This window comes from Streptomyces sclerotialus, assembly GCF_040907265.1.
Taxonomy (GTDB): domain Bacteria; phylum Actinomycetota; class Actinomycetes; order Streptomycetales; family Streptomycetaceae; genus Streptomyces; species Streptomyces sclerotialus.
Genome location: NZ_JBFOHP010000002.1, coordinates 3,907,662 through 3,963,082, shown reverse-complemented (window position 1 = coordinate 3,963,082; position 55,421 = coordinate 3,907,662). Strand labels below are relative to the sequence as shown.

The following is a 55,421-nucleotide window of genomic DNA, read 5'->3' as shown; positions in this document are numbered from 1 at the left end:
CGCCGCCCAGCTCCTCGGGGCGCATCGAGATCGGTACCCGGGCCGCCGTGGCGCCGTCCGGAGCGCCGAAGTACTTGTACGTCACCCCCATGCGCCCGCCTCTGCTGCTGGTCCCGCTGTTGTTCCCCGCGCCGCTGGTAGGGGCGCCGCTGTGCTCCGCACGGTCCTGCTCGCCGCTGTACTCCGCTCGCCGGTGGCGGCCACGCCGGGCGCGCTCGGGGCCCCGGTCGTCGGTCCCTTCGCCCAGTTCGCCACCGCGATGCATATCTCCACCCGACCACTCGCAGCCTCAGCCGCGCAACCCGATCATCGTCTCAGAGACCTCCCCCGTCACCGGCGTGTGAAACGCCCGGCCGCGCGCCCCCGTGCGCCTCTGAGACCATTGCTTGCGTGACTCACTCGTACGATGCCCCAGTTTCGCAGACGCTCTTCGACCGCGCGGCCGTCGTGACGCCCGGCGGCGTGAACTCCCCCGTGCGCGCGTTCCGCGCCGTGGGCGGTACGCCCCGGTTCATGGTGTCCGGTACCGGTCCGTACCTCACCGATGCCGACGGCCGTGAGTACGTCGACCTCGTGTGCTCGTGGGGGCCGATGATCCTCGGTCATTCGCACCCCCAGGTCATCCAGGCCGTCCAGGACGCCGTCGCGCGCGGCCTGTCCTTCGGCACGCCGGGCGCCGGCGAGGTCGAGCTCGCCGAGGAGATCGTGCGCCGGATCGAGCCGGTCGAGCAGGTCCGCCTGGTCTCCTCCGGCACGGAGGCCACCATGTCGGCGATCCGGCTGGCCCGCGGCTTCACCGGCCGGCCCAAGGTGATCAAGTTCGCCGGCTGCTACCACGGGCACGTCGACGCGCTGCTGGCCGCGGCCGGCTCGGGCGTGGCGACCTTCGGGCTGCCCGACACGCCGGGCGTCACCGGCGCGCAGGCCGGTGACACGATCGTGCTGCCGTACAACGACATCGAGGCCGTGCGCGCCGCGTTCGCCGCGCACGAAGGCCAGATCGCCTGTGTGATCACCGAGGCGTCGCCCGGCAACATGGGCGTGGTCCCGCCGCTGCCGGGCTTCAACCAGGGCCTGAAGGACCTCTGCACGGAGAACGGCGCGCTCTACATCTCCGACGAGGTCATGACCGGCTTCCGCGTGTCCAAGGCCGGCTGGTACGGCATCGACGGGGTCCGCCCCGACCTGATGACCTTCGGCAAGGTCATGGGCGGCGGCTTCCCGGCCGCGGCGTTCGGCGGCCGCGCCGACGTGATGGCCCACCTCGCCCCGGCCGGCCCGGTCTACCAGGCGGGCACCCTCTCCGGGAACCCGATCGCCACGGCCGCCGGCGTCACCCAGCTGCGGCTGCTGGACGACGCCGCGTACGAGAAGGTCGACGCGGTCTCCGCCGAGCTGCGCGGGCTGGTCTCCGAGGCGCTGACGAAGGAGGGCGTGGCGCACCGCGTCCAGGTCGCGGGCAACATGTTCTCGGTCTTCTTCTCCGACGAGGACGTCACCGACTACGAGAAGGCCAAGGCGCAGGAGTCCTTCCGCTTCACGCCCTTCTTCCACTCGATGCTCTCCCAGGGCGTCTACCTCCCGCCGTCCGCCTTCGAGTCGTGGTTCGTCTCCACCGCGCACGACACGCAGGCCGTCGAGCGGATCGCGGCCGCGCTGCCGGCCGCCGCCCGGGCCGCCGCCGAGGCCACCGCATGAGCACGGGTGCCGAGAACGAGGACATCACCGTCGTCCACCTGATGCGCCACGGCGAGGTGCACAACCCCGACGGCGTCCTCTACGGGCGGCGCCCGGGGTACCACCTCTCCGACCTCGGCCGGCGGATGGCCGACCGGGTCGCCGAGCACCTCGCCGAGCGCGACATCACGCACGTCGTCGCCTCCCCGCTGGAGCGGGCGCAGGAGACGGCCGCGCCGATCGGCAAGGCGCACGGGCTGGACGTCGACAGCGACCCGCGGCTCATCGAGGCCGGGAACATCTTCGAGGGCAAGACCTTCGGGGTCGGCGACGGCGCGCTCAAGCGCCCGGGCAACTGGCGGTACCTGACCAACCCCTTCCGGCCGTCCTGGGGCGAGCCGTACATCGAGCAGGTCGTGCGGATGATGGCGGCGCTCGGCGCGGCCCGCGACGCGGCGCGCGGCCACGAGGCGGTGGCGGTCAGCCACCAGCTGCCGATCTGGATCGTGCGCAGCTTCGCCGAGCGGCGCCGGCTGTGGCACGACCCGCGCAAGCGGCAGTGCACCCTCGCCTCGCTGACGTCCTTCACCTTCCACGGTGACCGGATCGTCTCGGTCGGTTACACCGAGCCCGCGCTCGACCTGGTGCCGGAGCACCTGCGCGCCGGGGCCCAGCCGCGGTTCGGCCGGGGCTCCGTGAAGGGCCGGCCGAAGGCGGCCGGCGCCTGATCCCGCCGGCGGTACGTACGGGCGGCTGTCCGTACGTACCGCCGTGGCGTCCGTCCGTAGCGCCGTAGATATATGCGAGCGCGCCGGAACCCCGGCGCCTGTCCCGCCCTCTTACCGGATGTCCGTATATACGGGCGTTGAGTACGGCGAATCACGGTAAGTGCGGACGGGAACGGTATGAGCGCGATCAGTCGGCGGAACCTGCTGGGCATCGGAGCGGGGGCGGCCGCCGCGATCGGGCTCGCGGGCTGCGGCACCGCACGGCCCGGCGACGCCGCCGGGAAGAAGACCGTACGGGCCCGCCCGAAGCCGATCGGTGACGGCTCGACCGCCGAGACCGGGCCGCAGCCCCACCAGCCCCCGAAGCCCGAGCCGCTGGAGCCGGGGCAGACCCCGCCGCAGTTCGTCGTCTTCTCCTGGGACGGCGCCGGCGAGGTCGGCAACGGCCTCTTCCCCCGCTTCCGCCGCCTCGCCGAGGACCACGGCGCGAAGATGACCTTCTTCCTCTCCGGCCTGTACTGCCTGCCGGAGGCCAAGAAGCACCTGTACCGCCCGCCGAACAATCCGGTCGGCGCCTCCGACATCGGCTACCTCACCGACGCGCACATCAAGGAGACGCTGCGCAACGTCCGGGCCGCCTGGCTCGAAGGGCACGAGATAGGCACCCACTTCAACGGCCACTTCTGTGCCGGCTCCGGCTCGGTCGCCCACTGGCCCCCCGCGCAGTGGCGCTCCGAGATCGACCAGGCCACCGACTTCGTGACGAAGTGGCGGACGTACACCGGCTTCACCGACGTCGAGCCGCTGCCCTTCGACTACCGGAAGGAACTCGTCGGCGGGCGCACCCCCTGCCTGCTCGGCCAGGACAACCTGCTGCCCACCGCCCGCGAGCTCGGCTGGCGCTACGACGCCAGCTCGCCCGGCGGCCGGCAGACCTGGCCCACCAAGAAGCGCGGCATCTGGGACCTCCCGCTCCAGCAGATACCGTTCCCCGGCCACTCCTTCGAGGTCCTCTCGATGGACTACAACATCCTCGCGAACCAGTCCGGGAACTCCACCCGGGCCCCGCGGCACAACTACCCCGGCTGGCGCCGGCAGGCCACGGACGCGTACATATCCGGCTTCCGGCGCGCCTACGAGACCAACCGCGCCCCCTTCTTCATCGGCAACCACTTCGAGGAGTGGAACGGCGGGATCTACATGGACGCCGTCGAGGAAGCGCTGAAGCACATCGCGGACGAGGGACACCGGGACGTGCGGCTGGTGTCCTTCAAGCAGTTCACCGACTGGCTGGCCGTGCAGGACCCGAAGGTGCTGGCCAGGCTCCAGGGGCTGGACGTCGGCGAGCGGCCGGCGGGCGGCTGGCGGCGGTACCTCGCGGCGGCCTGAGCCGCGCCGGCAGGGGGGTGCGGAAGATCCACAAAAGGCCCATGCGAAACTTTTCACATGAGTGCCTGCCGCGTCCCCCGCCGCCGCGTCACCCGCCGCCGAACGCTCCTGCCGGCCGCCGGCGTCGCGGCCGCCGCCGTGCTCCTGAGTGCCTGCGGATCAGGCGGTACGTCAGGGGGCTCGCAGCAGACCAAGTTCGTCCAGGGCAAGGACGGGATCGACACGGTCAAGCCGGCCGACCGGCAGCAGGCCCCCGACATCTCCGGCGAGTCCACCGAGGGCAAGCACCTCGACGCCGCCGACTACAAGGGCAAGGTCGTCGTCCTCAACATCTGGGGATCATGGTGCGCGCCCTGCATCGCCGAGGCCCCCAACTTCGCCAAGGTCGCGAACGAGACCAAGGACGAGGGCGTGCAGTTCCTCGGGATCAACACCCGGGACTCCAAGAAGACCCAGGCGGTCAGCTTCGAGGAGCAGCACAAGATCCCGTACCCCAGCCTGTACGACCCCATGGGCAAGCTGATGCTGCGCTTCCCCAAGGGCAGCCTGAACCCGCAGGCCATCCCCACCACCATCGCGATCGACCGCAAGGGCCGGATCGCGGCCCGCGCGCTCACCCCGCTCAGCGAGAGCGAGCTGCGCAAGATGATCGACCCGCTGATCGCGGAGAAGTGATCCTGTGAGCGTGCTCGCCGTAGCCGGCACCGCCCCGAACGAGACCGTGCTCTCCGGCGCCCTGCTGGTCGCCCTGCCGGTCGCGCTCCTCGGCGGCCTGGTGTCCTTCTTCTCGCCGTGCGTGCTGCCGCTCGTACCCGGCTACATGTCGTACGTGACCGGCGTCACGGGCACCGACCTGGGTGACGCCCGGCGCGGCCGGATGCTCACCGGCGCGGCCCTCTTCGTCGCCGGCTTCACCGTCGTCTTCGTCTCCGGCGGTGCCCTCTTCGGGTACTTCGGACAGACGCTCCAGGACTACAAGGACGTCATCTCCCGGGTGCTCGGCGCCCTGACCATCCTGCTCGGCCTCACCTTCATGGGCGTGCTGGGCCGCTTCGGGCAGCGCGAGTTCCGGATGCTGCACAAGCGCCCGGCGATGGGGCTGGTGGGCGCGCCCGTGCTCGGCGTGCTCTTCGGCGTCGGCTGGACGCCGTGCCTGGGCCCCACCCTGACGGCCGTGAACGCCCTGTCGTTCAACGAGGCCAGCGCCGGCCGCGGCGCGCTGCTGACCGTGGCCTACTGCCTCGGCCTCGGCCTGCCCTTCATCCTCGTCGCCCTGGCCTTCCGCAAGGCGCTCGGCGCGTTCGGCTGGGTCAAGCGGCACTATGTCTGGGTGATGCGGACCGGTGGCGGCCTGCTCGTCGTGATCGGCGTCCTGCTCGTCACAGGAATCTGGGACAGCATGATGTCCGCACTGCAGAGCTGGACCACAGGCTTCACCGTTGGGATCTGATCGATGACCGCCACGAACGACACCCGCGAGTCCGAGCCCGAGCTGGGCGCGGCCGGGTCCCAGCTCTCCACCGCACCGAAGGAAGAGATCACCCTGCCGTCCCTCGGGCCCCTCGGCTGGGCCCGCTGGTTCTGGCGCCAGCTGACCTCCATGCGGGTCGCGCTGATCCTGCTCTTCCTGCTCTCGCTCGGCGCCGTACCCGGTTCGCTGATCCCGCAGACCAGCATCAACCCGGTCAAGGTCGACGAGTTCAAGGAACAGCACGACATCCTCGGGCCGGTCTACGACAAGCTCGGGATGTTCCACGTCTACAGCTCGGTGTGGTTCTCCGCGATCTACCTGCTGCTGTTCATCTCGCTGATCGGCTGCATCATCCCGCGGACCTGGCAGTTCGTCGGCCAGCTGCGCGGCCGCCCGCCGGGCGCCCCGCGCCGCCTGACCCGGCTGCCCGCCTACGCCACCTGGCGCACCACAGCCGAGCCCGAGCAGGTCCTCGAAGCCGCCCGCCGGACGCTGAAGAAACGCCGCTTCCGTACCCATGTCGTGGGCAGCTCGGTCGCCTCCGAGAAGGGCTACCTCCGCGAGGCCGGCAACCTGGTCTTCCACATCGCGCTGATCGTGATGCTGGTGGCGTTCGCCGTCGGCCAGCTGTGGAAGTCCGAGGGCGGCAAGCTGGTCACCGAGGGGGACGGCTTCTCCAACAGCCTGACCCAGTTCGACGACTTCAAGTCCGGGTCGTTCTTCGACACCGACGACCTGGCGCCGTTCGGCTTCCAGCTCGACAAGTTCGTCGCCACCTACGAGCGCGGCGGGCCGCAGAACGGTACCCCGCGCGTCTTCCGTGCCGACGTCACCTACTTCAACGGTGCCGACGGCAAGGAGCACAAGACCTCGATCAAGGTCAACGAGCCGCTGGACATCGGCGGCGACCGGGTCTACCTGCTCTCGCACGGCTACGCCCCCGAGGTCACCGTCAAGGACGGCACCGGCAAGGTCGTCTACGAGGGCGCGGTCCCCTTCCTCCCGCAGGACCAGAAGAACTTCACCTCCAGCGGCGTGGTGAAGGTCCCCGGCGCGAAGACCAAGGACGGTAAGAAGAACCAGCTGGGCTTCCAGGGCTTCTTCGTCCCGACCTTCGGCGGCAAGGGCTCCGGCTCGATGTTCTCGGTCTTCCCGGCGCTGGACAATCCCCGGCTGACCCTCACCGCGTACCACGGTGACCTGGGCGTGGACTCCGGCCTGCCGCAGAACGTGTACCAGCTGGAGACCAAGAACCTGAAGCAGTACAAGAAGGACGGCCGGGCGGTCGCCCAGATGATGTCGCCGGGGCAGACGATGAAGCTGCCGAACGGTGACGGCAGCATCAGGTTCGACGGCGTCAAGCAGTGGGCCAGCTTCACCATCTCCCACCAGCCCGGCAACGGGCTCGCGCTGGGCGGCGCGGTCGCGGCCCTGCTGGGCCTGGCCGGCTCGCTGTTCATCCAGCGCCGCCGGGTGTGGGTCCGCGCCGAGAAGGGCCCCGACGGCGTCACCGTCGTGGAGGTCGCCGGTCTCGGCCGCAGCGAGTCCCCGAAGCTCCCCGAGGAGCTGGCGGACATCGCGTACGCCCTCCAGCCGGAAGCACCGCAGGCATCCGAGCCCGCGTCCGAAGAGCCCGAGGAGTCCGCACCCCAGGATTCCGCACCCGACGCAGAAGACTCCGCGGAGCCGTCCGACTCCGCCGGTAATGCTGATCCCTCCGAAGGAGCGCGCGCGTGAACCTCGCGGCCGCGGCCAACGAGAACCTGGCCAGTACCAGCAACACGCTGATCTATTCGGCGATGGCGATCTACACCCTGGCGTTCCTGGCGCACATGGCGGAATGGGTGTTCGGCAGCCGCAGCAAGGTGGCCCGTACGGCCGCCGCGCTCACCGCGGACAAACCGGCGGCGCCCGCCGTCACGGTGCGGTCCAAGGCCCAGGGCGGCGGCACGGCCGTACTGGACCGGCCCAAGGTCGTCACCCGCTCGGCGGCCGGCAGCCGGGACGTGCCCGACGGCCCCGGCGCGCACGGCGGCACCGAGAAGGGCGACCTGTACGGCCGGATCGCCATCTCGCTGACCACGCTGGCCTGGCTGATCCACGTCGGCGGCGTGGTCTCCCGCGCCCTGTCCGTGGAGCGTGCCCCCTGGGGCAACATGTACGAGTTCTCCACGACCTTCGCCGCGGTCGCGGTGGCCGTGTACCTGATCCTGCTGCTCGCCAGGAAGAACGTCCGCTGGATCGGCCTGCCGCTGATCACCACGGTCCTGCTCGACCTCGGCCTCGCCGTCTCGGTCCTCTACACCGCCAGCGACCAGCTCGTCCCGGCGCTGCACTCCTACTGGCTGTGGATCCACGTCAGCTGCGCGATCATCTCCGGCGCCGTGCTCTACATGGGCGCGGTCGCCACCCTGCTGTACCTCTTCCGCGACCGGTACGAGACCAAGCTCGCGAACCCCGCGGGCAAGCAGCCCGGCGCCTTCGCCAAGTCCGTGCTGGAGCGGCTGCCCGCGGCCGCCTCGCTCGACAAGTTCGCCTACCGCATCAACGCGACCGTCTTCCCGCTGTGGACGTTCACGATCATCGCGGGTGCGATCTGGGCCGAGGCCGCCTGGGGCCGCTACTGGGGCTGGGACCCCAAGGAGGTCTGGTCCTTCATCACCTGGGTGGCGTACGCCTGCTACCTGCACGCCCGCGCCACCGCCGGCTGGAAGGGCCGCAAGGCCGCCTACCTGGCCCTGATCGCCTTCGCCTGCTACCTCTTCAACTACTACGGCGTGAACATCTTCGTGACCGGCCTGCACTCCTACGCCGGAGTCTGACCGGGGCGACAGCCGTGAGCCGCGGCGGGCCGGGACACGTCCCCGGCCCGCCGCGGCCGTTTCGGGCGCCGGTTCAGCGGCGCTTGCGGCCGCCGCGTTCCTGGCGCGGCGGGGTCTGGCCCGCGCCCGGGAGGACGGGGTCCGGCAGGGTCGTGATCTGCTTGACCGCCGCCGCGAGCCGGGCGGTGGTGTCCTTCGGCAGCCGGGGTGGGCGCCGCGCGGTGACGAAGCCGAAGGCCGAGGTCAGGTCGCCGAAGGTGGCGCGGCGCCAGTCGGAGATGTTCGGCTCCTCGACGCCGGTGAAGCGCTCCAGGAACTGCAGTACGGAGGTGTGGTCGAAGGTGTCGCCCGCGGCCCAGCCGCCCACCGTCCACGGCGAGACGATCAGGCAGGGGACGCGGAAGCCCGCGCCGATGGGCAGTCCGCCGACGAACTCGTCCGCGGTCCCGGCGGGCGCCACCGGGGGCGGCACGTGGTCGAACAGCCCGTCGTTCTCGTCGTAGTTCATGATCAACACGGTCTTCCGCCACACCTTGGGGTTGTCGGCGAGGGCCTCGACCGTCCGCGCGACGAAGGCGGCACCGGCGGCCGGCAGGTAGTCCGGGTGCTCCGACTCCGCCGCCGTCGGGATGATCCAGGAGACGGCCGGCAGCCGGTCGTTCCGGGCGTCGTCCTCGAAGGTGCCGGCGGGCCGCGGCCGCACCCCGCGCTCGTACAGCGCGTCCCCGGGCCGGGCGTCCCGGAAGGACTTGAACTGTTCCAGCAGGTTGCAGCCGTAGTCGTCGTCCTGCTGGTAGACCCGCCAGCTCACCCCGGCCGCCTGGAGCCGCTCGGCGTACGTGGTCCAGCGGTACGGCCGGGAAGCGGTGTTGTTCAGGACCGGGCCGCCCCGGGTGCCGCCGGGGTCGAGGGTGCCGGTCATCCAGTACAGCCGGTTCGGCCAGGTCGGTCCCAGTACCGAGCAGAAGTAGTGGTCGCAGAGGGTGAAGGCCTCGGCGAGCGCGAAGTGGAAGGGGATGTCCGCGCGGGTGTGGTACCCCATCACGTACGGGCCGTTCCGGCCGTCCGCCTTGCGGTGCGCGGGCAGCCAGCGGTCCATCCGGCCGCCGTGCCAGGCCTCGTGCTGCACGGACCGGGCGTGGCTGGTGGAGGGGATGGACTGCGCGCTGGACCTGCGGGTGTCCAGGTGGAACGGCAGCAGATAGCCGTCCGGGTTCGCCGCGTCCGGCTGGTGGAAGACCGAGCGCCCCGTGGACAGGGTGAGCGCCGCCGGGTCCGCGAAGCCGCGTACGCCCCGCAGCGTCCCGAAGTAGTGATCGAACGAACGGTTCTCCTGTATCAGCAGCACGACGTGCTCGATGTCCGCCGGCGAGCCGTACCGGGGCGGCCCGGCCGCGACCGCCTTCCGCACGCTCGGCGGCAGCACCGACAGCGCGGCGGCGCCGCCCACCGCGCCCGCTGCGGAACCGAGGAGTCTGCGGCGGGTCATGTGCCCGGGGCAAGCCCGCGACCGGCGGCGTCCGAAGTCGATCATCGCTGGCAGCCTAGGACGGGCGCGCCGCTTCCTGACGGAGGCTCAGGGAAACGTCACGCGGGCGGCCGGATGCCGTCCGCCCGTCTGTCCGGGTGCCGTCAGTCCGCGCCGATGTCCTCGTGCCACAGCTCCGGCCGCTCGGCGATGAAGCCGCGCATCATCGCCACGCACTCCGGGTCGTCCAGCACCACGACCTCCACGCCGTGTTCGGCCAGCCAGTCGTGGCCGCCGTGGAACGTCTCCGCCTCGCCGATCACCACCCGGGAGATCCCGAACTGGCGCACCAGCCCGCTGCAGTACCAGCAGGGCGAGAGCGTGGTGACCATGGTCGTGCCCTTGTAGGCCCGCCCGTCTCCCACCGCCGCCCCCGATGGAGAGCGCTGCGCGCTCCAGCTACTCGGCCGCCCGGCGGCCCTGAACGCGGCGGTCTCCGCGTGCACCGACGGGTCGCCGTCCTGCACCCGGCGGTTGTGGCCCCGCCCCAGCAGCGTGCCGTCCGCGCCGTACAGCGCGGCGCCGATCGGGATGCCGCCGGAGGCCAGGCCGGCCCGGGCCTCGGCCACCGCGGTGGCCAGCATCGCGGACGTGTCCGGGCCGCTCACTCGTCGCGCTCCCCGGTCTCCCGGCGCTCGCCGGGCTCTCTGCGCTCCTCGGACTCGCCGGTCTCGCGGCGGCGCAGCTCCTCCTCGCGGCGCTTCAGGTTCGCCTCCCAGTCCTTGAGCAGCGCCTCGTCCTCGTCCCGGCGCTGCTCCCGCTCCTGCGCGGCCAGCGACTGGAGGAACTCGGGGTTGTCGTCCGGCGCGACCCAGCCGCCCCGGCCGCCACGGGCGCGCCGGGGCCCGCCGCCCTCGGCGGCCTGTGCGGCGCGGTCCTTCCCGGCGATCAGCCAGGACACCGACCCGACGAGGGGGAAGAGCAGCACGAGGATCGCCCACAGCGGCTTCGGCATGTGGCGCACATGCTTCTCATCGGTGGTGACGCAGTCGATGAACGCGTAGATGCTCAGTGCCAGCGGCACCAGGATCATCAGCACCCGCAGCATGTGTCGCTCCCCCTGGGAGTGGCCGGGCGGGCCGGTCGGAGCGGCCCCAGTGACCAGTCCAGGGTAGTGCGTACCGGATACTGGGATGCATGGCTTATGACGATCTTCGCTCGTTCCTGCGCGCGCTCGACCGCGAAGGCGACCTCAAGCGCATCAAGGCCGAGGTCGACCCGCACCTGGAAGTCGGGGAGATCGTCGACCGGGTGCAGAAGGCCGGCGGTCCGGCGCTCCTCTTCGAGAACGTCAAGGGCTCGGCGATGCCGCTGGCCATGAACGTCTACGGCACCGACCGCCGCCTGCTGAAGGCGCTCGGCCTGAAGTCGTACGACGAGATCAGCAGCACGATCGGCGGCCTGCTCAAGCCCGAGCTGCCGCAGGGCTTCGTCGGCATCCGCGAGGCGTTCGGCAAGCTCGCGAACATGACGCACGTCCCGCCGCGCAAGGTGAAGGCCGACGACGCGCCCGTGCAGGAAGTGGTCCTCCAGGGCGACGAGGTGGACCTGGACCGGCTGCCGGCCCTGTTCACCTGGCCCGAGGACGGCGGCTCGTTCTTCAATCTGGGCCTGACCCACACCAAGCACCCCGAGACGGGCGTGCGCAACCTCGGTCTGTACCGCCTCCAGCGGCACGACAAGCGCACCATCGGCATGCACTGGCAGATCCACAAGGACAGCCGGAACCACTACCAGGTCGCCGCCAAGCGCGGTGAGAAGCTGCCGGTCGCCATCGCCTTCGGCTGCCCGCCGGCCGTGACGTACGCCTCGACCGCGCCGCTGCCCGGTGACATCGACGAGTACCTCTTCGCGGGCTTCGTGCAGGGCAAGCGGATCGAGATGGTCGACTGCAAGACCGTGCCGCTCCAGGTCCCGGCCAACGCCGAGGTGGTCCTGGAGGGCTGGCTGGAGCCGGGCGAGATGCGGCCCGAGGGGCCCTTCGGGGACCACACCGGCTTCTACACGCCGCAGGAGGACTTCCCGGCACTGACCATCGACTGCGTCACGATGCGCAAGCGTCCGCTGCTCCAGTCGATCGTGGTCGGCCGGCCGCCGACGGAGGACGGGCCGCTGGGCCGGGCCACGGAGCGGTTCTTCCTCCCGCTGCTCAAGATCATCATCCCGGACATCGTGGACTACCACCTGCCGGAGTCCGGGGGCTTCCACAACTGCGCGATCGTCTCGATCGACAAGAAGTACCCCAAGCACGCGCAGAAGGTCATGCACGCCATCTGGGGCGCGCACATGATGTCCCTGACCAAGCTGATCGTGGTGGTCGACGCCGACTGCGACGTGCACGACTACCACGAGGTGGCCTGGCGGGCGCTGGGCAACACCGACTACGCCCGCGACCTGACCGTCGTCGAGGGCCCGGTCGACCATCTGGACCACGCCTCGTACCAGCAGTTCTGGGGCGGCAAGGCCGGGATCGACGCCACCGCGAAGTGGCCCGAGGAGGGGTACACCCGCGACGGCGGCTGGCCGGAGATGGTCGATTCCGACCCGGCCACCGCCGAGAAGGTCACCCGCCGATGGAAGGAGTACGGCCTGTGAGCAGCGCCTCCGCAGCCATTCCGCAACCAGGCCGTACCAAGGCCTTCCTGCGCCTTGTCATGATCGAGCACTCGGTGTTCGCGCTGCCCTTCGCGTACATCGCGGCGCTGACCGCGATGTTCCAGGTGGACGGGTCCGTCCACTGGTGGGAGCTGCTGCTCGTCACCGTCGCGATGGTGGGCCTGCGCACCTTCGCCATGGCCGCGAACCGGATCATCGACCGCGAGATCGACGCCCGCAACCCGCGCACCGCCCACCGCGAGCTGGTCACCGGCGCGATGTCGGTGAAGCACGCCTGGACGGGCGCGCTGGTCGCCGTCGTCGTCTTCCTCGCCGCTGCCGCGCTGCTCAACCCGCTGTGCCTGGCCCTGGCCCCCGTCGCGGTGATCCCGATGGTGGTCTATCCGTACGGCAAGCGGTTCACGAACTTCCCGCAGGCCATCCTCGGCCTCGCCCAGGCCATGGGCCCGGTCGGCGGCTGGCTGGCGATCACCGGCGAGTGGTCCTGGGAGGCGGTGATCCTCGGTTTCGCGGTGGGCATCTGGATCGGTGGCTTCGACCTGATCTACGCCTGCCAGGACGTCGAGACCGACCGCGAGGTCGGCGTGAAGTCCGTACCGGCCCGCTTCGGCATCCCCGCCGCCATCTGGGGCGCCCGCGTCTGCCACACGGTCACCACGGCGCTGTTCGTCTGGTTCGCGCTGGCCACCGGTGCCGGGGTGTTCTTCTGGCTCGGCCTGGTGATCGTCGCGGGCGCTTTCCTGTACGAACACACGATCGTCCGCCCGAACGACCTGTCCCGCCTGAACCGCGCCTTCTTCAGCGTCAACGGCTTCATCGGCATAGCGCTGTTCGTCTGCGCGCTGCTGGACCTGCTCGTGCGCGGGCTGACGCCGTGAGAGCCGGTGTCCTCACCCCGGCCGGGCGCCCGCCGCCTGGCACTCCCCCCTCGGCTTCGCTCGAGCAGGGGAGACCCCGTCCTCGCGGCGTTGCCGAAAGGCCCTGGTAGCTCCTCCCCCAAGGCCTTGAGGGCCAGGGAGGTGCCCCTCGAGGGCCGTCCCGCGCCTTGCGATCGCACGCACCGGACGACGTTCGCTGATCCGACCAGGGTGATGACACAGGCTCTGACCGGCGAGTGAGCACCGGGAAGGGGCCGGTACCCGCCTGGGTACCGGCCCCTTCCGCGTGTCGGCGGGCGCTCAGTTCTTGACGAAGCGCCAGGCCACGAACTTCGGGTAGGACCACATCTCGCCGCTGTTGGCCTTCACCGTGCCGATGATGCCGAAGACCAGCGTGGTGATCCAGTACGCGCCGAAGACCACGAGGTAGATGATCAGGGGGATGAAGAACCCGGCCCCCGGGTCGCCCGTCCCGGAGTCGGCGGACACGGCGCCGCCGACCACCACGACGAAGTAGAGGATGCCGGTGAGCACCGCCATGACCGCCTGGGTGATGCCGTAGTTCATCCCCTGGGTGGCGTGGTGGCGGGTGTACGGGTCCTGGCCGTTCTGCCCGTTGTTCCGGATGCAGAGCGGGGCGATCCAGCCGCAGACCATGCCGATGCAGCACATGCCCGTGCCGACGAAGACCGTGAGCAGCGCGCCGAGGTGCGCCCACATCGCGGCGTTGGACGAGGGGCGGGGCTGCGCGTAGCCGTACCCGGGCTGGCCGCCCCAGCCGGGGGCGCCGGGAGCGCCGGGGGCGCCGTACGGCTGGTGCGGCTGCCCCGCGCCGGGGACGTACGCGCCGTACGGCTGGCCGCCGGGCGCGGCGCCGTACGGCTGCTGGCCGTACCCGGGAGCGGCCCCCGGCGCGCCGCCCTGCGGCGGCTGCTGCTGGCCCGGTTGCTGCTGACCGTCCTGCGGCGGTTCGGATGCTGACTTGTCGAATTCGACCATGGGCTGATCCCCCCGATGACGTAGCTCTCGCGCGTGAAGCGCTGGACTCAGGCGGCGCGCGGCGTAGACCGGCGCGTCCGCGTGCAGGCGAGACTACGGGACGTGGCCCGCGGACCGGAGGCCTGGAGTCCGCACCCGGAAGACGAAGGCGGCCAGCACTCCGCCGACGAGCCCGAAGAAGTGCGCCTGCCAGCTGATGCCGTCCGCGGCCGGGAGCGCGCCCCACAGGATCGAGCCGTACAGGACCGCGACGAGCACACCGATGGCGATGTCCAGGGCCTTGCGCTCGATGAATCCGCGCACGACGAGGTAGCCGAAGAGCCCGAAGATCACGCCGGAGACGCCCGCGGTATTGCTCCCCGGCGGCGATATCAGCCAGACGCCCAGGCCGCTGACGACGGCGATGAGCAGCGCCACGCCGGCCAGTCTGCGGATGCCGGAGCGGAGAGCGGCCAGGAAGCCGAGCACGAGCAGCGGGAGGGTGTTGGCCATCAGATGGGCGAAGCCGAAGTGGACGGCGGTCGCGGGGACCACGTCGATCAGCTCGCCCAGCTCGCGCGGGCGGATGCCGAAGGTGTCCAGGGCGTGGTCACCGGCGGTGTCCACCGCCTCCAGGACCCACAGCACTCCGACCCAGGCCAGCACCAGCAGCGCGGCGGGCTTGGCGCGTGCTCCCATGTCGGCCCTCCTCACCTGTGCGCCGGGGCGTCCGCCCGAGTGCGTGCGGCCGGCACGGCCGCACGAGCTCACAAGCAACAACGGCTGTGACGGTGCTTCTGGTTCCGCCGGATAGGCTCGGTGCCGTGGAGCCGCCGCACAACGTCACCAGTCAGCACGCCGGCCCGGACCGCCGCAGGCCGTGGGTCGTCGGGATCTCCGGCGCGTCCGGGACCCCGTACGCCGCGTCCGTGCTGCGCGGGCTGCTGGCCGCGGGCGAGGCCGTGGACCTGGTGGTGAGCCGGGCCTCGCGGCTGACCCTGCTGGACGAGACCGGCATCTCCTTCCGGGACGCGCACTGGCGCGCCGACCTGCGCGAGTGGCTGGCGCGCGGGGCCGACGGCAAACCGGACACCTTTCCGGTCACCGAGGCGGACCTGGCGGACGTGCGGCACTGGCCGGCCGGTGACCTGGCGGCGGGCCCGTCGTCGGGTTCGTACCCGGCCAAGGGCATGCTGATCGTGCCGGCCAGCACGGCGTGCGTGGCCGGGGTGGCGCTGGGGCTGTCGAAGGACCTGCTGCAGCGGACGGCGAGCGTGACGCTGAAGGAACGCAGGAAGCTGGTCGTCGCGGTGCGCGAGACGCCGCTGAACGGGCAGACCCTCAAGCACCTGGTCGCCCTGGACGAGGCGGGCGCCGTGGTGCTGCCGGCCTCGCCCGCGTTCTACGCGGGGGCGACGCACATCCAGGACCTGGTGGACTTCGTGGCGGGCCGGGCGCTGGACGCCGCGGGAGTGCCGCACGGCCTGTACCGGCGCTGGGAGGGCGAGCTCGGCGGCGCGGCGCGCGGGAACGGTGACGGTGGCGGTGCGGCGCGCGGGGAGGACGGCGGCAACGCCGGCCGACCCAGCAGAAATCGGTGATCCAACTCCGTTTTTTACCTGGGATTGCAGGCTAAATCGCCCTGCATGCCTTAGATTCTGTAATCAGTAGTGGCAGTGCGGAAAGATTGAAAGGTCGGGGACGCAATGGACGCGGTGGACAGGCAGCTCATCCAGGCACTGCGCGAGAACGGCAGGGCCTCCTACGCGGAGCTCGGCCGGCTCGTGGGTCTTTCCGGCCCCAGCGTCACGGACCGCATCAACCGGCTGGAGTCGGCCGGTGTGATCACCGGCTATCGCGCCACGGTCGACGCCGCCTCGCTGGGCCTGGGGGTCACGGCCCTGGTCGGCATCTCGCTGACGGACGCCACCGACCACGAGGAGCTCGCCCACCGGCTGCGCGACCTCTCCGAGATCGAGGACTGCTGGTTCATCGCGGGCGACGACTCCTACATGCTCAAGGTCCGCGTCGACGACGTGGACGGCCTGGAGCGCACCATCCGCCGGCTGTCCGGCACCAAGGGCGTGTCCCGTACGCGGACCACGGTCGTGCTCTCCACGAAGTGGGAGAACCGGGTCGGAGAGCTTCCTGAAGAGGCCTAGCGGCCGCGAAGCGGCTGCGTACGGGGGCACCGCCCGGCCGAAGGCCGGGGGAGTAGGCTCGGTGAGGCTTGTTATTCGGCAGAAACAGGAAAGGGCGGGCCGGAATGGACGCTGGGCTCAAGCGCGAGCTGGAGGAGAAGGTCCACGCCGGTGAGCGGCTGACCCGTGAGGACGGCATCGCCCTCTACGAGTCCGATGACCTGGCGTGGCTCGGTGGCCTCGCGCACGAGGTGCGGACCCGTAAGAACGGCGACATGGTGCACTTCAATGTGAACCGTCACCTCAACATGACGAACGTGTGCACCGCCTCGTGCGCCTACTGCTCCTTCCAGCGCAAGCCGGGCGAGAAGGACGCGTACACGATGCGCATCGAGGAGGCCGTCCGCCTGGCCAAGGCCATGGAGCACGAGAACCTCACCGAGCTGCACATCGTCAACGGCCTGCACCCGAACCTGCCCTGGCGCTACTACCCCCGCTCCCTGAAGGCCCTCAAGGAAGCGCTGCCGAACGTCGGCCTCAAGGCCTTCACGGCCACGGAGATCCACCACTTCGAGTCCATCTCGGGCCTGTCCGCCTCCGACATCCTCGACGAGCTGATCGAGGCCGGCCTGGAGTCGTTGACCGGCGGCGGCGCCGAGATCTTCGACTGGGAGGTCCGGCAGCACATCGTCGACCACCGCACCCACTGGGAGGACTGGTCGCGGATCCACCGCCTGGCGCACGAGAAGGGCCTCAAGACGCCCTCCACGATGCTGTACGGGCACATCGAGGAGCCGCGCCACCGCGTCGACCACGTGCTGCGGCTGCGTGAGCTGCAGGACGAGACCGGCGGCTTCCAGGTCTTCATCCCGCTGCGCTACCAGCACGACTTCGTGGACATGAAGGACGGCAAGGTCCGCAACAAGCTGCAGGCGCGCACGACGATGGCCACCGGTGCCGAGGCGCTGAAGACCTTCGCGGTCTCCCGTCTGCTGTTCGACAACGTGCCGCACGTGAAGTGCTTCTGGGTCATGCACGGCCTCCAGACCACGCAGCTGGCGCTCCAGCACGGCGCCGACGACATGGACGGCTCGGTGGTCGAGTACAAGATCACGCACGACGCCGACAACTACGGCACGCCGAACAAGCTCACCCGTGAGGACCTGCTGGACCTCATCCGGGACGCCGGCTTCCGGCCGGTCGAGCGGAACACCCGGTACGAGATCATCCGCGAGTACCCGGGCCCCGACGCGCACCGCCGCGACGAGCCCCAGCCGATGCGGGTGTGACACAACGCTCGGTGCGCGTGTGACGCACGCGCTCCGCGTCGTCAGTGGTGACGATTAGGGTCCAGATCATGAGCCTCCGCTTCGATCTGGACCCTTCCGTCACTCCGGAGCTGCGCGACGGCGTCTGCGCGCTGTGGGCGGACGTCTCGAACGCCGGCGGCGCGGTGGGGTTCGTGCCGCCTGTGACCCAGGACGACATCCGCCCCGAGCTGGTGAAGCACCTGGCGGCGATGGCCGAGGGCCAGGCCCGGCTGATCGTCGGCCGGGACGCTGCGGGCACGCCGCTGGCCACCGCCTTCGTGTACGCCAACACCCACCGCCTCATGCGGCACTGGCTGTGGGTCTACAGCGTGATGGTCCACCCGTCCCTCCAGGGGCAGGGCGTGGGCCGGGAGCTGATGGCCGCGGTCGAGGACGCGGCGCGCGGTGCCGAGGGGATACGGGGCGTCCGGCTCACCTGCCGCGGCGGCACCGGCGCCGACCGCTTCTACGCCTCCTGCGGGTACAAGGAGGTCGGCCGGGTCCCCGACGCCATCAAGGTCGCCGATGACGACTACCGCGACGACATCACGATGTGGCGGGAAGTGGCCTGACGGTCCCGGCGCCGGGGGCGGCAAAGATCACACAGGGTGCTGTGCTTGACTGGATGCAGACCCTTTCGGTTGTCGTTGAGAAGAAGGTCCGACCGTGAGCAGCCAGAAGCACGCCGCACTCCTCTACACCGCTTCCCGTGTGGGCATCTTTGTCGTCTGCTTCGCGGTCGTCTGGGTCCTCGCGTACTTCCGCGTCATCCCGCTGGGTGTGGGCAGCTCGAACACCATCTGGATGCTGCTGCTCGCCATCGTGATCTCCGCGCCGCTCAGCTTCGTGCTGCTGCGCAAGCAGCGGGACGCGATGTCCGAGCAGATCGTGGCCAAGGTCGACCGGCAGAAGGCGCGGCTCGCCGCCAACCGCAGCCAGGAGGACGGCGTCTGAGACCGCCCGGCCGTCGCCGGCCGGACGTGTAAGGCGCCTCACACACCACTCACGCCCGCCCGTGGAGTTTCCGCTCCACCGGCGGGCGTCGGTGTCTCCCGTCCGGTCCGCGGCGGAGCATGCCAAAGATTTTCTTTGAGTAACCCAAAGTTCAAGTGTTAACGTATCGGACATGAAGACAGCAGTAGCGCACTCGTTCCCCATGAGCCTCACGCTCGTGGCGCGCCTGCACGTCGATCTTTGCCGCTGTGAGTCCGCGGCCTGTTGCCGCCGCTGACGTCCGCGCGACGTCCGCCGCAGCGGCCGGAGATCCCGAAAACGGACCTCCTGGCGCCACACGCCCTCTTCCCGAAGCCTGCACGCACCCGGAGTGTGCCCGTTGTCCACGTCTTCCGAGACCTCTCGCAGAACCTCCCGCATACCGAAGGTCCCCTTCTGGGCCCAGATCCTGCTGGGTCTCGTCCTCGGTGTGCTCCTCGGCTGGATCGCCAAGAGCGGCGACGTCGGCTGGCTGGTCACCACCCTCGGCAAGATCGGTGAGCTCTTCGTCCAGCTGCTGAAGCTGGCCGTGGCCCCGCTGGTCTTCTTCGCCATCGTGGTGTCGATCACCAACCTGCGGCAGGTCAACAACGCCGCCCGGCTCGCCACCCGCACCCTGCTGTGGTTCATGGTCACCTCGCTGATCGCGGTCGCGATCGGCATGGCCATCGGCCTGGTCACCAACCCCGGCTCCGGTACGGGCCTCACGCCCGCCGACGGCTCCAAGCCCGACCACGCCGGTACCTGGATCGACTTCCTGACCGGGATCATCCCGACCGACATCATCACGCCCTTCACCGAGCTGCAGGTCCTGCAGATCGTCTTCATGGCGGCCGTCGTCGGCATCGCCGCGCTCCAGCTGGGCGAGAAGGCAGAGCCGGTCCTCAAGCTCAGCCGCTCGGCGCTGGAGCTGCTGCAGAAGGCCCTGTGGTGGGTCATCCGGCTGGCCCCGCTGGGCACCCTCGGCCTCATCGGCAACGCGATCGCCACGTACGGCTGGAACCTCATCGGCAAGTACGCGACCTTCACCGTCGACATCTACGTCGGCTGCGCGCTGGTGATGTTCGGCGTCTACCCGCTGCTGCTCTCCGCGGTCGCCAAGGTCAACCCGCTGCAGTTCTTCCGCGGCGCCTGGCCCGCGATCCAGCTGGCGTTCGTCTCCCGCTCCTCGGTCGGCACCATGCCGGTCACCCAGAGGGTCACCGAGCGCCTCGGCGTCCCGAAGGAGTACGCGTCCTTCGCGGTGCCCTTCGGCTCGACGACCAAGATGGACGGCTGCGCCTCCATCTACCCGGCGCTCGCCGCGATCTTCATCGCGCAGATCTTCGACGTGCCGCTGCACATCGGTGACTACATCCTGATCGCCTTCGTCTCGGTCATCGGCTCGGCCGCCACCGCCGGCCTCACCGGCGCCACGGTCATGCTGACCCTGACCCTGTCCACCCTGGGGCTCCCGCTGGCCGGTGTCGGTCTCCTCATGGCCATCGACCCGATCCTGGACATGATGCGTACCGCCACCAACGTGGCCGGCCAGGTCGTCGTCCCCATCCTGGTCTCCGCCAAGGAGAGGATCCTGGACCGCGACGCGTACGCCTCGGCCACCAGCATCAGCCTGGACGGCGACGCCGAGGCGCCGTCCGCCGCGCAGGAGGCCGAGCAGAAGGTCACCGTCCCGGCGCCCGCCGGCTGACCTTCCCGGTTCGCCCCCGTACGGCCGCAGCGCCCCGGAGCCGCCCGGTTCCGGGGCGCTCGTGCGTCAGGCGGCCGTGGGATCAGGCGGCCGCGGACGCTCGGAGGGTGTGCTCCAGCAGGGCGCCGGCCAGCGGATCCAGTACCTCCCTCGGCAGGGCGTGCCCCATGCCGGGGATGTCCACGAGCCGGGTGCCGTGTCCGATCACCTGCGCGAGGTGCTCCGCGTGCGGCGGCGGGAACACCGGCTCGGCGCTCGCGCGGACGACGAGCGTGGGCACCTCCGTCCGGGCCAGCTCCGCCGTCCGCAGCATCCCCGAGTCGTCGGCGCGGCCGTGCGCGCCGTTGGTGTCGTACCGCCCCGCGTGCGCGATGATCCGCTGTTCCAGCGCGCGGAAGTACGTCGCGTCGAACGGGATGCCGCCGCCGGTCAGCAGCCGCCAGTGCGCGACCCGCCGGTCCAGCTCGGCCTCCGGGCCGCGGTCCTCCACAGGCTGTGCCCAGGCCTCCAGGATCTCCGGCGCGATGCCCGGCAGCTCCGTGACCGGCACCCGGGTGCCGTCCGTCCGTACGTAGTCCGTCGTGCTGAGTGCGCACGTCCCCATGAGTGTCGCGCTCAGCAGCCGCTCCGGGTGATCGGCGATCAGCAGCTGCGCGAGCATGCCACCCAGCGACAGGCCGACGACGTGCGCCCGCGCCACCCCCAGCCCGTCGAGCACGCCGAGCGCGTCCTCGGCCAGGTCGGTGATCCGGTACGGCCGCTCGTCGAACGCCCAGGGGGAACGCCCGGTGTCGCGGTGGTCGTAGCGGATGACCCGGTGGTGCGCGGCCAGCGTGTCGACCAGCTCGTCGGGCCAGCCCAGCCCGGATGCCTGCGCGCCCATGATCAGCAGCAGCGGCGGGGCGTCCGCCGCGCCGCGCTGCTCGGTCCACAGGCGTACCCCGGGCGCCACCTCCACGTACCGCTCGCCGTCCATGGCGTCCTCCCTCCCGTCGCGAGACGTGGCGTCTCGCGTAACGAACCGTACCGTCTCGCAACCTCGGCGGCCAGTCCACGCGATAACACCGGCGGAGGGCGGGGCCCCGGAGGGGCGGATCCGTAAACTTACTTAGCGGTAAGAGGGCGGGGCGGAAGGACGTTCGGTGTGAGTGGCGTGAAGAACAAGCGGGTGCCGCGGGCGGTGCGCGAGCAGCAGATGATGGACGCGGCCGTGCTGACGTTCGCGCGGCGCGGTTACCGTGCCGCCTCCATGGACGAGATCGCCGAGGTCGCCGGCGTCTCCAAGCCGCTGGTCTACCTCTACCTGAACTCCAAGGAGGAGCTGTTCAGCGCGGTCATCCGGCGGGAGGCCACGGCCCTGGTCGCCGCCGTACGGGCCGCCGTGGAGGCCGGGGCGCCGGCCGACCGGCAGCTGTGGAGCGGCCTGCAGGGCTTCTTCGCGCACACCGCCGAGCACCCGGAGGGCTGGGCGGTGCTGCACCAGCAGGCCCGGACGCACGGCGAGCCGTTCGCGCTGGAGGTCGCCGCGATGCGGGCCGAGATCACCGAGTTCGTGACCGGCCTGATCGGCGCCGCCGCGCAGGAGGCGGGCTGTGACGAGAACCTGGCGGAACGCGAGGTCTCCGGCCTGGCCCACGCCCTCGTCGGTGCCGCCGAGTCCCTCGCCGAGTGGGCCAACGCCCGCCCGGCCGACGCCCGCCCCTCCGCCAAGGAAACGGCCGCCACCCTCATGAACTTCGCCTGGACCGGCCTGGGCCCTTTGATGTCGGGGACCCGCTGGTCGCCGGGCGGGTGAGCCGGTGGCCAACGTCTTCACGGCGGGTGAGGAGCGACTGGACCTGAGCAACGGCGGTACCGACGTCTTCGTCGAGGTGCTGATGCTCGCGGTGTCCGCGCTCGCCGAGAGCGAGTGGGAGCGCCGCTTCGCCGCCCTGCTGAACCAGCAGGACCAGCACGTCATGGGCAACGGCGTCGTCGGGTTCGACCTGGCGGACGTCGACTGGGGTGCCGATCCGTACGGTGCCCGGGACTTCGTCCTCCGTGCCGTACGGCTCGCCCGTCATCGCCACCGCTGGGACGAGCTGCGGTACGACCCGCCGCACGCCGAGGGGTACCTGCGGCGTTACGAAGCGATGGTGGCGGCGTTCGATCCACTGGACCCGCCGCCACCCGGGTTCCTCGCCGGTTGTACCGACTTCCCCGCCCCCGAAGAGGCGGCAAGCGCGAGCTGCCTGCGGCACCGCGTGCTCAGCGGGCTGCCGCAGTGGCACGGGTGCGTGTTCTGCCGGAGCGGCTTGCTCAGGTCCTGATCTCCGCCTCGCCGGAGAGGTGCAGGCGGGTCTCGTGGCCCGGGCCGCCGCGGAGGGCGAACGCGGAGCCGTCCGAGGCGTACGTCACCGTGGCCGGGAGCAGTACCGGCGCCCGGAACTCCGCGGTGAGGCGTACGGAGGGGGCGTCCTCGGGCACGGCCTCGGCGGCGCAGCGGGCGAAGGTCCACATGCCGTGGGCGATGGCGCGCGGGAAGCCCAGCGGACGGGCCGTCAGCGGGTGCAGGTGGATCGGGTTGTAGTCGCCGGAGACGGCGGCGTGGCGGCGGCCGAGACCGGCGGGCAGCCGCCACTCGGCGCGGGGCGGCAGTTCGGGGGCGGCCGGCGGGGAAGTGCCCGGTGCGCTTCCTGTGCGGTGGCGGGCCAGGTAGGTGCTGCGGTCCTCCCAGACCAGCTCGCCGTCGCGCCGGGCCTCCGTCACCAGGACGGCCTCGGTGCCCCGGCGGTGCGGGCGGAGTTCCGCCGCGTACACCGTCAGGTCCAGTGGCCGGTCGGCGGGGAGCGGCGCGTGCTGGACGATCTCGATCGTGGTGTGGACGAGGCCGAGCATCGGGAGCGGGAAGCTCCGGGCGCTCATCAGCCGGGCGGCCAGCGGGAAGCCGAGGATGTGCGGGCAGGTGACCGGCAGGAAAGGGCTGTCCGCGCGGAAGCCGCAGACCTCGGCGTAGGCGGCGGTGCGTACGGCGTCGGCCCGTACGCCGGGCAGGGTGAGGCGTACGGCGGGCAGCGGCGCGTCCGCCCGCGGCCGCTTGCCCGCCCCGGTCAGCGCGCCCTTGGCCAGCGCGGGCATCAGCCGCGGCGCCCGCGGGAGAGTCAGCTCCGTCATCACGCCCCCAGCAGGCTCTGCCCGCACACCCGGACGACCTGGCCGTTGACGCCGCCGGAGGCCGGGTCCGCGAGCCAGGCGACGGTCTCGGCGACGTCGACCGGCAGGCCGCCCTGGCCGAGTGAGTTCATGCGGCGCCCGGCCTCGCGGATGAAGAGGGGTACGGCCGCGGTCATCTTCGTCTCGATGAAGCCGGGGGCGACGGCGTTGACGGTGACGCCGTGCTCGGCCGCGGCCCGCGGTGCCAGTGAACGGACCAGGCCGATGATTCCGGCCTTGCTCGCCGCGTAGTTGGTCTGCCCGGTGTTGCCCGCGATCCCGGCGATGGACGCGGTGGCGACGATCCGGCCCGTGCCGTGCCGCAGCGTGCCGGCGGCCAGCAGCTGATCGGTCGTCCGCAGCACCGCGGCGAGGTTGACGTCCAGGACCGCGTCCCAGCGGTCGGCCGCCATGTTGGCCAGCCGCCGGTCCCGGGTGATCCCCGCGTTGTGGACGAGGACGTCCAGGCCGTCGGGGAGGGCGGCGGCGATGCGCTCGCCCGCGTCCGCCGCGGTGATGTCCAGCGCGAGGGCCTGCCCGCCCAGCCGCTCGGCGACCGCCCGTACGTCCGCCTCGGCCTGCGGCACGTCCAGGCAGACGACCCGCGCGCCGTACCGGGCCAGCGTCGCCGCGACCGCCTCGCCGATGCCGCGCGCCGCGCCGGTCACCAGCGCCGTACGGCCGTCCAGCGGCCGGTCCCGGTTCTCGGGCGCGGTGACGTCGGCGGCCCCGACCCCGATGACCTGGCCGCTGACGTACGCGGACCGGGGGGAGAGGAGGAAGCGGAGGGTGGACTCGGCGGCCTCGGCCGCGCCCGGCGCCAGCCGCAGCAGCTGTGCCGTGCGGCCGCGGCCCGCCTCCTTGCCCAGCGACCGCACGAACCCTTCGAGGGCCTGCTGCGCCGCGGCCTGGTGGTGGTCGGCCGGATCGGGCGCCGAGCCGAGCACGATCAGCCGCGCGCCGTCCGTCAGCGACCGCATCACGGGGTGCAGCCCGTCGTACACCTCGCGCAGGGCGGCCACGTCCGCGGCGCCGGTGGCGTCGACGACGACCGCCGCGTACCGCGCCCCGTCCTGGCGGGAGGTGTGCACGGGCAGTCCGGTGCGGTCCAGCACCGCAGCGGGCTCCGCCGTGCTCTTCCCGGCCGTCACGTGCAGCAGCGGGCCTTCCAGCACCGGCCGTTCCGCGCTCCAGCGGTGCAGCGGGGCGGGCTGCGGCAGCCCCAGCCGCCGGGTCACGAAGCGGCCCGGACCGGATTGCGTGAAACGAAGGTAGCGATCGGGCATTGGCCGGCTCCTGGTTCTCGCGTAAATTTACTTCCGAGTAAGGTTACTCATGGGTCAGGAGCTGGTCGAGGATGAGTACGCAGGAGCACACCGCGGGCATCCGGCGGGTCGCGGTGATCGGCGGCAGCCGCATCCCCTTCGCCCGCTCGGACGGCCCGTACGCCACCGCCGCCAACCAGGAGCTGCTGACCGCGGCGCTGGACGGCCTGGTCGGCCGGTTCGACCTGGAGGGCGAGCGGATCGGCGAGGTCGTCGCGGGCGCGGTGCTCAAGCACAGCCGCGACTTCAACCTCGCCCGCGAGACGGTGCTCGGCTCCGGGCTGGACCCCCGCACCCCCGCGTACGACATCCAGCAGGCGTGCGGCACCGGCCTCCAGGCCGTGATCACCGCCGCCAACAAGATCGCCCTCGGCCAGCTCGACAGCGCGGTGGCCGCCGGCTCCGACACCGCCAGCGACGCGCCGCTCGGCGTCAACGAGGAGCTGCGGAAGATCCTGCTGGCCACCCGCCGCGCGAAGTCCGCCGGCGCCCGCCTGAAGCAGCTCGCCCGCATCCGCCCGCGCCACCTCGTCCCCGAGATTCCCCGCAACGCCGAGCCGCGCACCGGCCTCTCCATGGGCGAGCACGCGGCCCGTACGGCCAGGAAGTGGGGCATCCAGCGCGCTGACCAGGACGCCCTGGCGGCGGCCAGCCACCAGCGGCTGGCCGCCGCCTACGAGCGCGGCTTCCTCAAGGACCTCGTCGTCCCCTTCCGCGGCCTGGACCGCGACCAGAACCTCCGGCCGGACTCCACGCCCGAGAAGCTCGCCCGGCTGAAGCCCGTCTTCGGCGTCCGGGACGGCGGCGCGACGATGACGGCGGGCAACTCCACGCCGCTGACCGACGGCGCGGCGGCCGTGCTGCTGGCGAGCGAGGAGTGGGCGCGGCAGCGCGGCCTGAAGCCGCTCGCGTACCTCACCGCGTACGAGACGGCCGCCGTGGACTTCGTGGACGGGGACGACGGGCTGCTGATGGCGCCCGCGTACGCCGTGCCGCGGATGCTGGCACGGGCCGGGCTCGGCATCGAGGACTTCGACCTGGTGGAGATCCACGAGGCGTTCGCCTCCCAGGTGCTCGCCACCCTCGCCGCCTGGGAGAAGCAGGGGCTGGCGCCGGTGGACCGCGACCGGCTCAACGTCGCCGGGTCCTCCCTCGCCACCGGCCACCCCTTCGCCGCGACCGGCGCCCGCATCGTCGCCACCCTCGCCGAGCTGCTGGCCGAACGCGAACCGGCCGCCGACGGCACGCCCGTACGCGGCCTGGTCTCGATCTGCGCGGCGGGCGGCCTGGGCGTGACGGCGATCCTCGAACGGGCCTGAGCCCACAGCGTCAGACGTACCTGAGCCCACAGCCTCAGAAGTACCTGAGCCCACAGCGGCAGGAGCGCCTGAGCCCCTGCCCACCACCCCTCCCGCAGCACCGAAGCACCACGGAAGTTCCGCCGGACAGTCCAGGGTGCCCCGCCCCCCGGGGCACCCGCCCGCCAGAGGAGCCGCTCGTGTCACGCCAGGAAGCCGCACCACCCACGCACCCCGTACTGGTCCCGCCGCACAAGACCGTCGAGGACGGCGTCGTCCGCGAGGTCTCCGTCCCGCCGCTCGCCCCCGCCGTCCGCACCGGCTCCCTCGGCGACATCCCCTTCGACAACGCCGCCGAGGCCCCCACCGAGGCGGTCCTCGGCCGCAAGCAGCACGACGGCAGCTGGCGCGACGTGACCGCCGCCGAATTCGCCGACCAGGTGCTCGCCCTCGCCAAGGGCCTGATCGCCCACGGCCTGCGCCCCGGCGACCGCCTCGCCATCATGGCCAGGACCAGCTACGAGTGGACCCTGTTCGACTTCGCGTCCTGGGCGGCGGGCCTGGTCACCGTCCCCGTGTACCCGACCTCCTCGGCACACCAGGTCCAGTGGATCCTGCGGGACTCCGGGGCCGCGGCCTGCGTCGTGGAGCACGTCGAACAGACCCGCATGGTCAGCGGCGTACGCGGCGACCTCCCGGAACTCGCCCACCTCTGGCAGCTGGACGCCGGTGCCGTCGCCCAGATCACCTCGGCGGGGCGCGACCTGCTCGCCGACGAGGTGACCAAGCGCCGCGCCGGACGCGGCCCGGGCGACACCGCCACCCTGATCTACACCTCCGGCACCACCGGCCGCCCCAAGGGCTGCGTCCTGACGCACGGCAACTTCTTCGCCGAGGTCGACAACTCCATCGAACTGCTGCACCCGGTCTTCAGGTCGGTCAGCAAGGACCCCGCCTCGACCCTGCTCTTCCTGCCGCTCAGTCACGTCTTCGGCCGGATGGTCGCGGTCGGCTGCCTGCGGGCCCGGGTGAAGCTGGGCCACGCGCCCAGCATTCGGACCGAAGATCTGCTGGCGGACCTGGCCGGCTTCCGTCCCACGTTCCTGCTGGCCATCCCGTACGTACTGGAGAAGGTCCACAACACCGGGCGGGCCACCGCCGAGAAGATGGGCCGGGCCGCCTCCTTCGACCGCGCGGCACGCATCGCCCGCGCGTTCGGCCAGGCCGTCGAGGCCGCCGAGCACGGCACCGGACCAGGCCCCGGGCTCGGCCTGAAGGCGGCGCGCGGCCTGTACGACCCGCTGGTCTACCGCCGCATACGGGCGGCGCTCGGCGGCCGGGTCCGGTACGCGATCTGCGGCGGCTCCCCGCTCGGCCGGCGGCTGGCCGCGTTCTACGAGGGCGTCGGCATCCAGGTCTTCGAGGGGTACGGCCTGACGGAGACCACCGCGGCCGCCACGGTCACCCCGCCGCTCAAGCCGCGCCTGGGCACCGTGGGCTGGCCGCTGCCCGGCAGCGCGGTCCGCATCGCCGACGACGGGGAGGTGCTGCTGCGCGGCGGCCAGGTCTTCACCGGCTACTGGGACCCGGCGAGCGGGACAGCCGTACCCGCGGTCGACGACCAGGCCTGGTTCGCGACCGGGGACCTCGGCGCGCTGGACGCGGACGGCTACCTGACGATCACGGGCCGCAAGAAGGAGATCATCGTGACCTCCGGCGGGAAGAACGTCGCGCCCGCGCCGCTGGAGGACCGGCTGCGCGCGCACCCCCTGGTCGGCCAGTGCATGGTGGTCGGCGACGACCGGCCGTACATCAGCGCGCTGATCACCCTGGAGCCGGACGGGCTCGCGCACTGGCGGCAGATGCAGAAGAAGCAGGACGTGCCGCTCGCGGAGCTGGTACGCGACGAACGGCTCCTCGCCGATCTGCAGCGCGCCGTGGACGACGCCAACCGGCTGGTCTCGCGCGCCGAGTCCATCCGCCGCTTCACCGTGCTGCCGGCCGACTTCACCGAGGAGGCCGGCCATCTCACTCCTTCGTTGAAACTGAAGCGAGCGGCCATCGCACGGGACTATGCGAAAGACATCGACGGGCTGTACGAAAGTAGTTGAGCGCGGAACCGACCCCGCCCGTCGCACGTCGAACCGGGCGCGTCAGACTGGAGTCCCGTGTCGCCTCTGTGGGGGAGGCGGCGCGGGGCTTCACCCTTCTGTGCCCGTTTTGCCCGGGCCGGGCCGGAGACGGGCGGAAGGGGCCCGGGAAGATCCAGGAGGCCCGAGAAGGCCGGAAGGGATGCGGAAAGGGCCGAAAAGGCACCGCGGGGTGAGGGTGGCAAAAGGCAGGAGCCCCGCTCGCCGCCGGAGCGACGGAGCAGGGCTCCTTGGGTACTGCTACTCACGGCCGCGATCGGCCGACCCGGGCAACTAGGCCGGGGTGACGTTCTCCGCCTGCGGGCCCTTCGGGCCCTGGGTGACGTCGAAGGTGACGGTCTGGTTCTCCTCCAGGGAGCGGAAGCCAGACGCGTTGATCGCGGAGTAGTGGACGAAGACATCGGGGCCGCCGCCGTCCTGGGCGATGAAGCCGAAGCCCTTCTCGGCGTTGAACCACTTGACGGTTCCGGTAGCCATAAGCCCTCCTTGGGCCAAAGGGTTGCCCTGCTCCAGAACCTGCAAAGAAGTCTGAAAACTACAAATGCCTGCGGGTCACATGATCCGCAGGCTCTGTACTGCAAGGGAAACCAAACTGCAACTTGCGCTGAGCCTAGCACGGTGCGCTCAGAAGGCGGAAGAGCCAAAGATCACGTTTATCGCCGCGCCGAGGCGGACGGGTGTCTCTCCGGTGCCTCTTCGGTACGTCTTCGTGGAGCCGCCGGGGACCGCGTGCCGATACGCGCGAGAGGCGGACGCACGTACGCGCGTGTGGCGGGAGCACGCCGTGCGGAGGCCCCCGCCGCCTCGCCGTCCGCCCCGCGGGTCTAGCCTCCACATGTGGACAATTCAACCGTAGGAGACGCACCCGCACCCACCTCCGGCCACCGCCGGACCCGGCCGCGGGTGGGCCACATCCAGTTCCTGAACTGCCTGCCCCTCTACTGGGGCCTGGCCCGCACGGGCACCCTGCTCGACCTGGAGCTCACCAAGGACACGCCGGACCAGCTGAACGACAAGCTGGTGGCGGGCGAGCTCGACATGGGGCCGATCACCCTCGTCGAGTTCCTCAAGCACGCCGACCAGCTGGTCGCCTTCCCCGACATCGCGGTCGGCTGCGACGGCCCGGTGATGTCCTGCGTGATCGTGTCGCAGAAGCCGCTGGACCAGCTGGACGGCGCCCGGGTCGCGCTCGGCTCGACCTCCCGTACGTCGGTACGCCTGGCGCAGCTGCTGCTCGCCGAGAAGGTCGGCGTCACGCCCGACTACTACACCTGCCCGCCCGACCTGGGCGTGATGATGCAGGAGGCGGACGCCGCCGTCCTGATCGGGGACGCCGCGCTGCGCGCGAACCTGCACGAGGCGCCGCTGCTGGGCCTGGAGGTGCACGACCTCGGCCAGATGTGGAAGGACTGGACCGGCCTGCCGTTCGTCTTCGCGGTGTGGGCGGCCCGGCGCGACTACCTGGAGCGCGAGCCGGTCGTCGTACGGAAGGTGCACGAGGCGTTCCTGGCCTCCCGCGACCTGTCCCTGGAGGAGGTCGGCAAGGTCGCCGAGCAGGCGGCCCGCTGGGAGCACTTCGACGAGGAGGTGCTCGCCAAGTACTTCACTACGCTGGACTTCCGCTTCGGCCCCGACCAGCTGCGCGGCGTCACCGAATTCGCCCGCCGCACGGGCCCGACGACGGGCTTCCCGGCGGACGTGCGGGTGGACCTGCTGGAGGTGTGAGCTGTTGCCGGGCCGTGCCGGTCCGGATGCGGGGGCCGGTCGCCCGTATGCGACGCCGGCCCCTCGCATTTTTCATGCCGTATACACCTTTCTGGTGTTCCTGCCGGTCTCTCCCGTCTCTCCCTTCCTCTCCGCCCTCTCCTTCCGGCCCCTTCCGCTCCTCCTTCCGGCCGCGCCTTCCGCGCGGGAATTCTTCGTGAACTCTGCGCGAACGAGACGGCGGCAATTCCCGGAATGGGTGGCCGCCGGAATTGAGGTCCGATTTCCCGGCGCCCGTTCGCCCGTCCCGTGGCCGGAAAGGACCCGCTTTCCGGCCGCGGCGCGTGACGCCGGCCCGCCGCATTCCGCCGATGGCCGGATCGCCGCCGTCCTAAGCTGAGGCGAACGGGTGGGACGCGAGGGGGAGGCGAGAGTCCATGCAGCCGCTGGCAGCGGAGGACCCGGCGGAGATCGGCACGTACCGGCTGCTGGCCCGGCTCGGCGCGGGCGGCATGGGACGGGTCTACCTGGGCCGCAGCGCCGGTGGCCGGACGGTCGCGGTGAAGGCCGTCCACCCGCAGTTCGCGGCCGACGACGAGTTCCGGGCCCGCTTCCGGCGCGAGGTGGCGTCCGCACGCCGGGTCGGCGGCGCCTGGACCGCACCCGTCCTGGACGCCGACGCCGAGGCACCCGTGCCCTGGGTCGCCACCGCGTACGTCGCTGCCCCCGCGCTCGACGCCGCCGTCGCCGGCCACGGCCCGCTGCCCGAACACTCCGTACGGGCCCTGGGCGCGGGCCTGGCCGAGGCGCTGGCCGCCGTGCACGGCCTGGGCCTCGTCCACCGGGACGTGAAGCCGTCCAACGTGCTGCTCACCCTGGACGGCCCGCTGCTCATCGACTTCGGGATCGCCCGCGCCACGGACGGCACCGCCTCGCTCACCGCCACCGGCGTCTCGGTCGGCTCGCCCGGCTACATGGCGCCGGAGCAGATCCTCGGCGACGGCGTCACGGCCGCGTCGGACGTCTTCTCGCTGGGCGCGGTGCTGGCGTACGCGGCGACCGGGACGAACCCCTTCCCCGGGGACAGCTCGGCCGCGCTCCTCTACAAGGTCGTGCACGAGGAGCCGCGGCTCGGTCCGGAACTCACCGGCGACCTGCGGGCCCTGGTCTCGGACTGCCTCCTCAAGCGCGCCGGTGACCGGCCGTCGCCCGCGGCCGTCGCCCGGCGGCTGGCGGGGGAGCAGGGCGCGGCGGGCCTGGTGCGTGCCGGGTGGCTGCCGCCGCGGGTGGTCGAACAGGTCAGCCGCCGGGCCGTCGAGGTGCTGAACCTGGAGGCGGAGACCCGGCAGGACGCGCCCCCGGGGCCGGCCCCCGCCGCCGGTTTCGGCCCGCCGGACCCCTCGTACGCGGCCGGCCCGCCGTACGCCGCCGACCCCTCGTACCCTGCGCCGGCGTACGGACCCGGCGCTCCGGGGCAGCCGGTCTCCGGGCCCGTCCCCTTCGACGCCCCGGCCGTGGTGCCACCGCGCCAGGAGTGGCCGGCACCTGCCGCCGCCACCGGTACCGGCGGGAACGCCACCGGCGCCAGGGAGCGCCGGTTCTCGCTCACCGGCATGTTCGGCGGCCGGGCCCGGCCCCGCCGCATGAGCTGCACGCTCGTACTGTCCGTCGCCGGGGCACTGGCCGCCGCGACCACCGCCGCCTTCGTCTTCCAGCTGCTGCCGGGCGGCGGGGGCGGGACCGGCGGGGCCCAGGGCACGCCGCCGCCCGGCGCGACCCCGGACGACCGCCCGGAGAGCGCCGTGCCCAAGGCGTTCCTCGGTACGTGGACGGGCACCGTCCGGCAGGACGACGGCTCGCCCAACGGCTCGGTCACGGTGACCGTCAGCAAGGGGGCGCCGGGCGAGAAGGTGGCGAAGCTGACGTACGACGCGATGGTCGTGAAGTGCCGTGCCACGGGCGAGCTGCGGGCTGCCACCGGCCGCAGGCTCACCCTCCGGGAGACCTCGGACGGGGACGCGGGCGCGCTGTGCACGGGCCGGACCGCGACCGTCACCCTCACCAGGGAGGGCGACGAGCTCGCGTACGCCTCCGACGACGAGCGCGGCGGCCGCCCGACGGCGCGCCTCTCGCGGGTCGGCTGACCGCCCGGCCGGGGCGGACCGGCCGACCGCCCCTGGCCTCGTCGGACCCCTGGCGTACGCTGGACCGGGTTGTTACGCATGCCCGCCCAAGAACCTCGAAAGGGACGCCCGGTGACCGAGAACGCCGACCTCCAGTCCGTACTCGACCGCGCCGCGGAAGGCGGGCGGATCTCCCCCGAGGAAGCCGTCGAGCTGTACCGGGACGCGCCGCTGCACGCCCTGGGCAAGGCCGCCGACGCCGTGCGCCGCCGCCGTTACGCCGGTACGGAGCACATCGCGACGTACATCATCGAGCGGAACATCAACTACACGAACTCCTGCGTGACGGCCTGCAAGTTCTGCGCCTTCTTCGCCGCGCCGAAGAGCCCCGACGTGTGGACGCGGGACCTGGACGACATCCTGCGCCGGTGCGCGGAGACCGTCGAGCTGGGCGGCACCCAGATCATGTTCCAGGGCGGCCACCACCCGGACTACGGCGTGGAGTACTACGAGAAGCACTTCGCGGCCATCAAGAAGGAGTTCCCGGAGCTGGTCATCCACTCCCTCGGCGCCTCCGAGGTCGAGCACATGGCCCGCATCTCCAAGGTCTCCACCAAGGAGGCCATCCAGCGGATCCACGCCGCCGGCCTCGACTCCTTCGCCGGCGCGGGCGCCGAACTGCTCCCGGCCCGCCCCCGCAAGGCCATCGCCCCGCTCAAGGAGTCCGGCGAGCGCTGGCTGGAGATCATGGAGGAGGCGCACAACCTCGGCGTCGAGTCCACCACGACGATGCTCATGGGCACCGGCGAGACCAACGCCGAGCGCATCGAGCACCTCCGCATGATCCGCGACGTACAGGACCGGACGGGTGGCTTCCGCGCGTTCATCCCGTACACCTACCAGCCGCAGAACAACGCGCTGAAGGGCCGCACCCAGGCCACGATCTTCGAGTACCTGCGGATGATCGCGATCGCCCGGATCTTCCTCGACAACGTCGCCCACATCCAGGGCTCCTGGCTCACCACCGGCAAGGAGGTCGGCCAGCTGTCGCTGCACTACGGCGCGGACGACCTCGGCTCGATCATGCTGGAGGAGAACGTCGTCTCCTCGGCCGGCGCCAAGCACCGCTCCAACCGCCAGGAGATCATCGACCTGATCCGCAAGGCGGGCCGCGTCCCGGCGCAGCGCGCCACGACGTACGAGCACCTGGTCGTCCACGACGACCCGGCGAACGACCCGGTCGACGACCGCGTCGCCTCGCACATCTCCTCGACCGCGATCGACGGCGGCACGGCCCACCCCGAGCTCAAGCTCGTCGACGCGAACTGAGCCACGGGCCGTGCTGACGATTCACCGCGTCCGGGCGGTCGAGGGCGCCCCGGCGGAGGGCGCGGACGCGGTGGTCGTCGATGGCGCGCGCATCGCGGCCATCGGCCCGTACGAGGAGCTGGCCGCCGAGTACGGCGAGCGGGCGCGGGTCCGGGAGTGGGACGGGGTGCTGTCCCCGGGCCGGCACGAGCCCGACGGCGCCGCGTACCTGGAATCGGCCTACCACCCCGACCCGCGCGAGGCGGCCGAGCTGGGCACGGAACCTCTGACGGGCGCCGCACTCGCCGCCCTGGACATGACCGACACCCGCTGGGGCGGCAGCGCCCGCCGCGGCCTCCAGCGTCTGCTGTCCACCGGTACGACCTCGCTGACCGGCTCCTTCACCCGCCCGTCGGTCCGCACGGCGGTGACCCGCTCCGGCCTCCGCGACCGCCCGGCCGTCCTCGCTCCCGGCGCGCCGGCCGTCTTCACGGTCCTCGCCGCGGACGACACCTGCCTGGTCACGGTCCTGAACGGCCGCCTCGTCTTCCGTCGGCGCTGAATCCCGGCCCACTCCTTCGGGTGCCGGTACGGTCATATACAGGACCGCGACTCGCACCCGCGTCCACACTCGCGTCCATGGGAGCAGTGATGATCGCTGAACGGCTGGAGCAGGCCACTCCTGAGACCTGGATGTTCCCGCCCGAGGAGGGCTGGACCGTCGATCAGGTGACGGACTTGGAGCTGCCTTTCGACTGGGAGCTCGTAGACGGACGGGTGGTGCCTTCAGGTATGACGTCGTGGTGGCACAACCGTGTGCGAAGGAAGATCGAGAGCGCAGTCGAGGAGGCGTTGGTCGATCCCTACACCTTCGACTCCGAGCAGTGCGTCACGGTCGACGAAAGGAACCGACCGAAACCCGACATCATCGTCTTCGATGACAGCCGGCTGAGCATGGACACTTTGGTGTGCATCCCGGTGGCCAAGGTTGTCCTGGTGATCGAGGTGATGTCTCCCGGTTCGCGCCAGGACGACCGCGTTCGCAAGCCGGCCATGTATGCCGAGGCAGGAGTGCCGTACTACTGGCGGGTCGAGCCGGGCGAGGACAACGTCCCCCGAGTCCATGAGTACTGGCTCCACGCTGAGCGCGGGGAGTACATCCCGGCGCCCGAGCATCCGATCCACACCACCAAGCTGGAGACCGGACACCCCTTCCCGATCACTATCGACCTCGCGTCCCTGACGGCCCGCTGAGTGCCCTCCGGGCGGTTCGCCGCGGCCCGTGGTGAACAATGGCTGTCGTGACCCGAGCATCCCTGGACAAGCAGCCGCACGAAGTCGCTTCCATGTTCGACGACGTGGCGGAACGGTACGACCTCACCAACGACGTGCTGTCCCTCGGGCAGACGCGGCTGTGGCGCAAGGCCGTGGACCGCGCGGTGGCCGCCCGGCCCGCCGAGCGGGTGCTGGACCTCGCGGCCGGTACGGGCACCTCCTCCGTGCCGTTCGCCCGCACCGGCGCGTACGTCGTGCCGTGCGACTTCTCCACCGGCATGCTGCGCGAGGGCAAGAAGCGCCAGCCGTGGCTGCCCTTCACCGCCGGTGACGCGATGAAGCTGCCCTTCGCGGACGGCGTGTTCGACGCCGTCACGATCTCCTTCGGGCTGCGGAACGTCCAGGACACCGACGCCGCGCTGGCGGAGCTGTACCGCGTGACCAAGCCCGGCGGCCGGGTCGTCATCTGCGAGTTCAGCCACCCGACGTGGGCGCCCTTCCGGACCGTCTACACCGAGTACCTGATGCGCGCGCTGCCGCCGGTCGCCACCGCCGTCAGTTCCAACCCCGACGCGTACGTCTACCTCGCCGACTCCATCCGCGCCTGGCCCGACCAGCCCGCGCTGGCCGCCCGGCTGCAGCGGGCGGGCTGGCAGCAGGTCGCCTGGCGCAACCTCACCGGCGGGATCGTCGCCCTGCACCGGGGGACGAAGCCGGCCGCCTGACCCCCGGAGGGTCAGCCGACAGCGCGGTCGCGTACCAGCAGGTCGATCAGGCCCGTGGTGCTCTCGTCGCCGTGCCCGGCCGCGAGCCTGCGCTCCATCAGGGCCAGCACGGGCGTCAGCAGTTCGGGACTGACGCCCTGCTCCTCGGCCGTGCGCAGCAGTGTCGGTACCCCCGCCACCTGCATGGCCAGGGTGGAGACCACGCCCCTGGTGTAGTCGCCGCTCTGGAGGTGCTCGGCGGCCTCGTGCACGGACGCGGTCATGGCCGACAGCCAGTCCGCGAGCAGCGGCGCGAAGTCCTTCGGCGCGATGTCCTCGCGGCGGATCAGCGCGAAGGCGTGCGCGACCCCGGCGAACATGCCGTACATCGCGCTCAGCAGCGCCTCGTCGTGCAGCGCCGCGTGCCCGGGGTCCGTGCCGACGTACCGGGTGGCGGCCGGCACGGCCAGGGTCTCCCGGTGGGCGTCGAAGAGGCCGCGGTCGCCGCTGTAGAAGACGTAACCACCGGCCTCCGGAGCGCCGATCATCGGCGGTGTCGCCATGATGCCGCCGTCCACGAAGCGGGCGCCCCGCTCCCGGGCCCACTCGGCGCGGGCCCGGCCCTGCCCCGGGGTACCGGTGGTGAGGTTCACCAGGTCCTTGCCCGTCAGGTCGGCGTCGGCGAGGGCTGTGCCGACCGAGGCGTCGTCGAGCAGGCAGACGACGACGAGGCGGTGGGCGGCCACCGCTTCGGCGGCGGTGGCGGCGACGGCCGCGCCCTCGGCGGCGAGCGGTGCGGCCCGCGCCGCCGTGCGGTTCCATACGGTGAGCGGATGGCCGGCGGCGAGCCAGGCGCGGGCGAGGGCGGTACCCATGTCACCGAGCCCGAGCAGCGTGAGGCCGGGCATTCCGTGCGTGTCAACGGCGTTGTCAGTCATGCGGATTAGCCTTGCCGCAGGCTCACGGGTGCACCAGTACGCACTTCGAAGTGGGCGGTTACCGCGGGGTGAGTGACCAGGTCGGAGGGGTGGGGCATGGGGGCCGTACGGAGGCCGGGGGCGTACGTCTGCGGGACCGACGCAGCGATGAGCGTGATCACCGGAAAGTGGAAGGTGCTGATCCTCTGGGCGCTCGGCGAGCGGACGTGCCGCTTCGGTGAGCTGCGTCGGCAGGTGCCGGGCATCACGGAGAAGGTGCTCGCCGCGCAGCTGCGGGAGCTGGAGGAGGACGGCATCGTGCACCGTGAGGTGTACGACGAGGTGCCGCCCCGCGTCGAGTACTCCCTCACCGCCCGCGGCGTGGCGCTGAACGACGCGCTGGCGCCGCTCGGCGCCTGGGGCCGCGAGCACATACTCGGCGGCGCGCCGTACCCGGCCGACGCGCCGCGCTGAGCGTACGGACCCGAGGGGCCCGGTGGCCCCGAGAGGGGCCGACGGGGTCAGAGGTCCAGCCGGTGGCACAGCCCCGTCGCCCGCGACACGGGCGAGACGAAGGTCTCCGCCTGCCGCATGCCCAGCCGCCGGGTCACCGCGATCGAACGGGCGTTGCGCGCGTCCACCATCGCCACGACGTGCGGTACCCCGGCAGCGCGTACGTGCTCCAGGGCCAGCCGGGCCGCGGCCGTGGCGTAGCCCCTGCCCCAGTACTTCCGGCCCAGCCGCCAGCCGATCTCTATCTCGCCGACCGGCCCCCAGTCCGTGTGCGGCCACGGCTGCGCGCCGGTGAAGCCGATCACCGCGCCGTCCGCCGGGTCGAGCATCGTGTAGAGGCAGTAGCCGCGTTCGGCGTGGTGGCGGCGCTGTCGGGCGGTCAGCTCCGCGTAGACCGACGGCTCGGCGGACGCGCCGCCGTGGAACTCCATGACCTCCGGGTCGTCGAACACCCGGTGCCAGTTCCATGCGTCCTCCTCCGTGGGGACGCGCAGCTCGACGGCGGGAAGCGGCGGGAGCGACTTCTGCATGGGCCAACCCTTCGGAATCGGATCACATCGGCCTGCATAGACTGCACAGGTCCAGTGCCGGTCGGCACCCAGATATCGAGTTCCGGGAGACAACGCCGTGACCGACGTGACCGATGCCGCCACCGCCACCCAGGCCCGCTCCGAGCACACCGCCGATGTGATCGTCGTGGGGGCCGGCCCGGCCGGCTCGGCGACCGCTTACCACCTCGCCAAGGCCGGCCTGGACGTCCTCCTGCTGGAGAAGACGGCCTTCCCCCGCGAGAAGGTCTGCGGTGACGGCCTCACCCCGCGCGCCACCAAGCAGCTGGTGGCGATGGGCATCGACATCTCCGAGGAGGCCGGCTGGCTGCGCAACAAGGGCCTGCGCATCATCGGCGGCGGCGTCCGCCTCCAGCTCGACTGGCCCGACCTCGCCTCGTACCCGGACTACGGACTCGTCCGCAAGCGTGACGACTTCGACGAGCAGCTGGCCCGCCAGGCGCAGAAGGCCGGCGCGCGGCTGTACGAGCGCTGCAACGTCAGCGGCCCGATCGTCAACGACCTCACCGGGCGCATCGAGGGCGTGACCGCCAAGCTCGGCGAGGAGAAGACCCCGGTCTCCTTCCGCGCCCCGCTCGTGGTCGCCGCCGACGGCAACTCCACCCGGCTCTCGCTGGCGATGGGCCTGCACCGCCGCGAGGACCGTCCGATGGGCGTCGCGGTCCGTACGTACTTCACCTCGCCTCGGCACGACGACGACTACCTGGAGTCCTGGCTGGAGCTGTGGGACCGCAGCGGCCCGCAGGACCGCCTGCTGCCCGGCTACGGCTGGATCTTCGGCATGGGCGACGGCACCTCCAACGTGGGCCTGGGCGTGCTGAACACCTCCAGCAGCTTCAAGGAGCTGGACTGGCGCGAGATCCTCAAGGCCTGGTGCGCCTCCATGCCGGAGGACTGGGGCTACACCCCGGAGAACATGACCGGCCCGATCCGCGGCGCCGCCCTCCCGATGGCCTTCAACCGCCAGCCGCACTACACCAAGGGCCTCCTCCTGGTCGGTGACGCGGGCGGCCTGGTGAACCCCTTCAACGGCGAGGGCATCGCGTACGCCATGGAGTCCGGCCAGATCGCCGCCGACGTCATCGTCCAGGCGCACGCGCGCGCCACGTACGCCCAGCGCGAGCTGGCCCTCCAGCGCTACCCGAAGGTCCTCAAGGACACCTACGGCGGCTACTACTCCCTGGGCCGCGCCTTCGTGAAGCTCATCGGCAACCCGAAGGTCATGAAGCTGGCCACGGAGCGCGGCCTCACCCACCCGGTCCTGATGAAGTTCACCCTGAAGATGCTGGCCAACCTCACCGACCCGACCGGCGGCGACGCCATGGACCGCATCATCAACGGCCTGAGCAAGGTCGCCCCGAAGGCCTGACCCGCTCCGCGCACCCCATCTGACCTGCCGCCCTCGGTTCCACCGAGGGCGGCATCGTCATGTCGCGCCCCGGGATCGAACCCCTGTCTCAACATGCGCCTTGACGCCCGAAGTTGGCGGAATGTGCCTACTGCCGTGCGGGCCGAACTGCGGTCAGGCTGGGGGGTGCACACACAGCACCGGACGCAGTACGGAGGGTGAGGGATGGACAAGGGTGTCGCGAGGGGACGGAAGCGGCTGTCGGGCGACGGGAAGGGGACGCCATGAGCGCGGTTCCGGAGGGTGGTGTGCGGGGCGAGCGGGAGGACGGTGGCGAGCGTACGGAGCCGGCGGGCCGGCCGGCGGACGCCGAGGGGGCCGAGGACCGGAAGGCGGAGCTGCGGGCGAGGGTGCGGGAGGCCAACCGGCAGAGCAGGCTCCGGCCGAGGTGAGGGATCCTGGAGGGACAGCAGCCGTCGCCCGAGAGGTCCGGAGGGATCCGTCATGTCCGCCGCACCCGTCAACGGACCCCACGCCGCCGGCGGCCCCGCCTCCGGTGGCGCCACGGGCGGGCCGCTCTCCGTCGACCGGGCGCTGGACGTGCTCGACGCGGTGGCCGGTTCCGCCGGGCCGGTGACGGCCAAGGCGCTGGCCCGGCGGCTGGGCTGCTCGCTGTCCACGGTCTACAACCTGCTGGGCCCGCTGACCGCGCGCGGGCACGTGACACGTACGGGCGGGGGATACGTCCTGGGTCCCCAGGTGCCCGCGCTGCACCGGGCGTTCCAGCGGCAGACCGGGATCGAGGACGGCGCACGCGAGCTGCTGCTGGGCGTACGGCGCGCCACCGGGACGCATGCGTACCTCAGCGCGGCGGGGCAGGACCGGATCGCGGTCGTCGACAGCACGCTGCCGGTGTCGGCGGCCGGCGGGCCGTTCGCGGTGGGCCCCGACCACGGGGCGCACGCCACCGCGCACGGCAAGGTGCTGCTCGCCACGCTGAACCGGCCCGCGCGCCGCCGCTACCTCGCCGCGCACGGGCTGCCCCGGCTGACCGACCGTACGATCACCTCGCCCGAGCGCTTCGAGGCGGAGCTGGCCCGGGTGCGCCGGGACGGGCTCGCCGTGTCGGTCGGGGAGACCGATCCGGCCCACACCTGTCTCGCCGTCCGCCTCCCGGGCGAGGGGCCCGACGGCTCCGTCCGCGCGCTGTCGGTGTCGCTGCCGACCGCGGACTACCCCGCGCGCCGGGGCGAACTGGCGTCCGTACTGATCCGCGCCGCGGCCGGGGCCTGACCGGCCGGGGCCGGCGGACCGGCAGCGGGTTTTCCGGCAGCGGGTTTTCCGGCAGCGGTGGAATGGCGGGCACGTCGGCTCGCGGCGAGGGCGTCAGCGGCGCACAGTGGTCGCATGATTTTCATCGCTGTGAAGTTCACCGTCCGGCCGGAGAAGAGCGACCAGTGGCTGTCGCTGACCGAGCCCTTCACGCTCGCCACCCGCGCGGAGCCGGGCAACATCTTCTTCGAGTGGTCCCGGAGCGTCGAGAACCCGGACCAGTTCGTGCTGCTGGAGGCGTTCGCGGACCAGGAGGCCGGCGTGGCGCACGTCCAGTCCGACCACTTCAAGGAGGCCATCGAGCTGATGTCCGGCCTCGTCGCGAGCACCCCGGAGATCATCAACGTCGAGACCGAGGGCACCGGCTGGGGCGAGATGGCCGAGGTCAAGCCGCGCCAGTAGGGCGCACAGGAACGGGCGAAAGCCTCGAAGTACGGCGAAAGGGCCGTCGTCCCGAGCGGGGGGACGACGGCCCTTTCGCCGTGTGCGTGCGAGCCCTGAGGGGCGTCAGCGGACGCGGACGGCGCCCGTCGGCTGGTCGTAGCTCATGTCGCGCTGCACGACGCCCGTGCTGGAGTTCTGCGCGCCGATGAACTGGCCGCCGCCGATGTAGACCGCGACGTGGTACGCGCTGCCCGCGCTGCCCCAGTAGAGGATGTCGCCCACCTGGAGGCTGTCCAGGCCCACCTGGGTGCCGGCGGTCGACTGGTCCTGGGAGACGCGCGGCAGGTCGATGCCGATCTGCCGGAAGGCGGCCTGGGTGAGGCCGGAGCAGTCGTACGCGGACGGGCCGGTCGCGCCGCTCACGTAGGCCTTGCCGACCTGGGCCTTGAGGAAGTCCACCAGGGAGGCGGTGGAGCCGGAGAGCGAGCCGGTGTCCACCGAGGCGGAGGCGGAGAGGAGCGGTCCGCGGTCGGCGGAGCGCGAGGCGCGGGCCTGCTCGGCCTCCTTGGCCTTGCGGGCCGCTGCGGCCTTCTTCTCGGCTTCTTCCTTGCGCTTGGCCTCGACGGCCTTGTCCTTGGCCTTCTGCGCGGCCTTGTCGGCCTTGGAGAAGACCGAGTCCTGCGCTGCCTGCAGCTCGTACTGGTCCGCCACCTGCTGGGTGGTGTCCGCGGTCTTCGCCACGGACGTCGCGAGCTCGGCGGTGATGGTCGGCAGCTCCTGGGTCTCGGAGGCCGGCTTCTCACCGTTGGCGTTCGCGGGAACGGCGGTACCGGTCACCGCCAGCGTGAGGATGCCACCGGTGAACCCTGCGCGCACGGCCCGCGAGGTCGCGGAGCGGCGGGGCTTCCGGTGGCTGGGTATGAGTGCGTTCGGGGACATGGCACCACGGCTATCAGGAGCCACAGGTTGCTGCCAACAAAGGTGGTGTGCACCACTTTTGACGCGTACACGGTGAACAAAACGGGCCAATCGGCCAGGCGTGAGCCGGGCGTGGGCGTGTCCGAATTTCGTGATCATGTTCCTGTGCACGGCATTTACCGCTCGATGCGCATCAGCACGGCACTTAGCACCTTCGCAACCGACACGCCAAGGCTTCCCGACCGTCAAGGTTTTAGAGATGTGAAACGCGTGGGATAGCTCACTCTTGAGTGACCGTTATGTCCTCGTGGGGTGCGCTCGTGAAGCGATGCACGTACCGGCGATCACGGCGAGGTCACGACTGGGTCACGCGGACGGATGGGTGAGCGCTATCAGTTGACGCCGTCCAGCGCCAATTTGCTTGCGCTGCGTAGCTCTTGATAGAGGAGGCACCGCTCTGACCAGCGGCGACCGCTGATTTTGTCACGTGAAGTGATCACCCGGACGCTTCCGGTGCGAAGATCACCGCTCATCCGACTTCATGATCCTTCGTCAGGTGGTGGAGATCACAAAGCCGTTGTCGCACCCCGTGTCGCAGATCACAGACGTACGGGCATAGGATGCAGGCGGCCAGGGCTTGTGAACTGCCTCACATAGACGCGATCTCTGTCGAGTCCCGTCGAGGAGTGAACGGGCCCGGGGCCGGACCGCCAACCAGTCATCGTCGACTGAAGGGAGCGAGGACGGTGAACGCCTATGCGCCCATCCTCGTACTGGGAGCCCTCGGGGCAGGCTTTGCGATCTTCTCCGTCGTCATGGCCACGCTCGTCGGACCCAGGCGCTACAACCGGGCCAAGCTCGAGGCGTACGAGTGCGGGATCGAGCCGACCCCACAGCCTTCAGGCGGCGGTCGCTTTCCGATCAAGTACTACCTGACGGCGATGCTCTTCATCGTCTTCGACATCGAGATCGTCTTCCTCTACCCCTGGGCCGTCACCTTCGACGCCCTGGGGCTGTTCGGGCTCGTCGAGATGCTGCTCTTCGCGCTCACCGTCTTCGTCGCCTACGCCTACGTCTGGCGCCGCGGCGGCCTGGAATGGGACTAGGGGTCACCCAATGGGACTGGAAGAGAAGCTGCCCAGCGGCTTTCTGCTGAGCACCGTCGAACAGGCCGCGGGCTGGGTGCGCAAGTCATCGGTCTTCCCGGCGACGTTCGGGCTCGCGTGCTGCGCCATCGAGATGATGACCACCGGCGCCGGCCGCTACGACCTGGCCCGCTTCGGCATGGAGGTCTTCCGCGGCTCCCCGCGGCAGGCCGACCTGATGATCGTCGCCGGCCGGGTCAGCCAGAAGATGGCGCCCGTCCTGCGGCAGGTCTACGACCAGATGCCGAACCCGAAGTGGGTCATCTCCATGGGCGTCTGCGCCTCGTCGGGCGGCATGTTCAACAACTACGCCATCGTGCAGGGCGTCGACCACATCGTCCCGGTCGACATCTACCTCCCGGGCTGCCCGCCCCGCCCGGAGATGCTGATGGACGCCATCCTCAAGCTCCACGAGAAGATCCAGGGCGCCAAGCTCGGGGTCAACGCCGAGGAAGCGGCCCGCGAGGCGGAGGAGGCGGCGCTCAAGGCACTCCCGACGATCGAGATGAAGGGGCTGCTGCGGTGAGCAACCCGGACAAGGGCACGCACGGCACGGGGGCCAACGGGGTCAACCCGGACAAGGACCTCAACGCGCAGAACCTCCCCGGCCAGCGCGGCGACCACGGCGAGGTCATCGGCGTCCGCCGCGGCATGTTCGGCGCGAACAACGGCGGCGACACCTCCGGCTACGGCGGCCTCGTACGGACCGTACGGCTGCCCGGAGCCACCTCCCGGCCGTACGGGGGGTGGTTCGACGAGGTCGCGGACGAGCTCGAAGGCGCGCTGGAGGAACAGGGGCTGGTCCCCGAGAACGTCATCGAGAAGACCGTCGTCGACCGCGGCGAGCTGACGTTCCACATCGAGCGGGAGTACCTCCCGGTCGTCGCGAAGACGCTCCGCGACGACCCGGCCCTCCGCTTCGAGCTGTGCACCGGCGTCAGCGCCGTGCACTTCCCCGGCGACAAGGGCCGCGAGCTGCACGCCGTCTACCACCTGCGGTCGATCACCCACACCCGGCTGATCCGGCTGGAGGTCTCCGCGCCCGACGCCGACCCGCACATCCCGTCGGTCGTCGCCGTCTACCCGACCAACGACTGGCACGAGCGCGAGGTCTACGACTTCTTCGGCCTCGTCTTCGACGGCCACCCGGCGCTCACCCGGATCATGATGCCGGACGACTGGCAGGGCTTCCCGCAGCGCAAGGACTACCCGCTCGGCGGCATCCCCGTCGAGTACAAGGGCGCCCAGATCCCGGCTCCCGACCAGCGGAGGTCGTACAGCTGATGTCCACTTCGTCCACTTCCCATGCGACTCCCCGTGAGACCACGGAAGGCACCGTCTACACGGTGACCGGCGGCGACTGGGACGAGGTCGCCGAGGCCGCCGCCAAGGCCGACGACGAGCGCATCGTCGTCAACATGGGCCCGCAGCACCCCTCCACGCACGGCGTGCTCCGGCTCATCCTGGAGATCGACGGCGAGACCGTCACCGAGGCCCGCTGCGGCATCGGCTACCTCCACACCGGCATCGAGAAGAACCTCGAATACCGCACGTGGACCCAGGGCACGACCTTCGTCACGCGGATGGACTACCTGACGCCGTTCTTCAACGAGACGGCGTACTGCCTGGCCGTGGAGAAGCTGCTCGGCATCACCGACGACGTACCGGACCGCGCTTCGGTCATCCGCGTGCTGCTGATGGAGCTGAACCGGCTCTCCTCGCACCTGGTGTGCATCGCCACCGGCGGCATGGAGCTCGGCGCCACCACGATCATGATCTACGGCTTCCGCGACCGCGAACTGGTCCTGGACATCTACGAGCTGATCACCGGCCTGCGCATGAACCACGCGTACGTCCGGCCCGGCGGCCTCGCCCAGGACCTGCCGCCCGGCACCGTCGACCAGGTACGCGCCTTCGTGAAGAAGATGCGCAAGAACCTCCCGGAGTACGACAAGCTCGCCACCGGCAACCCGGTCTTCAAGGGCCGCATGCAGGACGTCGGCTACCTGGACCTGGCCGGCTGCCTGGCCACCGGCGCCACCGGGCCGGTCCTCCGCTCCGCGGGCCTCCCGCACGACCTGCGCAAGACCGACCCGTACTGCGGCTACGAGACCTACGACTTCGAGGTACCGACCACCGACACCTGCGACGCGTACGGCCGCTTCCTGCTCCGCCTGGAGGAGATGCGGCAGTCGCTGCGGATCATCGAGCAGTGCCTGGACCGGCTGGAGCCCGGCCCGGTCATGGTCGGGGACAAGAAGATCGCCTGGCCCGCGCAGCTCGCGCTCGGCCCGGACGGCCTCGGCAACTCCCTGGACCACATCAAGAAGATCATGGGCACCTCCATGGAGGCCCTGATCCACCACTTCAAGCTGGTGACGGAGGGCTTCCGGGTCCCGCCGGGACAGGCCTACGTGGCCGTGGAGTCCCCCAAGGGCGAACTGGGCGTGCACGCGGTCAGCGACGGCGGCACCCGCCCCTACCGCGTCCACTTCCGCGACCCGTCGTTCACCAATCTGCAGGCCATGGCGGCCATGTGCGAAGGCGGCCAGGTCGCCGACGTCATCGTCGCCGTCGCGTCCATCGACCCCGTGATGGGAGGCGTCGACCGGTGACAGACGTCAGTTTGGGGATGCCGCAGCTCCCCGCCCCCGATTACCCGGCCGACGTACGGGCCCGGCTCGAAGCGGACGCCAAGGAGGTGATCGCCCGCTACCCCGGCTCGCGCTCCGCGCTGCTGCCGCTGCTGCACCTCGTCCAGTCCGAGGAAGGGCACGTCACCCGTACGGGCATCCGCTTCTGCGCCGAGATGCTGGACCTCACCACCGCCGAGGTCACCGCGGTCTCGACCTTCTACACGATGTACCGCCGCAAGCCCTCCGGCGACTACCAGGTCGGGGTCTGCACCAACACGCTCTGCGCGGTCATGGGCGGCGACGCGATCTTCGACGAGCTGAAGGAGCACCTCGGCGTCGGCAACAACGAGACCACCGCCGACGGCAAGGTCACCCTCGAACACATCGAGTGCAACGCCGCCTGCGACTTCGCGCCCGTCGTGATGGTCAACTGGGAGTTCTTCGACAACCAGACGCCCGAGTCCGCCAAGCGGCTCGTGGACGACCTGCGCGCCGGGCGGCCCGTGACCCCCACCCGCGGCGCGCCGCTGTGCACGTTCAAGGAGACCGCCCGCATCCTGGCCGGCTTCCCCGACGGGCGCGAGGGCGCGGTCGAGGCGAGCGGCGGCGCGGGCCCCGCCTCGCTGGCCGGGCTCCGGCTCGCCAGGGGCGAGGCGCTGCCGGGCGGCACCGACCACGTCGTCGCCCCGCGCGACGGCGCGCACCCGACGGAGGAGGCCCCGGCGGCCGGGGCGGCGGGGGAGGCGCCGGCGACCCACCCCAGCTCGCACGACGCGCCGCGGGACACCTCGGCCTCCGATCCGGCCAACCCTTCTCCCCCCACCGCCCCGGGTGGAGGGGCTCCGCCCCGCGGCGACATCGCGTCCGGACCTGTCGCCGAGGAGGGGGAGTGATGACGTTGGCGACCGAGATCAACGAGACCAGCCCGGAGAAGCTGCTCGCCCCCGTGCTGTCGGCCTTCTGGGACCAGCCGAACTCCTGGACCCTGGAGACCTACCGGCGGCACGAGGGCTACGAAGGCGCACGCAAGGCGCTCGCCATGGCCCCGGACGACGTCATCGCGTACGTGAAGGACGCGGGGCTGCGCGGCCGTGGCGGCGCGGGCTTCCCGACCGGCATGAAGTGGCAGTTCATCCCGCAGGGCGACGGCAAGCCGCACTATCTTGTGGTCAACGCCGACGAGTCGGAGCCCGGGACCTGCAAGGACATCCCGCTCCTCTTCGCGAACCCGCATTCCCTCATCGAGGGGATCATCATCGCCTGCCATGCGATCAGGTCGCATCACGCGTTCATCTACCTGCGCGGGGAGACCGTCCCCGTCCTGCGGCGGCTGCACGAGGCCGTACGGGAGGCCTACGCGGCGGGATACCTCGGCAAGGACGCCCTGGGGCCCGGTCTGGACCTCGAACTCACCGTGCACGCGGGTGCGGGCGCGTACATCTGCGGCGAGGAGACCGCGCTGCTGGACTCCCTGGAGGGCCGTCGCGGACAGCCCCGGCTGCGTCCCCCCTTCCCCGCCGTGGCCGGCCTCTACGCCTGCCCCACCGTCGTGAACAACGTCGAGTCCATCGCGTCGGTTCCCGCCCTCATGAACCGGGGCAAGGAGTGGTTCCGCTCCATGGGCAGCGAGAAGTCCCCGGGCTTCACGCTCTACTCGCTCAGCGGCCACGTCACCAACCCCGGCCAGTACGAAGCCCCCTTGGGCATCACGCTGCGCCAGCTGCTCGACATGAGCGGCGGCATCCGGCCGGGCCACCGCCTGAAGTTCTGGACCCCCGGCGGCTCCTCGACGCCGATGTTCACCGACGAGCACCTGGACGTCCCGCTGGACTACGAGGGCGTCGGCGCGGCCGGCTCGATGCTCGGCACCAAGGCCCTCCAGTGCTTCGACGAGACGACCTGCGTCGTACGGGCCGTGACGCGCTGGACAGAGTTTTATGCGCATGAATCGTGCGGTAAGTGCACGCCCTGCCGTGAAGGCACGTACTGGCTCGTCCAGCTGCTGCGCGACATCGAGGCAGGCCAGGGCCGCATGGAAGACCTCGACAAGCTGAACGACATCGCCGACAACATCAACGGCAAGTCCTTCTGCGCCCTCGGTGACGGCGCCGCCTCCCCGATCTTCTCCTCGCTCAAGTACTTCCGCGCGGAGTACGAGCAGCACGTCACCGGCAAGGGCTGCCCCTTCGATCCGGCCAGGTCCACCGCTTGGGCCGATGCGCACCTGGAGGTGAACGCATGACAGTGACCACTAACAACGCGCCCTCCGGGGGCGGCGAGGCGGCGGTCCCGCCCGAAGACCTCGTCACGCTGACCATCGACGGCATCGAGATCAGCGTGCCCAAGGGCACCCTGGTCATCCGGGCCGCCGAGATGCTCGGCATCGAGATCCCGCGCTTCTGCGACCATCCGCTGCTCGACCCGGCCGGCGCCTGCCGCCAGTGCATCGTCGAGGTCGAGGGCCAGCGCAAGCCCATGGCGTCCTGCACGATCACCTGCACCGACGGCATGGTCGTGAAGTCCCAGCTCACCTCGCCGGTCGCCGACAAGGCCCAGCGCGGCGTCATGGAACTGCTGCTGATCAACCACCCGCTGGACTGCCCGGTCTGCGACAAGGGCGGTGAGTGCCCGCTGCAGAACCAGGCCATGTCCGCCGGACAGGCCGACACGCGCTTCGAGGGCAAGAAGCGCACCTACGAGAAGCCGGTGCCGATCTCGAAGCAGGTGCTGCTGGACCGTGAGCGCTGCGTGCTGTGCGCCCGCTGCACCCGCTTCTCGAACCAGATCGCCGGCGACCCGATGATCGAGCTGATCGAGCGCGGCGCGCTCCAGCAGGTCGGTACGGGCGAGGGCGACCCGTTCGAGTCGTACTTCTCCGGCAACACCATCCAGATCTGCCCGGTCGGCGCGCTCACCTCGGCGGCGTACCGCTTCCGCTCCCGCCCCTTCGACCTGGTCTCCTCGCCGTCCGTGTGCGAGCACTGCGCGGGCGGCTGCGCGACGCGTACGGACCACCGGCGCGGCAAGGTCATGCGGCGGCTCGCCGCCGACGACCCCGAGGTCAACGAGGAGTGGATCTGCGACAAGGGGCGGTTCGCCTTCCGGTACGGGCAGCTGCCCGACCGGCTGGAGACGCCGCTCGTCCGGGACGCGTCCTCCGGTGAACTGACCCCGGCCAGCTGGCCCGAGGCGCTGGAGGCCGCGGCACGCGGGCTGCTCGCGGCACGCGGCCGGGCCGGGGTGCTGACCGGCGGCCGGCTCACCGTCGAGGACTCCTACGCGTACGCCAAGTTCGCCCGGACCGTCCTGGACACCCACGACATCGACTTCCGGGCCCGGGCGCACAGCTCCGAGGAGGCCGACTTCCTCGCCGCACGAGTGGCGGGCTCCGGCCGCGACCTGGACGGGGCGGGAGTCACCCACCGCTCCCTGGAGGCGGCGCCCGCCGTCCTGCTGGCGGGCATCGAGGCCGAGGAGGAGGCACCCGGCGTCTTCCTGAGGCTGCGCAAGGCGCACCGCAAGAACGGGCAGCGGACCTTCGGGCTCGCTTCGTACGCCACCCGGGGGCTCATCAAGGCGGGCGGCACGCTGCTGCCGGCCGCGCCCGGCACGGAGACGGAGTGGCTGGACGCACTGGCGGGCGGGGTCGGGCTCGAAGGTGAGGGCCGGGCCGCGGCCGAGGCGCTGCGGGCCGAGGGCTCGGTGATCGTCGTCGGCGAGCGGCTGGCCGCGGTACCGGGGGCGCTGACCGCCGCCGTACGTGCCGCCTCGGCCACCGGCGCACAGCTCGTCTGGATCCCGCGCCGGGCCGGCGAGCGGGGCGCCGTCGAGGCGGGCGCGCTCCCCGGGCTGCTGCCCGGCGGCCGGCCCGCGACGGACCCGCGGGCCCGTGACGAGGTCGCCCGCGCCTGGGGCGTGGCCGCGCTGCCGCACCGGCACGGCCGGGACACCGGCCAGATCCTGGAGGCCGCGGCCACCGGCGAGCTGAACGCCCTGGTGGTGGCCGGTGTCGGGGTCGAGGACCTGCCCGACCCGCGGCGCGCGGTCGAGGCGCTGGACGCCGTCGGCTTCCTGGTCAGCCTGGAGCAGCGGCCGAGCGAGGTGACCCGCCGCGCCGACGTGGTGCTGCCGGTGGCGGCCGTGGTGGAGAAGGCGGGCACGTTCCTCAACTGGGAGGGGCGGGCACGGCCCTTCGAGGCCGCGCTCAAGCCGGACCAGATGACGCGCCGCCATCTGCTCCCCGACGCCCGGGTGCTGCACATGCTCGCGGACGCGATGTCCGTGGCGGACGACTCCGTACCGGGTCTGGCGCTGCCGGACGTGCGCGCCGTACGCGCGGAGCTGGACCGGCTCGGCGGCTGGGACGGGCCGCGTGCCACCGGTGACGTGCTCGCCGGCACCGAGGCGCGGGCGCTGCCCCGGCCCGGCGCGGGCGAGGCGGTGCTCGCCGGACACCGGCTGCTGCTGGACCTCGGGCGGCTGCAGGAGGGCGACCCCGCGCTGGCCGGCACCCGGCACGCGGCGGTGGCCCGGATGTCCGCCGCCACCGCCGCCGAGGCGGGCCTCAAGGACGGTGCGGAGGTACAGGTCACCGGGCCGTACGGCGCGGTGACGTTCCCCCTCCAGGTCAGCGAGATGCCCGACCGGGTGGTGTGGCTGCCGCTCAACTCCCAGGGCGGCGGCGTCCCGCACGACACCGGAGCCAACCCCGGTGACCTGGTGACGGTCGCCGCGAAGACCACGGGCCCGGCGGCCCCGGCGGCCGGCACGGAGGTGGCGGAATGATGAACCTCGCGGTGGAACAGCTGGCGCCCGTCGCGGACCGCGTCGCGCTGGCCGCCGAGGACCTGAGCGTCTTCGGGCGTGACCCGTGGTGGCTGGTGGTCATCAAGGCGGTCTTCTGCTTCGCGTTCCTGATGCTGACCGTGCTCTTCTCGATCGTCTGGGAGCGCAAGGTCGTCGCCTGGATGCAGCTGCGCATCGGGCCCAACCGGCACGGTCCCTGGGGCATGCTCCAGTCCCTCGCCGACGGCGTGAAGCTGATGCTCAAGGAAGACCTGGTCGTCAAGCGGGCCGACAAGGCGGTGTACGTCCTCGCCCCGATCGTCGCGGCCATCCCGGCGTTCATGGCGTTCGCCGTCATCCCGTTCGGCCCGGCCGACAACCAGGTCTCGATCTTCGGGCACCGCACCCCGATGCAGCTCACCGACCTGCCGATCGGCATCCTCTACATCCTCGCCACGGCCTCGGTCGGCATCTACGGCATCGTGCTCGCGGGCTGGTCCTCGGGCTCGACGTACCCGCTGCTCGGCGGGCTCCGCTCGTGCGCCCAGATGATCAGCTACGAGATCGCGATGGGCATGGCCTTCGCGTCGGTGTTCCTCTACTCCGGCTCGATGTCCACCTCGGCGATCGTCGACGGACAGCAGAGCACCTGGTACGTCGCGCTGCTGCCGGTCTCCTTCCTGATCTACATCGTGGCGATGGTCGGCGAGACCAACCGCGCGCCGTTCGACATGCCGGAGTCCGAAGGCGACCTGGTCGGCGGCTTCAACACCGAGTACTCCTCCATCAAGTTCGCGATGTTCATGCTCGCCGAGTACGTCAACATGGTCACCGTCTCGGCGGTCGCGGTCACCCTCTTCCTCGGCGGCTGGCGCGCCCCCTGGCCGATCAGCACCTTCTGGGAGGGCGCGAACCACGGCTGGTGGCCGCTGCTCTGGTTCACCATCAAGATCCAGCTGCTGCTGTTCTTCTTCATCTGGCTGCGCGGCACGCTCCCACGCGTCCGCTACGACCAGTTCATGAAGCTGGGCTGGAAGGTCCTGATCCCGGTCTCGATGGTCTGGCTGATGCTGGTCGCGACCGTGCGGGCGCTGCGCAACGAGGGCTACGACTTCCAGCGGATCGTGCTGTACGTCGGCGGCGCCGCGGTGGCCCTGCTGCTGATCTCCCTCGTCGCGGACTTCTTCCGCAAGGGCGAGAAGGAGGAGGAGAAGCCCCTCGCCGAGGAGCCCTTCGACGCGATGGCGGGCGGTTTCCCCGTACCGCCCCTGCCCGGCCAGAGCCTGCCGCCGGTGCCACGGCGGCGGCCGCGGCACCAAGATCGCGAGCTGATTGTCAGTGGCGGCGTGAATACTGACAGTGACGAAAACGGGAACGACCGCGGAAAGGGGGCCAGTGGTGTCTGACTTCCAGAATCCGGTGGCCGGCTTCGGCGTGACCTTCAAGGCCATGTTCAAGAAGCGGCTCACCGAGCAGTACCCGGAGGAGAAGAAGCCGACCGCGCCTCGTTTCCACGGCCGGCACCAGCTCAACCGCCATCCGGACGGCCTGGAGAAGTGCGTGGGCTGCGAGCTCTGCGCCTGGGCCTGCCCGGCCGACGCCATCTACGTGGAGGGCGCGGACAACACCGACGAGGAGCGGTACTCGCCCGGCGAGCGGTACGGCCGCGTCTACCAGATCAACTACCTCCGCTGCATCCTCTGCGGCCTGTGCGTCGAGGCGTGCCCCACCCGGGCGCTCACGATGACGAACGAGTACGAGCTCGCCGACCGCACCCGCGAGTCCCTCATCTACACCAAGGAGGAGCTGCTCGCGGGGCTGGAGGAGGGCATGGTCGACAGCCCGCACGCGATCTTTCCCGGGATGACGGAGAAGGACTACTACAACGGCCTGGTGACCGAGGCCGCGCCGGGCACGGAGCGGCAGGTGGCGGTCAGCAAGGGCGAGTGTCCGGCGGGGCTCCCCGAGACCCCCGCCCCCGCCGGTGAGCGCCCCGCGGGTACGGGGGTGGAGGCATGAGCAGCACGCTGCTGGCCGCGGCCTCGGCCACCTCCACCGGCGAGGCCGTGCAGTTCTGGATCCTCGGCACGGTCGCCGTCATCGGCGCGCTCGCCACGGTCCTGATGAAGCGGGCGGTGCACAGCGCCCTCTCGCTCGCCGGCACCATGATCATCCTGGCGGTCTTCTACCTCGCCAACGGCGCGTACTTCCTCGGCATCGTCCAGGTCGTCGTCTACACCGGCGCGATCATGATGCTCTTCCTCTTCGTGGTCATGCTGGTCGGCGTGACCGCGGCGGACTCCCTCAAGGAGACGCTCAAGGGGCAGCGCTGGCTGGCGGCCGGCGCCGGGCTCGGCTTCGGCATCCTGCTGATCGCCGGCCTCGGCAACGCCTCGGTGCGCCACTTCAACGGCCTGGCCGAGGCCAACGCCGGCGGGAACGTCCAGGGCCTGGCGGCGCTCATCTTCACCAAGTACGTCTTCGCCTTCGAGATCACCGGCGCGCTGCTGATCACCGCGGCGGTCGGTGCGATGGTGCTGACGCACAAGGAGCGCACCGAGCGGGCCAAGACCCAGCGCGAGCAGGCCGAGCGCCGGGTACGCGAAGGCACCCAGGTCACGCCGCTGCCGGCACCGGGTGTGTACGCCCGCCACAACGCGGTCGACGTGCCAGGCCTGCTGCCCGACGGCACCCCCTCCGAGCTCACCGTCAATCCGACCCTGCGCAAGCGGGGCCAGATCCGGGACGTCTCCGGGGAGTCGCTGGCCGAGCTGGCGGCGCTGGAGCGGCGCTCCTCGGAGTGGCTGGAGCGCGGTGAGGACCCGAAGAGGGGCGAGCAGGCACTGGAGCGCGGCGAGGAGGCCACGCGATGAACCCGGTCAACTACCTCTATCTGGCGGCGCTGCTCTTCACCATCGGCGCGGCCGGGGTGCTGATCAGGCGGAACGCCATCGTGCTCTTCATGTGCGTCGAGCTGATGCTGAACGCCTGCAACCTCGCCTTCGTGGCCTTCTCGCGGCTGCACGGAAATCTGGACGGCCAGATCATCGCGTTCTTCACGATGGTCGTCGCCGCGGCCGAGGTCGTGGTCGGCCTGGCGATCATCGTCACGATCTTCCGTACCCGCCATACGGCCTCGGTCGACGACGCCAGCCTGATGAAGCTGTAAGGGGTCGCACTCGTGGAATCTCTGATCGCGCTGCTCGTCGGGGCACCACTGGTCGGTGCGGCCGTGCTGCTCTGCGGCGGCAAACGCCTGGACCGTACGGGCCACTGGCTCGGCACCCTGCTCGCGGTGGTGTCGTTCGTCATCGGCCTGGTGCTGTTCACCGACATGCTGGGCAGGGGCGCCGAGGACCGCGCCCTGCACCAGCACCTCTTCAGCTGGATCCCGGTGGGCGGCTTCCAGGCCGACATCGCCTTCCAGCTCGACCAGTTGTCGATGACCTTCGTCCTGCTGATCACCGGTGTCGGATCGCTGATCCACCTCTACTCGATCGGCTACATGGAGCACGACGAGCGGCGCCGCCGCTTCTTCGGCTATCTGAACCTCTTCCTCGCGGCGATGCTGCTGCTCGTCCTCGCCGACAACTACCTCCTGCTGTACGTCGGCTGGGAGGGCGTCGGCCTCGCCTCGTACCTCCTCATCGGGTTCTGGCAGCACAAGCCGAGCGCGGCGACGGCCGCCAAGAAGGCGTTCCTCGTCAACCGTGTCGGTGACGTCGGCCTGTCCATCGCGATCATGCTGATGTTCACCACCTTCGGGACGTTCGCCTTCGGGCCGGTGCTGGGCGCGGCGAGCCAGACGAGCGAGGGCATGCTCACCGCCATCGGGCTGATGCTGCTGCTGGCCGCCTGCGGCAAGTCGGCCCAGGTGCCGCTGCAGTCCTGGCTCGGTGACGCGATGGAGGGCCCGACCCCGGTCTCGGCCCTGATCCACGCCGCCACCATGGTCACCGCGGGGGTCTACCTGATCACCCGCTCCGGCGCGATCTTCAATGCCGCGCCCGATGCGCAGACGGCCGTGGTCGCGGTCGGCGCGGTCACGCTGCTCTTCGGTGCGATCGTCGGTTGCGCGAAGGACGACATCAAGAAGGCCCTCGCGGGCTCGACCATGTCGCAGATCGGGTACATGATCCTCGCGGCGGGGCTGGGGCCGATCGGGTACGCCTTCGCCATCATGCACCTGGTCACCCACGGCTTCTTCAAGGCGGGCCTCTTCCTCGGCGCCGGTTCCGTGATGCACGGGATGAACGACGAGGTGGACATGCGCCGCTACGGCGGCCTGCGGAAGTACATGCCGGTCACCTTCGTGACGTTCGGCCTCGGCTACCTCGCCATCATCGGCTTCCCCGGCCTGTCCGGCTTCTTCTCCAAGGACAAGATCATCGAGGCGGCGTTCGCCAGCGGCGGTGCCCAGGGCTGGATCCTGGGCACGGCCACCCTGCTGGGTGCCGGGATCACCGCGTTCTACATGACGCGCGTGATGCTGATGACGTTCTTCGGCGAGGAGCGCTGGCGCAAGGCCCCGACCCCGTCGCCGGACCAGCCGAGCGTGGAGCCCGCCGCCGAGACGCGTGGCGAGTACACGCCGCCGCACCCGCACGAGTCGCCGAAGTCCATGACGATCCCGATGATCGTGCTGGCCTTCGGGTCGGTCTTCGCGGGCGGCCTGTTCAGCATCAACGAGGCGTTCGTGCACTGGCTCGAGCCGGTCACCGCCTTCGAGCACGGCCACTCCCCGCTCAGCGCCGCGGCGGTGACCGGCTCGACGATCGTGGTGCTGCTGATCGGTGTCGGCCTCGCCTGGCTGCAGTACGGCCGCAAGCCCGTCCCGGCCGTCGCGCCGCGCGGCTCGTTCCTCACCCGCGCCGCCCGCCGCGACCTGCTCCAGGACGACTTCAACCACGTCGTACTGGTCCGCGGCGGTGCGGAACTGACCCGGGCGCTGGTCCGGATCGACGAGAGCGTCGTCGACGGCGCGGTCAACGGCACCGCGGTGTCGGTCGGCGGTCTCTCCGGCCGGCTGCGCCGCCTGCAGACCGGTTACGTCCGCTCCTACGCCCTCCAGATGCTGGGCGGCGCCGCGGTGCTGGTCTTCGCGACCCTGCTGATGAGGGGTGTCTGAGCCATGTCGTTTCCCCTGCTGACGGCCGCCGCGGCAGTGCCGGCGATCGGCGCGGTCGCCACGGCCGCGGTGCCCGCCGCGAAGCGCACCGCCGCCAAGTGGCTGGCCCTGCTCTTCTCACTGGCCACGCTGGCGCTGGCACTGGTGATCGCGGTCCGCTTCGATCCCGGCGCCAAGGGCCCGTTCCAGCTCACCGAGTCGTACGCCTGGATCGCCGACTTCGGTGTCCGGTACGAGCTCGGCGTGGACGGCATCGCGGTCGCGCTGATCGCGCTGACCGCGCTGCTGATCCCGTTCGTGATCCTCGCGGGCTGGCACGACGCGGACGCGCTGGAGAAGGAGACCACCAAGCGCTGGCGCCCGACCCAGGGCTTCTTCGCGCTGATCCTCGCCGTCGAGGCGATGGTGATCATCTCTTTCGAGGCCACCGACGTCTTCGTCTTCTA

55 protein-coding genes and 1 pseudogene (2 of these 56 cut by a window edge) are annotated in these 55,421 nt (G+C 71.3%); 43 read left to right on the top strand and 13 right to left on the bottom strand.

Annotation, left to right across the window (positions count from 1 at the left end; translation table 11 throughout):
* Nucleotides 1-265, bottom strand: the start of a protein-coding gene (locus AAC944_RS17625; protein ID WP_078888784.1) for a hypothetical protein. 347 nt of this gene lie to the left of the window's left edge; only the first 265 of its 612 coding nucleotides appear in the window; it begins with the start codon at nucleotides 263-265; its stop codon lies off the left edge, out of view.
* Nucleotides 266-390: 125 nt separating this feature from the next.
* On the opposite strand from AAC944_RS17625, the gene hemL reads away from it, so the two are divergent.
* The 7 genes from hemL (at nucleotide 391) to ccsB (ending at nucleotide 8,087) form a co-directional block, all read left to right on the top strand.
* Nucleotides 391-1,698, top strand: coding sequence for a glutamate-1-semialdehyde 2,1-aminomutase (gene hemL, locus AAC944_RS17620; protein WP_030620222.1), 1,308 nt, complete (start codon nucleotides 391-393; stop codon nucleotides 1,696-1,698).
* A complete protein-coding gene (locus tag AAC944_RS17615) occupies nucleotides 1,695-2,405 on the top strand; it encodes a histidine phosphatase family protein (protein ID WP_030620220.1) in 711 nt (236 codons plus the stop codon). Before hemL ends, AAC944_RS17615 begins: the two co-directional genes overlap by 4 nt.
* Nucleotides 2,406-2,582: 177 nt before the next feature.
* Nucleotides 2,583-3,794 (top strand): polysaccharide deacetylase family protein, encoded by a 1,212-nt coding sequence (locus AAC944_RS17610; protein ID WP_030620219.1) that lies wholly within the window; start codon nucleotides 2,583-2,585, stop codon nucleotides 3,792-3,794.
* 57 nt (nucleotides 3,795-3,851) lie between these two features.
* A complete protein-coding gene (locus AAC944_RS17605; protein ID WP_030620215.1) occupies nucleotides 3,852-4,469 on the top strand; it encodes a TlpA family protein disulfide reductase in 618 nt (205 codons plus the stop codon).
* Nucleotides 4,470-4,479: 10 nt separating this feature from the next.
* The gene (locus tag AAC944_RS17600; protein WP_030620213.1) at nucleotides 4,480-5,244 is read left to right on the top strand and encodes a cytochrome c biogenesis CcdA family protein; all 765 of its coding nucleotides are present in this window, start codon (nucleotides 4,480-4,482) and stop codon (nucleotides 5,242-5,244) included.
* Between the two features lie 3 nt (nucleotides 5,245-5,247).
* A complete protein-coding gene (gene resB / locus AAC944_RS17595; RefSeq protein WP_030620210.1) occupies nucleotides 5,248-7,002 on the top strand; it encodes a cytochrome c biogenesis protein ResB in 1,755 nt (584 codons plus the stop codon).
* A complete protein-coding gene (gene ccsB, locus AAC944_RS17590; RefSeq protein ID WP_030620206.1) occupies nucleotides 6,999-8,087 on the top strand; it encodes a c-type cytochrome biogenesis protein CcsB in 1,089 nt (362 codons plus the stop codon). Before resB ends, ccsB begins: the two co-directional genes overlap by 4 nt.
* 73 nt (nucleotides 8,088-8,160) lie before the next feature.
* Here ccsB and AAC944_RS17585 read toward each other — a convergent pair whose 3' ends face one another.
* The 3 genes from AAC944_RS17585 to AAC944_RS17575 all read right to left on the bottom strand — a co-directional run bounded on the left by AAC944_RS17585 (nucleotide 8,161) and on the right by AAC944_RS17575 (nucleotide 10,663).
* Nucleotides 8,161-9,576 (bottom strand): alkaline phosphatase family protein, encoded by a 1,416-nt coding sequence (locus AAC944_RS17585; RefSeq protein WP_030620204.1) that lies wholly within the window; start codon nucleotides 9,574-9,576, stop codon nucleotides 8,161-8,163.
* A 143-nt stretch (nucleotides 9,577-9,719) separates the two neighbouring features.
* Entirely contained in the window at nucleotides 9,720-10,199 is a 480-nt protein-coding gene (locus tag AAC944_RS17580; RefSeq protein WP_030620202.1) for a nucleoside deaminase, read from the bottom strand.
* A 20-nt stretch (nucleotides 10,200-10,219) separates the two neighbouring features.
* Complete coding sequence (locus tag AAC944_RS17575) at nucleotides 10,220-10,663, bottom strand: PLD nuclease N-terminal domain-containing protein (RefSeq protein ID WP_030620199.1); 444 nt, start codon at nucleotides 10,661-10,663, stop codon at nucleotides 10,220-10,222.
* Nucleotides 10,664-10,752: 89 nt separating this feature from the next.
* Between AAC944_RS17575 and AAC944_RS17570 the strand changes: the two genes are divergently transcribed.
* Together AAC944_RS17570 and mqnP are read left to right on the top strand one after the other, a co-directional pair.
* On the top strand, nucleotides 10,753-12,210 hold the full coding sequence (locus tag AAC944_RS17570) for a menaquinone biosynthesis decarboxylase (RefSeq protein ID WP_030620197.1): 1,458 nt from the start codon (nucleotides 10,753-10,755) through the stop codon (nucleotides 12,208-12,210).
* Nucleotides 12,207-13,109 carry a menaquinone biosynthesis prenyltransferase MqnP gene (gene mqnP, locus AAC944_RS17565; RefSeq protein ID WP_030620195.1) on the top strand — a complete coding sequence of 301 codons (903 nt, stop codon included), beginning with the start codon at nucleotides 12,207-12,209 and terminating at the stop codon, nucleotides 13,107-13,109. Before AAC944_RS17570 ends, mqnP begins: the two co-directional genes overlap by 4 nt.
* A gap of 300 nt (nucleotides 13,110-13,409) precedes the next feature.
* Here the strand turns inward: mqnP and AAC944_RS17560 are convergent, their stop codons facing one another.
* Together AAC944_RS17560 and AAC944_RS17555 are read right to left on the bottom strand one after the other, a co-directional pair.
* Complete coding sequence (locus AAC944_RS17560) at nucleotides 13,410-14,108, bottom strand: DUF4870 domain-containing protein (protein ID WP_078888783.1); 699 nt, start codon at nucleotides 14,106-14,108, stop codon at nucleotides 13,410-13,412.
* 93 nt (nucleotides 14,109-14,201) lie between these two features.
* A complete protein-coding gene (locus AAC944_RS17555; protein ID WP_030620190.1) occupies nucleotides 14,202-14,786 on the bottom strand; it encodes a rhomboid family intramembrane serine protease in 585 nt (194 codons plus the stop codon).
* 125 nt (nucleotides 14,787-14,911) lie between these two features.
* Between AAC944_RS17555 and AAC944_RS17550 the strand changes: the two genes are divergently transcribed.
* The 6 genes from AAC944_RS17550 to AAC944_RS17525 all read left to right on the top strand — a co-directional run bounded on the left by AAC944_RS17550 (nucleotide 14,912) and on the right by AAC944_RS17525 (nucleotide 20,221).
* Nucleotides 14,912-15,688, top strand: coding sequence for a UbiX family flavin prenyltransferase (locus tag AAC944_RS17550; protein WP_051872119.1), 777 nt, complete (start codon nucleotides 14,912-14,914; stop codon nucleotides 15,686-15,688).
* Between the two features lie 105 nt (nucleotides 15,689-15,793).
* Nucleotides 15,794-16,249 (top strand): Lrp/AsnC family transcriptional regulator, encoded by a 456-nt coding sequence (locus tag AAC944_RS17545; protein WP_030620184.1) that lies wholly within the window; start codon nucleotides 15,794-15,796, stop codon nucleotides 16,247-16,249.
* 104 nt (nucleotides 16,250-16,353) lie between these two features.
* Entirely contained in the window at nucleotides 16,354-17,517 is a 1,164-nt protein-coding gene (gene mqnE / locus AAC944_RS17540) for an aminofutalosine synthase MqnE (protein ID WP_030620179.1), read from the top strand.
* Between the two features lie 68 nt (nucleotides 17,518-17,585).
* On the top strand, nucleotides 17,586-18,110 hold the full coding sequence (locus AAC944_RS17535; RefSeq protein WP_030620175.1) for a GNAT family N-acetyltransferase: 525 nt from the start codon (nucleotides 17,586-17,588) through the stop codon (nucleotides 18,108-18,110).
* 94 nt (nucleotides 18,111-18,204) lie between these two features.
* The gene (locus AAC944_RS17530; RefSeq protein ID WP_030620173.1) at nucleotides 18,205-18,492 is read left to right on the top strand and encodes a DUF4229 domain-containing protein; all 288 of its coding nucleotides are present in this window, start codon (nucleotides 18,205-18,207) and stop codon (nucleotides 18,490-18,492) included.
* A 370-nt stretch (nucleotides 18,493-18,862) separates the two neighbouring features.
* Nucleotides 18,863-20,221 carry a dicarboxylate/amino acid:cation symporter gene (locus AAC944_RS17525; RefSeq protein WP_438272812.1) on the top strand — a complete coding sequence of 453 codons (1,359 nt, stop codon included), beginning with the start codon at nucleotides 18,863-18,865 and terminating at the stop codon, nucleotides 20,219-20,221.
* An 82-nt stretch (nucleotides 20,222-20,303) separates the two neighbouring features.
* On the opposite strand, the gene AAC944_RS17520 is transcribed toward AAC944_RS17525, so the two are convergent.
* Nucleotides 20,304-21,197 (bottom strand): alpha/beta fold hydrolase, encoded by an 894-nt coding sequence (locus AAC944_RS17520; protein WP_030620168.1) that lies wholly within the window; start codon nucleotides 21,195-21,197, stop codon nucleotides 20,304-20,306.
* 177 nt (nucleotides 21,198-21,374) lie between these two features.
* Between AAC944_RS17520 and AAC944_RS17515 the strand changes: the two genes are divergently transcribed.
* Nucleotides 21,375-22,016, top strand: a complete 642-nt coding sequence (locus AAC944_RS17515) for a TetR/AcrR family transcriptional regulator (protein WP_030620165.1) — start codon at nucleotides 21,375-21,377, stop codon at nucleotides 22,014-22,016.
* Between the two features lie 4 nt (nucleotides 22,017-22,020).
* Entirely contained in the window at nucleotides 22,021-22,530 is a 510-nt protein-coding gene (locus AAC944_RS17510) for a hypothetical protein (protein ID WP_030620162.1), read from the top strand.
* On the opposite strand, the gene AAC944_RS17505 is transcribed toward AAC944_RS17510, so the two are convergent.
* Complete coding sequence (locus AAC944_RS17505) at nucleotides 22,520-23,374, bottom strand: MaoC family dehydratase (protein ID WP_030620158.1); 855 nt, start codon at nucleotides 23,372-23,374, stop codon at nucleotides 22,520-22,522. The two genes, AAC944_RS17510 and AAC944_RS17505, sit on opposite strands and share 11 nt — an antisense overlap.
* Nucleotides 23,374-24,699, bottom strand: a complete 1,326-nt coding sequence (locus tag AAC944_RS17500; protein ID WP_030620156.1) for a 3-oxoacyl-ACP reductase — start codon at nucleotides 24,697-24,699, stop codon at nucleotides 23,374-23,376. The genes AAC944_RS17505 and AAC944_RS17500 overlap by 1 nt, the downstream gene beginning before the upstream one ends.
* A gap of 71 nt (nucleotides 24,700-24,770) precedes the next feature.
* On the opposite strand from AAC944_RS17500, the gene AAC944_RS17495 reads away from it, so the two are divergent.
* Together AAC944_RS17495 and AAC944_RS17490 are read left to right on the top strand one after the other, a co-directional pair.
* The gene (locus AAC944_RS17495) at nucleotides 24,771-26,057 is read left to right on the top strand and encodes an acetyl-CoA C-acetyltransferase (RefSeq protein WP_030620154.1); all 1,287 of its coding nucleotides are present in this window, start codon (nucleotides 24,771-24,773) and stop codon (nucleotides 26,055-26,057) included.
* A gap of 179 nt (nucleotides 26,058-26,236) precedes the next feature.
* A complete protein-coding gene (locus AAC944_RS17490) occupies nucleotides 26,237-28,147 on the top strand; it encodes an AMP-dependent synthetase/ligase (protein ID WP_030620152.1) in 1,911 nt (636 codons plus the stop codon).
* A 312-nt stretch (nucleotides 28,148-28,459) separates the two neighbouring features.
* Here AAC944_RS17490 and AAC944_RS17485 read toward each other — a convergent pair whose 3' ends face one another.
* Nucleotides 28,460-28,663, bottom strand: a complete 204-nt coding sequence (locus AAC944_RS17485; protein WP_030620150.1) for a cold-shock protein — start codon at nucleotides 28,661-28,663, stop codon at nucleotides 28,460-28,462.
* A gap of 426 nt (nucleotides 28,664-29,089) precedes the next feature.
* Between AAC944_RS17485 and AAC944_RS17480 the strand changes: the two genes are divergently transcribed.
* From AAC944_RS17480 to AAC944_RS17455, 6 genes are all read left to right on the top strand, one after another.
* Nucleotides 29,090-29,911 carry a menaquinone biosynthetic enzyme MqnA/MqnD family protein gene (locus AAC944_RS17480; protein WP_030620149.1) on the top strand — a complete coding sequence of 274 codons (822 nt, stop codon included), beginning with the start codon at nucleotides 29,090-29,092 and terminating at the stop codon, nucleotides 29,909-29,911.
* A gap of 416 nt (nucleotides 29,912-30,327) precedes the next feature.
* Nucleotides 30,328-32,034, top strand: coding sequence for a serine/threonine-protein kinase (locus AAC944_RS17475; protein ID WP_030620146.1), 1,707 nt, complete (start codon nucleotides 30,328-30,330; stop codon nucleotides 32,032-32,034).
* Between the two features lie 111 nt (nucleotides 32,035-32,145).
* Nucleotides 32,146-33,342 carry a cyclic dehypoxanthinyl futalosine synthase gene (gene mqnC / locus AAC944_RS17470; protein WP_030620143.1) on the top strand — a complete coding sequence of 399 codons (1,197 nt, stop codon included), beginning with the start codon at nucleotides 32,146-32,148 and terminating at the stop codon, nucleotides 33,340-33,342.
* Between the two features lie 10 nt (nucleotides 33,343-33,352).
* Nucleotides 33,353-33,883, top strand: coding sequence for an imidazolonepropionase-like domain-containing protein (locus AAC944_RS17465; protein ID WP_030620140.1), 531 nt, complete (start codon nucleotides 33,353-33,355; stop codon nucleotides 33,881-33,883).
* 77 nt (nucleotides 33,884-33,960) lie between these two features.
* Complete coding sequence (locus AAC944_RS17460; protein ID WP_368397220.1) at nucleotides 33,961-34,575, top strand: Uma2 family endonuclease; 615 nt, start codon at nucleotides 33,961-33,963, stop codon at nucleotides 34,573-34,575.
* Nucleotides 34,576-34,622: 47 nt separating this feature from the next.
* The gene (locus AAC944_RS17455) at nucleotides 34,623-35,321 is read left to right on the top strand and encodes a demethylmenaquinone methyltransferase (protein ID WP_030620135.1); all 699 of its coding nucleotides are present in this window, start codon (nucleotides 34,623-34,625) and stop codon (nucleotides 35,319-35,321) included.
* A gap of 11 nt (nucleotides 35,322-35,332) precedes the next feature.
* Here AAC944_RS17455 and AAC944_RS17450 read toward each other — a convergent pair whose 3' ends face one another.
* On the bottom strand, nucleotides 35,333-36,238 hold the full coding sequence (locus tag AAC944_RS17450) for an NAD(P)-dependent oxidoreductase (RefSeq protein WP_030620132.1): 906 nt from the start codon (nucleotides 36,236-36,238) through the stop codon (nucleotides 35,333-35,335).
* Nucleotides 36,239-36,334: 96 nt separating this feature from the next.
* Between AAC944_RS17450 and AAC944_RS17445 the strand changes: the two genes are divergently transcribed.
* Complete coding sequence (locus AAC944_RS17445) at nucleotides 36,335-36,691, top strand: winged helix-turn-helix transcriptional regulator (protein WP_030620129.1); 357 nt, start codon at nucleotides 36,335-36,337, stop codon at nucleotides 36,689-36,691.
* A gap of 47 nt (nucleotides 36,692-36,738) precedes the next feature.
* Here the strand turns inward: AAC944_RS17445 and AAC944_RS17440 are convergent, their stop codons facing one another.
* Nucleotides 36,739-37,260 carry a GNAT family N-acetyltransferase gene (locus AAC944_RS17440; RefSeq protein WP_030620127.1) on the bottom strand — a complete coding sequence of 174 codons (522 nt, stop codon included), beginning with the start codon at nucleotides 37,258-37,260 and terminating at the stop codon, nucleotides 36,739-36,741.
* Nucleotides 37,261-37,348: 88 nt separating this feature from the next.
* Here AAC944_RS17440 and AAC944_RS17435 point away from each other — a divergent pair.
* The 4 genes and pseudogenes from AAC944_RS17435 to AAC944_RS17420 form a co-directional block, all read left to right on the top strand.
* Nucleotides 37,349-38,668, top strand: a pseudogene (locus AAC944_RS17435) (geranylgeranyl reductase family protein); the annotation flags it as partial.
* 263 nt (nucleotides 38,669-38,931) lie between these two features.
* Nucleotides 38,932-39,099 (top strand): hypothetical protein, encoded by a 168-nt coding sequence (locus tag AAC944_RS17430; protein ID WP_196943163.1) that lies wholly within the window; start codon nucleotides 38,932-38,934, stop codon nucleotides 39,097-39,099.
* 52 nt (nucleotides 39,100-39,151) lie between these two features.
* Nucleotides 39,152-39,940 (top strand): IclR family transcriptional regulator, encoded by a 789-nt coding sequence (locus AAC944_RS17425; RefSeq protein ID WP_051872116.1) that lies wholly within the window; start codon nucleotides 39,152-39,154, stop codon nucleotides 39,938-39,940.
* 114 nt (nucleotides 39,941-40,054) lie between these two features.
* The gene (locus AAC944_RS17420; RefSeq protein ID WP_030620118.1) at nucleotides 40,055-40,381 is read left to right on the top strand and encodes a putative quinol monooxygenase; all 327 of its coding nucleotides are present in this window, start codon (nucleotides 40,055-40,057) and stop codon (nucleotides 40,379-40,381) included.
* 105 nt (nucleotides 40,382-40,486) lie between these two features.
* Here the strand turns inward: AAC944_RS17420 and AAC944_RS17415 are convergent, their stop codons facing one another.
* Nucleotides 40,487-41,302, bottom strand: a complete 816-nt coding sequence (locus tag AAC944_RS17415) for a C40 family peptidase (protein ID WP_030620116.1) — start codon at nucleotides 41,300-41,302, stop codon at nucleotides 40,487-40,489.
* Between the two features lie 725 nt (nucleotides 41,303-42,027).
* On the opposite strand from AAC944_RS17415, the gene AAC944_RS17410 reads away from it, so the two are divergent.
* The 13 genes in view from AAC944_RS17410 to AAC944_RS17350 are tightly spaced (at most 17 nt apart) and all read left to right on the top strand, a layout consistent with a single transcriptional unit that may run on beyond the window.
* The gene (locus AAC944_RS17410; RefSeq protein WP_030262580.1) at nucleotides 42,028-42,387 is read left to right on the top strand and encodes an NADH-quinone oxidoreductase subunit A; all 360 of its coding nucleotides are present in this window, start codon (nucleotides 42,028-42,030) and stop codon (nucleotides 42,385-42,387) included.
* A gap of 10 nt (nucleotides 42,388-42,397) precedes the next feature.
* Nucleotides 42,398-42,952: a NuoB/complex I 20 kDa subunit family protein gene (locus AAC944_RS17405; RefSeq protein ID WP_030620114.1), complete on the top strand. Its 555-nt coding sequence runs from the start codon at nucleotides 42,398-42,400 to the stop codon at nucleotides 42,950-42,952.
* Nucleotides 42,949-43,710: an NADH-quinone oxidoreductase subunit C gene (locus AAC944_RS17400; protein WP_030620110.1), complete on the top strand. Its 762-nt coding sequence runs from the start codon at nucleotides 42,949-42,951 to the stop codon at nucleotides 43,708-43,710. The genes AAC944_RS17405 and AAC944_RS17400 overlap by 4 nt, the downstream gene beginning before the upstream one ends.
* Nucleotides 43,710-45,041, top strand: coding sequence for an NADH-quinone oxidoreductase subunit D (locus AAC944_RS17395; RefSeq protein WP_030620108.1), 1,332 nt, complete (start codon nucleotides 43,710-43,712; stop codon nucleotides 45,039-45,041). Before AAC944_RS17400 ends, AAC944_RS17395 begins: the two co-directional genes overlap by 1 nt.
* 17 nt (nucleotides 45,042-45,058) lie before the next feature.
* A complete protein-coding gene (gene nuoE, locus AAC944_RS17390) occupies nucleotides 45,059-45,955 on the top strand; it encodes an NADH-quinone oxidoreductase subunit NuoE (protein ID WP_051872115.1) in 897 nt (298 codons plus the stop codon).
* On the top strand, nucleotides 45,955-47,304 hold the full coding sequence (gene nuoF, locus AAC944_RS17385) for an NADH-quinone oxidoreductase subunit NuoF (protein WP_030620104.1): 1,350 nt from the start codon (nucleotides 45,955-45,957) through the stop codon (nucleotides 47,302-47,304). Before nuoE ends, nuoF begins: the two co-directional genes overlap by 1 nt.
* Nucleotides 47,301-49,847 carry an NADH-quinone oxidoreductase subunit G gene (locus tag AAC944_RS17380; RefSeq protein ID WP_030620101.1) on the top strand — a complete coding sequence of 849 codons (2,547 nt, stop codon included), beginning with the start codon at nucleotides 47,301-47,303 and terminating at the stop codon, nucleotides 49,845-49,847. Before nuoF ends, AAC944_RS17380 begins: the two co-directional genes overlap by 4 nt.
* Nucleotides 49,847-51,253: an NADH-quinone oxidoreductase subunit NuoH gene (gene nuoH / locus AAC944_RS17375; RefSeq protein WP_107054211.1), complete on the top strand. Its 1,407-nt coding sequence runs from the start codon at nucleotides 49,847-49,849 to the stop codon at nucleotides 51,251-51,253. Before AAC944_RS17380 ends, nuoH begins: the two co-directional genes overlap by 1 nt.
* Nucleotides 51,246-51,866: an NADH-quinone oxidoreductase subunit NuoI gene (gene nuoI, locus AAC944_RS17370; RefSeq protein ID WP_037772859.1), complete on the top strand. Its 621-nt coding sequence runs from the start codon at nucleotides 51,246-51,248 to the stop codon at nucleotides 51,864-51,866. Before nuoH ends, nuoI begins: the two co-directional genes overlap by 8 nt.
* Nucleotides 51,863-52,720, top strand: coding sequence for an NADH-quinone oxidoreductase subunit J (locus AAC944_RS17365; protein ID WP_030620093.1), 858 nt, complete (start codon nucleotides 51,863-51,865; stop codon nucleotides 52,718-52,720). Before nuoI ends, AAC944_RS17365 begins: the two co-directional genes overlap by 4 nt.
* Nucleotides 52,717-53,016 (top strand): NADH-quinone oxidoreductase subunit NuoK, encoded by a 300-nt coding sequence (gene nuoK, locus AAC944_RS17360; RefSeq protein WP_030620092.1) that lies wholly within the window; start codon nucleotides 52,717-52,719, stop codon nucleotides 53,014-53,016. Before AAC944_RS17365 ends, nuoK begins: the two co-directional genes overlap by 4 nt.
* 12 nt (nucleotides 53,017-53,028) lie before the next feature.
* Complete coding sequence (gene nuoL / locus AAC944_RS17355; protein ID WP_030620090.1) at nucleotides 53,029-54,975, top strand: NADH-quinone oxidoreductase subunit L; 1,947 nt, start codon at nucleotides 53,029-53,031, stop codon at nucleotides 54,973-54,975.
* A 3-nt stretch (nucleotides 54,976-54,978) separates the two neighbouring features.
* Nucleotides 54,979-55,421, top strand: the 5' end (the start) of a protein-coding gene (locus AAC944_RS17350; RefSeq protein ID WP_030620087.1) for an NADH-quinone oxidoreductase subunit M. The gene runs 1,198 nt beyond the window's last position; the window shows 443 of its 1,641 coding nt (coding positions 1-443); the start codon lies at nucleotides 54,979-54,981; its stop codon lies beyond the right edge, outside the window.

Excerpts from the sequence above, each read along its gene's own strand:
- AAC944_RS17615 (WP_030620220.1), top strand. The coding sequence starts at position 1,695 with ATGAGCACGGGTGCCGAGAACGAGGACATCACCGTCGTCCACCTGATG.
- AAC944_RS17610 (WP_030620219.1), top strand. The coding sequence starts at position 2,583 with ATGAGCGCGATCAGTCGGCGGAACCTGCTGGGCATCGGAGCGGGGGCG.
- AAC944_RS17605 (WP_030620215.1), top strand. The coding sequence starts at position 3,852 with ATGAGTGCCTGCCGCGTCCCCCGCCGCCGCGTCACCCGCCGCCGAACG.
- resB (WP_030620210.1), top strand. The coding sequence starts at position 5,248 with ATGACCGCCACGAACGACACCCGCGAGTCCGAGCCCGAGCTGGGCGCG.
- AAC944_RS17585 (WP_030620204.1), bottom strand. The coding sequence starts at position 9,576 with ATGACCCGCCGCAGACTCCTCGGTTCCGCAGCGGGCGCGGTGGGCGGC.
- AAC944_RS17580 (WP_030620202.1), bottom strand. The coding sequence starts at position 10,199 with ATGCTGGCCACCGCGGTGGCCGAGGCCCGGGCCGGCCTGGCCTCCGGC.
- AAC944_RS17575 (WP_030620199.1), bottom strand. The coding sequence starts at position 10,663 with ATGCTGCGGGTGCTGATGATCCTGGTGCCGCTGGCACTGAGCATCTAC.
- AAC944_RS17570 (WP_030620197.1), top strand. The coding sequence starts at position 10,753 with ATGGCTTATGACGATCTTCGCTCGTTCCTGCGCGCGCTCGACCGCGAA.
- AAC944_RS17560 (WP_078888783.1), bottom strand. The coding sequence starts at position 14,108 with ATGGTCGAATTCGACAAGTCAGCATCCGAACCGCCGCAGGACGGTCAG.
- AAC944_RS17555 (WP_030620190.1), bottom strand. The coding sequence starts at position 14,786 with ATGGGAGCACGCGCCAAGCCCGCCGCGCTGCTGGTGCTGGCCTGGGTC.
- AAC944_RS17545 (WP_030620184.1), top strand. The coding sequence starts at position 15,794 with ATGGACGCGGTGGACAGGCAGCTCATCCAGGCACTGCGCGAGAACGGC.
- mqnE (WP_030620179.1), top strand. The coding sequence starts at position 16,354 with ATGGACGCTGGGCTCAAGCGCGAGCTGGAGGAGAAGGTCCACGCCGGT.
- AAC944_RS17535 (WP_030620175.1), top strand. The coding sequence starts at position 17,586 with ATGAGCCTCCGCTTCGATCTGGACCCTTCCGTCACTCCGGAGCTGCGC.
- AAC944_RS17520 (WP_030620168.1), bottom strand. The coding sequence starts at position 21,197 with ATGGACGGCGAGCGGTACGTGGAGGTGGCGCCCGGGGTACGCCTGTGG.
- AAC944_RS17505 (WP_030620158.1), bottom strand. The coding sequence starts at position 23,374 with ATGACGGAGCTGACTCTCCCGCGGGCGCCGCGGCTGATGCCCGCGCTG.
- AAC944_RS17500 (WP_030620156.1), bottom strand. The coding sequence starts at position 24,699 with ATGCCCGATCGCTACCTTCGTTTCACGCAATCCGGTCCGGGCCGCTTC.
- AAC944_RS17495 (WP_030620154.1), top strand. The coding sequence starts at position 24,771 with ATGAGTACGCAGGAGCACACCGCGGGCATCCGGCGGGTCGCGGTGATC.
- AAC944_RS17485 (WP_030620150.1), bottom strand. The coding sequence starts at position 28,663 with ATGGCTACCGGAACCGTCAAGTGGTTCAACGCCGAGAAGGGCTTCGGC.
- AAC944_RS17475 (WP_030620146.1), top strand. The coding sequence starts at position 30,328 with ATGCAGCCGCTGGCAGCGGAGGACCCGGCGGAGATCGGCACGTACCGG.
- AAC944_RS17460 (WP_368397220.1), top strand. The coding sequence starts at position 33,961 with ATGGGAGCAGTGATGATCGCTGAACGGCTGGAGCAGGCCACTCCTGAG.
- AAC944_RS17450 (WP_030620132.1), bottom strand. The coding sequence starts at position 36,238 with ATGACTGACAACGCCGTTGACACGCACGGAATGCCCGGCCTCACGCTG.
- AAC944_RS17445 (WP_030620129.1), top strand. The coding sequence starts at position 36,335 with ATGGGGGCCGTACGGAGGCCGGGGGCGTACGTCTGCGGGACCGACGCA.
- AAC944_RS17440 (WP_030620127.1), bottom strand. The coding sequence starts at position 37,260 with ATGCAGAAGTCGCTCCCGCCGCTTCCCGCCGTCGAGCTGCGCGTCCCC.
- AAC944_RS17430 (WP_196943163.1), top strand. The coding sequence starts at position 38,932 with ATGAGCGCGGTTCCGGAGGGTGGTGTGCGGGGCGAGCGGGAGGACGGT.
- AAC944_RS17425 (WP_051872116.1), top strand. The coding sequence starts at position 39,152 with ATGTCCGCCGCACCCGTCAACGGACCCCACGCCGCCGGCGGCCCCGCC.
- AAC944_RS17420 (WP_030620118.1), top strand. The coding sequence starts at position 40,055 with ATGATTTTCATCGCTGTGAAGTTCACCGTCCGGCCGGAGAAGAGCGAC.
- AAC944_RS17415 (WP_030620116.1), bottom strand. The coding sequence starts at position 41,302 with ATGTCCCCGAACGCACTCATACCCAGCCACCGGAAGCCCCGCCGCTCC.
- AAC944_RS17405 (WP_030620114.1), top strand. The coding sequence starts at position 42,398 with ATGGGACTGGAAGAGAAGCTGCCCAGCGGCTTTCTGCTGAGCACCGTC.
- AAC944_RS17395 (WP_030620108.1), top strand. The coding sequence starts at position 43,710 with ATGTCCACTTCGTCCACTTCCCATGCGACTCCCCGTGAGACCACGGAA.
- nuoE (WP_051872115.1), top strand. The coding sequence starts at position 45,059 with ATGCCGCAGCTCCCCGCCCCCGATTACCCGGCCGACGTACGGGCCCGG.
- nuoF (WP_030620104.1), top strand. The coding sequence starts at position 45,955 with ATGACGTTGGCGACCGAGATCAACGAGACCAGCCCGGAGAAGCTGCTC.
- AAC944_RS17380 (WP_030620101.1), top strand. The coding sequence starts at position 47,301 with ATGACAGTGACCACTAACAACGCGCCCTCCGGGGGCGGCGAGGCGGCG.
- nuoH (WP_107054211.1), top strand. The coding sequence starts at position 49,847 with ATGAACCTCGCGGTGGAACAGCTGGCGCCCGTCGCGGACCGCGTCGCG.
- AAC944_RS17365 (WP_030620093.1), top strand. The coding sequence starts at position 51,863 with ATGAGCAGCACGCTGCTGGCCGCGGCCTCGGCCACCTCCACCGGCGAG.
- nuoK (WP_030620092.1), top strand. The coding sequence starts at position 52,717 with ATGAACCCGGTCAACTACCTCTATCTGGCGGCGCTGCTCTTCACCATC.